General features: G+C 63.6%; 46 protein-coding genes (1 of these 46 running past the window's edge). 22 read left to right on the top strand and 24 right to left on the bottom strand.

Annotated elements, in window-relative coordinates; translation table 11 throughout:
- On the top strand, positions 1-1,347 hold the 3' portion of the coding sequence (locus ACFY9W_RS24255) for an FAD-dependent oxidoreductase (protein WP_391135793.1). The gene continues 366 nt to the left of window position 1, outside the view; 1,347 of the gene's 1,713 nt are visible here — the last part of the coding sequence; the start codon falls outside the window, past its left edge; its stop codon occupies positions 1,345-1,347.
- Positions 1,348-1,536: 189 nt separating this feature from the next.
- On the opposite strand, the gene ACFY9W_RS24250 is transcribed toward ACFY9W_RS24255, so the two are convergent.
- Positions 1,537-4,425, bottom strand: a complete 2,889-nt coding sequence (locus ACFY9W_RS24250; protein WP_391135790.1) for an HD domain-containing phosphohydrolase — start codon at positions 4,423-4,425, stop codon at positions 1,537-1,539.
- Positions 4,426-4,731: 306 nt separating this feature from the next.
- On the bottom strand, positions 4,732-5,349 hold the full coding sequence (locus ACFY9W_RS24245) for a TetR/AcrR family transcriptional regulator (protein WP_391135787.1): 618 nt from the start codon (positions 5,347-5,349) through the stop codon (positions 4,732-4,734).
- 109 nt (positions 5,350-5,458) lie between these two features.
- Here ACFY9W_RS24245 and ACFY9W_RS24240 point away from each other — a divergent pair, with 109 nt between their 5' ends.
- The 7 genes from ACFY9W_RS24240 (at position 5,459) to ACFY9W_RS24210 (ending at position 14,974) form a co-directional block, all read left to right on the top strand.
- The gene (locus ACFY9W_RS24240) at positions 5,459-7,249 is read left to right on the top strand and encodes an ATP-binding cassette domain-containing protein (protein ID WP_391135784.1); all 1,791 of its coding nucleotides are present in this window, start codon (positions 5,459-5,461) and stop codon (positions 7,247-7,249) included.
- On the top strand, positions 7,243-9,000 hold the full coding sequence (locus tag ACFY9W_RS24235) for an ATP-binding cassette domain-containing protein (protein WP_391135781.1): 1,758 nt from the start codon (positions 7,243-7,245) through the stop codon (positions 8,998-9,000). Before ACFY9W_RS24240 ends, ACFY9W_RS24235 begins: the two co-directional genes overlap by 7 nt.
- Positions 9,000-9,941, top strand: a complete 942-nt coding sequence (locus tag ACFY9W_RS24230; protein ID WP_391135779.1) for an iron chelate uptake ABC transporter family permease subunit — start codon at positions 9,000-9,002, stop codon at positions 9,939-9,941. Before ACFY9W_RS24235 ends, ACFY9W_RS24230 begins: the two co-directional genes overlap by 1 nt.
- Positions 9,938-10,879 (top strand): iron chelate uptake ABC transporter family permease subunit, encoded by a 942-nt coding sequence (locus tag ACFY9W_RS24225; RefSeq protein ID WP_391135776.1) that lies wholly within the window; start codon positions 9,938-9,940, stop codon positions 10,877-10,879. Before ACFY9W_RS24230 ends, ACFY9W_RS24225 begins: the two co-directional genes overlap by 4 nt.
- Entirely contained in the window at positions 10,876-11,649 is a 774-nt protein-coding gene (locus tag ACFY9W_RS24220) for an ATP-binding cassette domain-containing protein (RefSeq protein WP_391135774.1), read from the top strand. Before ACFY9W_RS24225 ends, ACFY9W_RS24220 begins: the two co-directional genes overlap by 4 nt.
- The gene (locus tag ACFY9W_RS24215) at positions 11,649-12,635 is read left to right on the top strand and encodes an ABC transporter substrate-binding protein (RefSeq protein WP_391135771.1); all 987 of its coding nucleotides are present in this window, start codon (positions 11,649-11,651) and stop codon (positions 12,633-12,635) included. Before ACFY9W_RS24220 ends, ACFY9W_RS24215 begins: the two co-directional genes overlap by 1 nt.
- Positions 12,636-12,829: 194 nt before the next feature.
- On the top strand, positions 12,830-14,974 hold the full coding sequence (locus ACFY9W_RS24210; protein ID WP_391135813.1) for a TonB-dependent siderophore receptor: 2,145 nt from the start codon (positions 12,830-12,832) through the stop codon (positions 14,972-14,974).
- A 140-nt stretch (positions 14,975-15,114) separates the two neighbouring features.
- Here the strand turns inward: ACFY9W_RS24210 and ACFY9W_RS24205 are convergent, their stop codons facing one another.
- From ACFY9W_RS24205 to ACFY9W_RS24195, 3 genes are all read right to left on the bottom strand, one after another.
- Positions 15,115-16,608 (bottom strand): aldehyde dehydrogenase family protein, encoded by a 1,494-nt coding sequence (locus ACFY9W_RS24205; RefSeq protein ID WP_391135768.1) that lies wholly within the window; start codon positions 16,606-16,608, stop codon positions 15,115-15,117.
- 201 nt (positions 16,609-16,809) lie between these two features.
- Positions 16,810-18,192, bottom strand: a complete 1,383-nt coding sequence (locus ACFY9W_RS24200) for an aspartate aminotransferase family protein (protein WP_391135765.1) — start codon at positions 18,190-18,192, stop codon at positions 16,810-16,812.
- A 43-nt stretch (positions 18,193-18,235) separates the two neighbouring features.
- Positions 18,236-19,078 (bottom strand): LuxR C-terminal-related transcriptional regulator, encoded by an 843-nt coding sequence (locus tag ACFY9W_RS24195; RefSeq protein ID WP_391135762.1) that lies wholly within the window; start codon positions 19,076-19,078, stop codon positions 18,236-18,238.
- 294 nt (positions 19,079-19,372) lie between these two features.
- On the opposite strand from ACFY9W_RS24195, the gene ACFY9W_RS24190 reads away from it, so the two are divergent.
- Together ACFY9W_RS24190 and ACFY9W_RS24185 are read left to right on the top strand one after the other, a co-directional pair.
- Positions 19,373-20,755 carry an amino acid permease gene (locus ACFY9W_RS24190; protein ID WP_391135758.1) on the top strand — a complete coding sequence of 461 codons (1,383 nt, stop codon included), beginning with the start codon at positions 19,373-19,375 and terminating at the stop codon, positions 20,753-20,755.
- 141 nt (positions 20,756-20,896) lie between these two features.
- Positions 20,897-22,270: an 8-oxoguanine deaminase gene (locus ACFY9W_RS24185; RefSeq protein WP_391135756.1), complete on the top strand. Its 1,374-nt coding sequence runs from the start codon at positions 20,897-20,899 to the stop codon at positions 22,268-22,270.
- Between the two features lie 31 nt (positions 22,271-22,301).
- Here the strand turns inward: ACFY9W_RS24185 and ACFY9W_RS24180 are convergent, their stop codons facing one another.
- Positions 22,302-23,033 carry an SDR family NAD(P)-dependent oxidoreductase gene (locus ACFY9W_RS24180; protein ID WP_391135753.1) on the bottom strand — a complete coding sequence of 244 codons (732 nt, stop codon included), beginning with the start codon at positions 23,031-23,033 and terminating at the stop codon, positions 22,302-22,304.
- A 123-nt stretch (positions 23,034-23,156) separates the two neighbouring features.
- Between ACFY9W_RS24180 and ACFY9W_RS24175 the strand changes: the two genes are divergently transcribed.
- Complete coding sequence (locus tag ACFY9W_RS24175; protein ID WP_391135750.1) at positions 23,157-23,924, top strand: LysR family transcriptional regulator; 768 nt, start codon at positions 23,157-23,159, stop codon at positions 23,922-23,924.
- Between the two features lie 16 nt (positions 23,925-23,940).
- On the opposite strand, the gene ACFY9W_RS24170 is transcribed toward ACFY9W_RS24175, so the two are convergent.
- From ACFY9W_RS24170 to ACFY9W_RS24155, 4 genes are all read right to left on the bottom strand, one after another.
- Positions 23,941-25,353 carry an MFS transporter gene (locus tag ACFY9W_RS24170; protein ID WP_391135747.1) on the bottom strand — a complete coding sequence of 471 codons (1,413 nt, stop codon included), beginning with the start codon at positions 25,351-25,353 and terminating at the stop codon, positions 23,941-23,943.
- 103 nt (positions 25,354-25,456) lie between these two features.
- The gene (locus ACFY9W_RS24165; protein ID WP_391135744.1) at positions 25,457-25,948 is read right to left on the bottom strand and encodes a GNAT family N-acetyltransferase; all 492 of its coding nucleotides are present in this window, start codon (positions 25,946-25,948) and stop codon (positions 25,457-25,459) included.
- 339 nt (positions 25,949-26,287) lie between these two features.
- Positions 26,288-27,523 (bottom strand): SRPBCC family protein, encoded by a 1,236-nt coding sequence (locus ACFY9W_RS24160; protein ID WP_391135741.1) that lies wholly within the window; start codon positions 27,521-27,523, stop codon positions 26,288-26,290.
- A 183-nt stretch (positions 27,524-27,706) separates the two neighbouring features.
- On the bottom strand, positions 27,707-28,621 hold the full coding sequence (locus ACFY9W_RS24155; RefSeq protein WP_391135738.1) for a LysR family transcriptional regulator: 915 nt from the start codon (positions 28,619-28,621) through the stop codon (positions 27,707-27,709).
- 270 nt (positions 28,622-28,891) lie between these two features.
- Between ACFY9W_RS24155 and ACFY9W_RS24150 the strand changes: the two genes are divergently transcribed.
- The 3 genes from ACFY9W_RS24150 to ACFY9W_RS24140 all read left to right on the top strand — a co-directional run bounded on the left by ACFY9W_RS24150 (position 28,892) and on the right by ACFY9W_RS24140 (position 32,070).
- Positions 28,892-29,905, top strand: coding sequence for a helix-turn-helix domain-containing protein (locus ACFY9W_RS24150; RefSeq protein ID WP_391135735.1), 1,014 nt, complete (start codon positions 28,892-28,894; stop codon positions 29,903-29,905).
- A 167-nt stretch (positions 29,906-30,072) separates the two neighbouring features.
- On the top strand, positions 30,073-31,401 hold the full coding sequence (locus ACFY9W_RS24145) for an MFS transporter (RefSeq protein ID WP_391135732.1): 1,329 nt from the start codon (positions 30,073-30,075) through the stop codon (positions 31,399-31,401).
- Positions 31,402-31,479: 78 nt separating this feature from the next.
- Complete coding sequence (locus ACFY9W_RS24140; RefSeq protein ID WP_391135729.1) at positions 31,480-32,070, top strand: biliverdin-producing heme oxygenase; 591 nt, start codon at positions 31,480-31,482, stop codon at positions 32,068-32,070.
- Between the two features lie 25 nt (positions 32,071-32,095).
- On the opposite strand, the gene ACFY9W_RS24135 is transcribed toward ACFY9W_RS24140, so the two are convergent.
- From ACFY9W_RS24135 to ACFY9W_RS24115, 5 genes are all read right to left on the bottom strand, one after another.
- Positions 32,096-33,508: a DOPA decarboxylase gene (locus ACFY9W_RS24135; RefSeq protein ID WP_391135727.1), complete on the bottom strand. Its 1,413-nt coding sequence runs from the start codon at positions 33,506-33,508 to the stop codon at positions 32,096-32,098.
- 184 nt (positions 33,509-33,692) lie between these two features.
- Complete coding sequence (locus tag ACFY9W_RS24130) at positions 33,693-34,637, bottom strand: LysR substrate-binding domain-containing protein (RefSeq protein ID WP_391135724.1); 945 nt, start codon at positions 34,635-34,637, stop codon at positions 33,693-33,695.
- A 142-nt stretch (positions 34,638-34,779) separates the two neighbouring features.
- On the bottom strand, positions 34,780-35,490 hold the full coding sequence (locus ACFY9W_RS24125) for a YebC/PmpR family DNA-binding transcriptional regulator (RefSeq protein ID WP_391135721.1): 711 nt from the start codon (positions 35,488-35,490) through the stop codon (positions 34,780-34,782).
- Positions 35,491-35,587: 97 nt separating this feature from the next.
- Positions 35,588-36,979, bottom strand: a complete 1,392-nt coding sequence (locus ACFY9W_RS24120; RefSeq protein ID WP_391135718.1) for an FAD-dependent oxidoreductase — start codon at positions 36,977-36,979, stop codon at positions 35,588-35,590.
- A gap of 13 nt (positions 36,980-36,992) precedes the next feature.
- Entirely contained in the window at positions 36,993-38,309 is a 1,317-nt protein-coding gene (locus ACFY9W_RS24115; RefSeq protein ID WP_391135715.1) for an MFS transporter, read from the bottom strand.
- Between the two features lie 243 nt (positions 38,310-38,552).
- On the opposite strand from ACFY9W_RS24115, the gene ACFY9W_RS24110 reads away from it, so the two are divergent.
- Entirely contained in the window at positions 38,553-39,422 is an 870-nt protein-coding gene (locus ACFY9W_RS24110) for a LysR substrate-binding domain-containing protein (protein ID WP_391135712.1), read from the top strand.
- A gap of 155 nt (positions 39,423-39,577) precedes the next feature.
- Positions 39,578-39,949: a DUF2784 family protein gene (locus tag ACFY9W_RS24105; RefSeq protein ID WP_391135709.1), complete on the top strand. Its 372-nt coding sequence runs from the start codon at positions 39,578-39,580 to the stop codon at positions 39,947-39,949.
- On the opposite strand, the gene tam is transcribed toward ACFY9W_RS24105, so the two are convergent.
- From tam to ACFY9W_RS24085, 4 genes are all read right to left on the bottom strand, one after another.
- Positions 39,939-40,721 (bottom strand): trans-aconitate 2-methyltransferase, encoded by a 783-nt coding sequence (gene tam / locus ACFY9W_RS24100; RefSeq protein WP_391135706.1) that lies wholly within the window; start codon positions 40,719-40,721, stop codon positions 39,939-39,941. The genes ACFY9W_RS24105 and tam overlap by 11 nt on opposite strands.
- A gap of 236 nt (positions 40,722-40,957) precedes the next feature.
- On the bottom strand, positions 40,958-43,378 hold the full coding sequence (locus tag ACFY9W_RS24095; RefSeq protein ID WP_391135703.1) for a TonB-dependent siderophore receptor: 2,421 nt from the start codon (positions 43,376-43,378) through the stop codon (positions 40,958-40,960).
- 201 nt (positions 43,379-43,579) lie between these two features.
- Positions 43,580-44,422: a FecR domain-containing protein gene (locus tag ACFY9W_RS24090; RefSeq protein WP_391135700.1), complete on the bottom strand. Its 843-nt coding sequence runs from the start codon at positions 44,420-44,422 to the stop codon at positions 43,580-43,582.
- Positions 44,419-44,955 carry a sigma-70 family RNA polymerase sigma factor gene (locus tag ACFY9W_RS24085; protein WP_391135697.1) on the bottom strand — a complete coding sequence of 179 codons (537 nt, stop codon included), beginning with the start codon at positions 44,953-44,955 and terminating at the stop codon, positions 44,419-44,421. The genes ACFY9W_RS24090 and ACFY9W_RS24085 overlap by 4 nt, the downstream gene beginning before the upstream one ends.
- A 117-nt stretch (positions 44,956-45,072) precedes the next feature.
- Here ACFY9W_RS24085 and ACFY9W_RS24080 point away from each other — a divergent pair, with 117 nt between their 5' ends.
- The gene (locus ACFY9W_RS24080; RefSeq protein WP_391135810.1) at positions 45,073-45,252 is read left to right on the top strand and encodes a hypothetical protein; all 180 of its coding nucleotides are present in this window, start codon (positions 45,073-45,075) and stop codon (positions 45,250-45,252) included.
- 3 nt (positions 45,253-45,255) lie between these two features.
- On the opposite strand, the gene ACFY9W_RS24075 is transcribed toward ACFY9W_RS24080, so the two are convergent.
- Positions 45,256-46,668 carry an amino acid permease gene (locus tag ACFY9W_RS24075; protein ID WP_391135694.1) on the bottom strand — a complete coding sequence of 471 codons (1,413 nt, stop codon included), beginning with the start codon at positions 46,666-46,668 and terminating at the stop codon, positions 45,256-45,258.
- 325 nt (positions 46,669-46,993) lie between these two features.
- On the opposite strand from ACFY9W_RS24075, the gene ACFY9W_RS24070 reads away from it, so the two are divergent.
- The gene (locus tag ACFY9W_RS24070; protein ID WP_391135691.1) at positions 46,994-48,418 is read left to right on the top strand and encodes an aminotransferase class I/II-fold pyridoxal phosphate-dependent enzyme; all 1,425 of its coding nucleotides are present in this window, start codon (positions 46,994-46,996) and stop codon (positions 48,416-48,418) included.
- A gap of 584 nt (positions 48,419-49,002) precedes the next feature.
- Here the strand turns inward: ACFY9W_RS24070 and ACFY9W_RS24065 are convergent.
- The gene (locus ACFY9W_RS24065; protein WP_391135688.1) at positions 49,003-50,244 is read right to left on the bottom strand and encodes a Zn-dependent hydrolase; all 1,242 of its coding nucleotides are present in this window, start codon (positions 50,242-50,244) and stop codon (positions 49,003-49,005) included.
- A gap of 30 nt (positions 50,245-50,274) precedes the next feature.
- Positions 50,275-51,579, bottom strand: a complete 1,305-nt coding sequence (locus tag ACFY9W_RS24060) for an MFS transporter (RefSeq protein ID WP_391135685.1) — start codon at positions 51,577-51,579, stop codon at positions 50,275-50,277.
- A gap of 227 nt (positions 51,580-51,806) precedes the next feature.
- Here ACFY9W_RS24060 and ACFY9W_RS24055 point away from each other — a divergent pair, with 227 nt between their 5' ends.
- Together ACFY9W_RS24055 and ACFY9W_RS24050 are read left to right on the top strand one after the other, a co-directional pair.
- Positions 51,807-52,715, top strand: coding sequence for a LysR substrate-binding domain-containing protein (locus ACFY9W_RS24055; protein ID WP_391135682.1), 909 nt, complete (start codon positions 51,807-51,809; stop codon positions 52,713-52,715).
- 128 nt (positions 52,716-52,843) lie between these two features.
- On the top strand, positions 52,844-53,386 hold the full coding sequence (locus ACFY9W_RS24050) for a WYL domain-containing protein (RefSeq protein ID WP_391135679.1): 543 nt from the start codon (positions 52,844-52,846) through the stop codon (positions 53,384-53,386).
- 204 nt (positions 53,387-53,590) lie between these two features.
- Here the strand turns inward: ACFY9W_RS24050 and ACFY9W_RS24045 are convergent, their stop codons facing one another.
- A complete protein-coding gene (locus tag ACFY9W_RS24045; RefSeq protein ID WP_391135676.1) occupies positions 53,591-54,313 on the bottom strand; it encodes a hypothetical protein in 723 nt (240 codons plus the stop codon).
- A gap of 330 nt (positions 54,314-54,643) precedes the next feature.
- Here ACFY9W_RS24045 and ACFY9W_RS24040 point away from each other — a divergent pair, with 330 nt between their 5' ends.
- On the top strand, positions 54,644-55,267 hold the full coding sequence (locus tag ACFY9W_RS24040) for a glutathione S-transferase N-terminal domain-containing protein (RefSeq protein ID WP_391135673.1): 624 nt from the start codon (positions 54,644-54,646) through the stop codon (positions 55,265-55,267).
- A gap of 46 nt (positions 55,268-55,313) precedes the next feature.
- Here ACFY9W_RS24040 and ACFY9W_RS24035 read toward each other — a convergent pair whose 3' ends face one another.
- Positions 55,314-56,489, bottom strand: a complete 1,176-nt coding sequence (locus tag ACFY9W_RS24035) for an MFS transporter (RefSeq protein ID WP_391135670.1) — start codon at positions 56,487-56,489, stop codon at positions 55,314-55,316.
- Between the two features lie 94 nt (positions 56,490-56,583).
- On the opposite strand from ACFY9W_RS24035, the gene ACFY9W_RS24030 reads away from it, so the two are divergent.
- Positions 56,584-57,480, top strand: coding sequence for a LysR substrate-binding domain-containing protein (locus ACFY9W_RS24030; RefSeq protein WP_391135668.1), 897 nt, complete (start codon positions 56,584-56,586; stop codon positions 57,478-57,480).
- The last annotated feature ends 191 nt before the right edge of the window (positions 57,481-57,671 follow it).

Raw genomic sequence — 57,671 nt, 5'->3', positions numbered from 1 at the left:
ATGCATGGGGACACACCGGGCGCCGCCCAGGGGGGCCACCAAGTGATCGCCGCGCCTTATGATGCCCGCGAGGTGGGCGCCTTGCTACCACGTTTGCGCAAAACCATGCGCGAAACCTCGTTCATGGGCATGCCGATCATGGCGGGCGCAGACCTTGCCGCGTTCCTCAACATGACCCGCTCGCCCAGGGCTTTGCTGCATGTCTGCAAGCGCTTTGGCCGCCACCTGTATCACCTGGCCCGGCACGGGCGGGCGATGCATCTGGTCAATGGTGTGGCGCTGGTGGCACGCCTGGCCAAGTCGGCACAAGCGCTTGGCGTGCACCTGCAAGAATCCGCGCCAGCCAAACGCCTGCTGGTAGAAGATGGCCAGGTACGGGGCGCCTTGGTCGCAACGCCGCAGGGCGAACACATGATTCGGGCAAAGGCCGTGGTACTGGCGGCAGGTGGCTTCCCCAACGACAGTGCCCGGCGTCGGCAACTGTTCCCGCGCGATGCCAGCGGCAAAGACAACCTGGCCCTGCCACCGCAAGGTTGTTCAGGTGACGGGCTGCGCCTGGGCGAATCGGCCGGCGGCGTGGTGGCCACCGACCTGAAGTCGCCAGTGGCCTGGGCCCCGGTTTCGCAGGTGCCGCACCGCGATGGCAGCATCGGCCACTTTCCGCACATCATCGAGCGTGGCAAGCCGGGCATCATTGGCGTGCTGGCCAACGGCAAGCGTTTCGTCAACGAAGCGCACGGCTATTACGACTATGTATCGGCCATGGTCGCGGCAGTGCCGCAGGGTGAGGACGTGTGCTCGTGGCTGGTCTGCGACCATCGCTTCCTGCGCCGCTACGGCCTGGGCCATGCCCGCCCCGCGCCGCTGCCGGTGTGGCCACATGTACGCAGCGGCTACCTCAAGCGCGGCGCCACGCTCGAACAGCTCGCCCAGGCCTGCGGCATCGACCCCTCCGGGTTGCGAGCCACGGTCGACGCGTTCAACGCCCATGCCCGCAAAGGGCAGGACCCGGCGTTTGGCCGTGGCTCCACGCCGTTCAACCGCAAGCAGGGTGACCCACAGCACAAGGGGCCGAACCCTTGTGTAGCACCCATCGAGCACGGGCCGTTCTATGCGGTGAAGGTAAAGCCCGGCTGCTTTGGCACCTTTGCCGGGCTGCGTACCGATGGCAGTGCCCGCGTGCTGGATGAGGCCGGGCAGCCGATTGCCGGGCTGTATGCGGCGGGTACCGACATGGCCAGTGTTTTCGGTGGCTGGTACCCGTCGGGTGGCATCAACCTGGGGCCGGCGCTGACCTTTGGCTATGTGGCCGGGCGGCATATTGCCGGCGTGCGGGGATATGAGTGAGCGCCGCGATGTATCCCCTGAAGTTTTTCGGCTGCCTGGACGGGCCTCTTCGCGGGCGCGCCCGCTCCCACAGGAACTCTGCAAACCATGAACCTGTGGTGATCCTGTGGGAGCGGGCAAGCCCGCGAAAGGCCCAGCCCTAACGCCGACTCAAGCAAAGCCCGCAAAGAAGGGGCTACATCCGATTTTTTAAGTAATTTGATTGATCTGCGCCAACCAGTACGGCACATCCACTTCATCGATCTGCTCGGCGCGCAGGAAGCGCTCGGCATACTGGCGGTACACCCCGCTGCTCAGGAACAGTTGCAGCAGCTGCCCGTCGATGTGCCGGTCGCGGGCCATGAACACCATGATCCTGACCGACTCGGATAACGTCTTGGGCGGTTTGTACGGCCGGTCGGCCGCCGTCAGCGCCTCGAAGATGTCGGCAATGGCCATGACCCGCTCGGCAATACCCAGGTCTTGCTCACCCAGCCGGCGTGGATAGCCGCTGCCATCCAGTTTTTCGTGGTGGTTGCCGGCAATGTCCGGCACCCGCTTGAGCTGGCGAGGGAATGGCAACGCGCTGAGCAGGATGATGGTCTGCACGATGTGTTCGTTGATCTTGAAGCGTTCCTCGTCATTCAGCGTACCGCGCCGGATCGACAGGTTGTACAGCTCGCCGTGGTTGCTGGCATACGGCGGCAGGCGCATGTCGAACCCCCAGTGGTTGCGCGGGTCGCCCTTGACCACCGGTGGCTTGCGCTCGCCCCAGGGCACACGGTGCTCGGCACGGTCGGCCAGCAGGGGCTCCTCTACAGGCAGTGCCGGTTGCAGGGCACCGGCGAAGCGCTCGGCCTCGTCGCGGGAAATGCCCAGGCGGTTGTCGAAGTGACGCTGCCAGCGGCGCTGGCCGATTTGCTGCAGGCGCTCGATATCGGCGTCCTGCATGAACTCGCCGCCAATATTGGCCTGGGCGACGAGGGCGAAGTCTTCGTGCAGCTCGGCTTGGCTGCGGGCCAGGGCGGCTTGCAGCACCTGCGGGTCGCCACCGCTGGCCAGGCCTTGCCAGTACGCCAGCTCGGCATCGCGCCACAGCACTTCAAAACGCATGCGTACTTCGTGGATGCGGTTGTAGAGGGTTTCCAGCTTGGTCGCCTTGTCCACCACGTACTCGGGGCTGGTGATCTTTCCACAGTCGTGCAACCAGGCCGCCACGCGGAATTCGTAGCGCTCGGCCTCGGTCATGCTGAAGCTGGCATACGGGCCGCTGTCAGCGGCCGCCACCTGGTCCAGCAGCATCTGCGCCAGTTGCGGCACCCGCTCGCAGTGGCCGCCGGTATAGGGGCTTTTGGCATCGATGGCATCGGCCAGCAGCTTGATCATGGCGTCCATCAGGCGTTGCTGGGCTTCGGCCAACTGGCGCGTTTCGATGGCCACCGCCGCCACACCCGATAGCTCCTGGACAAACCGCTGGAACGGCTGGCCAAGCTGGTCGCGCGCCTGCGCCTCATCCAGTTGCAACAGCAGAATGCCCAGCAGCGCCTGGCTGCGGTCATTCAACACCACGGCCAAGCTGCGCTCGTGCAGGCCCAAGGCCTGGGTAACTTGCGCAGCCAGCGTGTGGCGGGGCCCTTCGTCCACCGCCAACTCGGCGGGGTATTGCTCGCCGCAGCACGAGGCTGCCAGGCGCAGCAACCCGTGGTCGGCGTCAAACAGGTACACCACGCCGGCCTCGACCCCGGCAGCGTGCACCAGATGAGTCAGTACACCATCAAGCATGCGATCCAGGTCGCGCTCGCGGCTAAGCGCCAGGGTGATGGCCTGGAAGCCCTGGATGGTGCCAGACATCCGGCCAAGCACCTGGCTCAGCTCGCGCACTTCAGACACCCTCGACTTTACCCCGACTTCGCGGCTGAAATCGAAGCCGGCCAGACCTTGCACCTGCTCGGCCAGCTGCTTCAGCGGGCGACCGATGCGCCGGCCGAGCACGCCCCCGAGCACCAGCAGCACCGCCATCAGCACAGCAGTCCAGAGCAACTGTTCGAACAACACCTGGCGCGCACCGGCCAGCAGCTCGTGGCCCGGCACGGCCATCAGCACTTGCAGGTCCTGCCCGGCGAGCGTAGTCAGCGGGATGCGCATGCCGTACCAGGTCTGGCCGTCCACCTGATAGGGCTGTGACTGGGGGCCTTGTGGCGGGTCAGCGTACAGGTGCTGCAGGCTTGCCACACCGAGCTCGTCGATGCGCGACAGGCGCACGCCTTGGCGTTCGTGCACGATTACCCGCTGCAAGTCCGGGTAGGCCACAACGTTGCCCTGCTCGTCCAGCACGGCAATTTCAGTACCGGGCGTGATACGCAGGCCCTGGGTTTCGCTGGCCAGGTCATTCACTGAAACGTCCATGCCAATCACTGCCCCGCCGTCGACGCTGCGCTGGGCCAGGGTCAGGCCAATTTCGCGAGTGGTGAAAAACACATAGGGCGGGGTCAGCACCGTGGTGGGTTGCGCGCTGGCTTCGGCGAACCATGCGCGGGTGCGCGGATCGTAGCGGTATTCGGGTTTGGCCTGGGTGTGCAACAGGTTCAGCGCCCGGTCGTAGTAGCGCCATTCACCCTGCACCCGCCCGTCCTCATCCCGGTTGACGCTCTGCACCAGGAATGCCGTACCCGGTGGTGCTGCAAAACGTTGCATCAGCTGCGGGTCACGCAACCGGCGGACCAACAGGAAATCGCCGTTGGCGTAGCCCATGTAGGCGGCGCTGAGCATGCGGTTGGCGTCCAGTGTCTCGACCAGTTGCGGCAACCGTTCCAGGCGCTGTGCCTGGGTGTGCGCAGCAGGGTTGTGAGCCAGCAGGGGGATGCTGCTCTGTACGGGGTCTATCAGGCGCCGGGCGCGTTCGTCGATGGTCTTGCCGACCTGCTGGGCGGCATCTGCGGCGGCGGCGACCAAGGTCTGGCGGATACCGTGGTAACCCTGCCAGGCCAGCGCAGCACCGAGCAACAGCATGCCCAGCACAATGGCCAGCGCCACCAGCCATTGCAGCGACATGCCACGCCTGGCTTTGTCAGCAACACGACCCGTCGACACGCAGCCCATTCCAGGTACTCCATGTGATGCAAATTGAGGGAGCAGCCAGGACGATCATGCGGGCCGAAGCCATTCGCAGGCAGCGTGACAGGCCCAATGGTGGCAATTAGCCCTGGCCCGTCCTGGCAGGAGTGTAGAGTGCGGCTGGGAGTTTTGCCGGGACGAACGAAGAAATCCAGGTAACAATTTCAGCGCTTGTCAGGGCCTCTTCGCGGGCAAGCCCGCTCCCACAGGTACTGCACTGGCTTCGGGCTCACCTTTAACCTGTGGGAGCGGGCTTGCCCGCGAAGGGCCGCAAAGCGGCCCAGAGCCTGATCACCTGCGAGCCCGTTGTTCCAACATCACCAGCACGCCAACAATCAACGCCTGCATCCCTTCATTCAACTCCACCTCCATTTCCGACTCCTCCCCTGCCCGGTCGGCATCCAGCAGCGGCTCACGCCCCGACACGGTGTACACCGTATCGGCCACCGCAAAACCATGGAACGCCACCGTGGACAGCAACCAGCGCGCCTGCTCCAGGCTCAGGCCGTATGCCTGGGCGATGTGCGCCTGGTGGTCGTTGATCTTGTCGATCATCGCCTCGGTTGCCGCCAGCCTGCGGATCACATAGGGCGTCAGCCCTGGGTGAGCCTTGACGAACGCCTGCACCGACGTTGCAAAGCGCATCAGGTAGGCCTGCAAGCCTTCTGCACTGTCGCCCTGCGCCCTGGGGATCTGCCAACGCTGGAAGATCTCCTCGGCCACCAGGCACTTGAGTGCCTCAATGTTCGCCACGTGCTTGTACAACGCCATGTGACTCACCCCCAACGCAGCTGCCACGCCTACGAAAGTGAGGCCAGGCAAGCCAATGGCGATGCTGACGTCAGCAATGCGTTCACGGGTAATGGTGCGCGGGCGACCGCGTCCAGACGTACGTTCAGGTGGTTGCATCGGGTCCTCCGGGCTTCTTGAAGACAGTCTTGTAGCTGTCTTGTCGGGATTTCGCAAATTAGTTTATAGTCATGCAACTAATTCGTTTTCAGCTTCCCAGGCCCGTTTCATGTCTGACTCATCCTCCCCCCTCGACGCCGCCCCTGTCGGCGGCAAGGTGCGTAGCCCTCTGCGCCGTGTGCTCTATCCCATTCGCGGGCGGCTGGCCCTGGCGGCATTGTTGTCCGCAGCGGGAGCGATGCTGGCCCTGGTCCCTCTGGCAGGCGTTGCGCACATCGCACAACTGGCCCTGAGCGAATCTGGCTCATCGGGCGCCATTGGCTGGGCCATCGCGGCCAGCGTCGCCAGCCTGTTCACAGGGATGACCTTGATAACCGCCGCCGAGCTGTTGGCGCACCAGGCCGACAACCACATTACCCATCACTTGCGCGTTGCCATTGGCCAGCGCCTGATGCAAGTGCCGCTCGGCTGGTTCAGCGAACGAGCGTCGAGCGAGGTGAAACGTGCCATGCAGGACGACATCGGCACCTTGCATAGCCTGACCGCGCACTTTTTCACTACCTTGGGCCGCGCCGTCGGCGCCGTGGCAGTGTCGGTGGCCTACCTGTTCGCCACGGACTGGTGCCTGGCACTGGTCGTGCTGCTGCCCTTCCCTGCGTTCTTCCTGTTTCTGCACCGGGCCATCAAGGCCAGCGCAGCGCATATGGGTGACGTGGTCACGGGTATGGCACGCATCGACAATGCTGTGGTCGAGTTCATCAATGGCATGCCGCTGGTCAAAGCGTTCGGCGACCACGGCAATGCCCAGGACCGCTACCGTGCGGCGGTCGATGCCTTCGCCGACACCTTCACCGGCTTCACCCGCCCACTGGTTACGGCGATGGCCCGGGCCAATGCCTTGATAGCGCCTGTGACAGTACTGGGCGTGGTGCTGCTGGCCGGCATGCTGTTCGTGGCCCTGGGCCGGATCGAGCCGCTTCAGATCCTGCCCTTCGCCCTGGTCACGCCGGGGCTGTGCGCACCGTTGCAGTTGTTGCACTACATCACCCATGACCTGAACAACGCAGTGGCAGCAGCCCAGCGTGTGCAGGCCCTGCTGGACACGCCGGTGCTGCCGGCTCCTGCTGCTGGCAGCCTGCCCAACGGCAGCGAAATACGCGTGGAACGGGTGAGCCATGCCTACGTGCCTGGCACCCCTGTGCTGAACGACGTCAGCTTCAACCTGGCCCCCGGTACCACCACCGCCATCGTCGGCCCCTCCGGCGCCGGCAAGTCGACCTTGGCGCGCCTGCTTCTGCGCTTCTTCGACCCCGATGCCGGGCGCATCACCTTGGGCGGTGTCGACCTGCGGCAAGTCGAGAGCCGCGAGCTGTACCGGCGCATCGGTTTCGTACTGCAAGACGTACGGCTGATCCATGCCAGCGTGGCCGAAAACATCGCCCTGGGCCAACCGGCTGCAACCCGCGAGCAGATCGAAACGGCGGCGCGCCTGGCCAACATTCATGCACGCATCCTGCAGCTGCCGCGTGGCTATGACTCGGTGATAGGGGAAGACGCGCAATTGTCAGGAGGCGAACAGCAACGCCTCAGCATCGCCCGCGCCGTGCTACTCGACCCGCCTGTGCTGATACTGGACGAGGCCACCGCAGCCGCCGACGCCGAAAGCGAGTCGGCGATCCAGGATGCCCTGTCGCGCTTTGCAAAGGGTCGCACCCTGCTGGTCATCGCCCACCGGCTGGACACCGTGATGAACGCCGACCAGATCCTGGTGATCGACCAGGGCGCCCTCTGCGAACAAGGCCGACACGCCGGATTGCTCGCGCGCCAAGGCCTGTATGCCCGGCTGTGGGAACAGGGCCGCTATCAGAACACCATGGACAAGGCGCTGCCAGCATGCTGAAAACTTTCATTCGACTGCTGGGCGACAGCGCCCCGGCATGGCGCCGCTATTGGCTGATGACCGTGTTGTATGGGGTGTTCAGTGGCCTGACCATCAGTGCTCTGGCGCCGATCATGCTGCACCTGCTGAACAACGAAGTACGTGCTGCCAGCGCCTGGCTGGCCGTACTGGCAGCCGGCTTGGTGCTGTGCTGGGCCTGGCGACGCCGCGTGGAGCAGGCAGGTATCAGCCTGGCCGTGGCCGTGTTGCAAGGTGGCCGCCATTACATCGGCGCGCACGTGGCTCAGCTGCCGCTGGGCTGGTTCACCCCGCAGAACACGGCGCGGCTTGGCCACGTGATCACCCAAGGCACGATGGCCGTGGCCCAGTTGCCTGCCCATGTGCTTACACCCTTGATCAGTGGCAGCGTCACGCCACTGGTGTTGCTGCTTGCGCTGTTCACCCTGCACCCGCCGCTGGGGCTGATCGCTCTACTGGCATTGCCGGCGTTGGCAGCCGTGTTGTTGTTCAGTGCCCGCCTGGGGCGCAGCGCCGACCAGGCTTTTAACCAGCACTTCGCCGAAGCCAGCATGCGAATGGTCGAATTTGCCCAGGCGCAGTCAGTGCTGCGCGCCTTCAATGGTGCCGGGGGCGGAACGCGCTTGCTGGAGCAAAGCCTGGAATGCCAGCACAGCAGCGGCGCGGGCCTGATCGTGCGGGCTTCGTTGTCGGCATTGCTGAACAGCTGGGCCGTGCAGATGACATTCGCCACGCTGCTGGTAGCCGCCGGCCTGTGGTTCACCAGCCACACCGGTGGCCAGCCGCAGGACGCTGTGGCGGTGATCGTGGCGTTGGCGCTGGTGTGCCGTTTCATCGACCCGCTGCAGGACGTCGCCAGCCATGTCGAGATCCTGCGTGGGGCGCATGGCCAACTCAAGGAGATCGAACGCATCCTGGCAGCCAGGCCATTGCCGGAGCCCGCCACGATCCAGCAGCCGCTGGATGGCGCTATCGACCTGCAAGGGGTGAGCCTGCGCTACAGCGCCGAAGGCCCGGAGGTCTTGCATGACGTGAACCTGCATATCCCGGCGGGCAGCATGACTGCGATCATCGGCCCATCGGGCTCGGGCAAGACGTCGCTGCTGCGCCTGATAGCGCGGTTCTTCGACACCACCCAGGGCAGCGTGCAGATTGGCGGCGTGGACGTTCGGAACATGGCCCGCGCCAGCCTCACCGCCACCGTCAGCCAGGTGCTGCAGGATACCTGGCTGTTCCAGGGCAGCATTGCCGACAACATCCGCATCGGCAAACCCGACGCCAGCGACGCCGAGGTGTTGCAGGCGGCGCACATGGCCGGGCTGGCGAGCATCATCGAGCGCCTGCCTGGCGGCCTTGATACGCCCGTAGGTGAAGGGGGTGCACGGTTGTCTGGCGGCGAGCGCCAGCGTGTGACCATCGCCCGCGCGTTTATCAGGCAAACGCCCGTGCTGCTGGTAGACGAAGCCACCGCAGCCCTCGATGCCGAGAACCAGGCCCTGATTGCTCAGGCCCTGCACAGCTTGCGTGGGCGCTGCACGCTGGTGGTCATCGCACACCAGCTCAGCACCGTCGCCATGGCCGATCATATCGTGGTGCTGGAAGCGGGCCAGGTTGTCGAGCAAGGCGCGCCGGCAGCACTGCGCGCCCGTGGCGGCCGTTATGCGCGCTTTCTCGAGCAGCGCCACGCCGCCAGCGGCTGGCGCATCGCCGCACCGCATGTAGGCCATGACTGATGCGCGTAACCTGGCTGGCATTGTTCCTGCTGTTGTGCGTCGCCTCACTGGCGGTAGGTGCCCGTGAGCTGGCCTGGACCCAGCTGTTTACCCTGCACGGTGATGCCTGGCTGACCCTGACCGCCAGCCGCCTGCCACGCCTGGCGGCGTTGATGCTGGTCGGTGTGGGCCTGGCGGTGTGCGGGGTAATCCTGCAGCAGATCGTGCGCAACCGTTTCGTCGAGCCGGGCACCACCGGTGGGCTGGACGCCGCACGCCTGGGCATCCTGCTGTCACTGGGCCTGGCGCCAGCAGCCGGGGCGTTGCTGCGCATGCTGTTCGCCTTGGCCGTGTGCTTTGCGGCCAGCCTGTTGTTCGTCGCCATCATCCGCCGCATCCGCGCCCGCAACGCCGTGCTTGTTCCGGTAATCGGCCTGATGTACGGCGGTGTGCTGAGTGCGCTGGCCGAGTTCTACGCCTACCGCTTCAACCTGCTGCAAAGCATGCAGGGCTGGTTGCTGGGTGATTTCTCCAAGGTGGTTCAGGGCCGCTACGAAATCCTCTACCTGATCGTGCCGATCGTGCTGGTCACCTACCTGTATGCACAACGCTTCACCGTGCTGGGGATGGGCGAAGGCATGGCCACCAGCCTGGGCCTGAACTACACCGCCAACATCACCCTGGGCCTGCTGCTGGTGGCGGTGACGGTGTCGGCCAGCGTAATCGCCGTCGGCGCCATCCCCTTCGTCGGCCTGGTGGTGCCCAACCTGGTAGCCATGCGTTTTGGCGACAACCTGCGCCGCACGCTGCCGCTGGTGGCACTGGGCGGCGCTACCTTGCTGCTGGTCTGCGACCTGCTCGGGCGGCTGCTGATCTACCCGTTCGAAGTGCCCATCGGCCTGACGGCGGGCGGCCTGGGTGGGCTGATCTTCCTTGGGCTGATTATCTGGAGGCAGCGATGAGGGGCCGTTACTGCGTGGGGTTGGCAGTGGTCGTGCTGGCCCTGGTATTCGTATTTGCCAACGCCGGGCCCGATTTCGCCTACGTGATCCCCAAGCGCCTCGCACGCCTGGCCGCCATGGTCATCGGCGGCGTGTGCGTGGCCTGTTCTGCCATCGCCTTCCAGACCCTTTCCGGCAACCGCATCCTGACCCCGTCGATCATGGGCTACGAGGCGGTGTACCTGCTGCTGCAGGCGTTGCTGGTACTGGCAATGGGGGTTCAGGGGCTGCTGGTGCTCGGCAGTAGCGGCAACTTCCTGCTCTCGGTGCTGCTGATGCTCGGCTACTCGTGGGCCCTGCACCGCTGGCTGTTTCGCGACGGCAAAAGCAACGTTTACTTCCTGCTGCTGGTCGGGTTGGTGCTGACCATGGTCATGGCCACCTTCACCCAGTTCGTCCAGCTGAAAGTCAGCCCTGGCGAATTCTCGATGCTGCTGGGCTACACCCAGGCTTCGTTCAACCGGGCACCGCCGCAATTGCTGCTGTATTCGGCTGTGCTGGTGGCGGGCTTGTGCCTGCTGCTGGCGCGAGCGGTGCCGGTGCTGGATGTACTGGCGCTAGGGCGCGACCAGGCGATTTCCCTGGGCGTGGACTACGGGCGCAAGGTGCGCCTGCTGCTGGCAGTGATCGCGGCGCTGGTGGCTGTTTCGACCAGCCTGCTGGGGCCCACGACATTCATGGGCGTGTTCGTCGCCAACATCACCTACGCCGTGGCCGGCACCTTCCGCCACCAGGTCACACTGGCCCTTGGCAGCGCGGTGGCCATTGCCGTGTTCATTGCCGCCCAGCTGCTGGTCGAGCATGTCTTCAACTACAGGACCACCGTCGGCATCCTCGTGAACCTGGTGTGTGGCACCTACTTCCTCGCCCTGATGGTGCGAAACCGGGGAGCCGCATGATAGCTGTCCATGACCTGCACAAACGCTACGGCAGCAAGGCCGTATTGAGCGGAGTGAGCACCCGCTTCCCGCGCCAGCAGCTGACCTCGCTGATCGGCCCCAACGGCGCGGGTAAAACCACCTTGCTGATGATGCTTGCCCGCTTGCTGGAACCGAGCAGCGGCGACATCCAGCTGGACGGGAAAAGCATCAACAGCATCGCCATCGGCGACTACGCCCGGCGCGTCGCCACCCTGCGCCAGTCGGTCGACTTCAATCTGCGCCTGACCGTCGACGAACTGGTCGCGTTCGGCCGCTTCCCGTACAGCCGCGGCGCACTTACGGGTGAAGACCGCCAGGCCATCGACCAGGCCATCGCCTTTCTATCCCTTGAGCCACTGCGCAAGGCTTACCTCGATGAGCTCAGCGGCGGCCAACGGCAAATGGCATTCCTGGCAATGACCATTGCCCAGCAGACCGACTACCTGCTGCTCGATGAGCCACTGAACAACCTGGACATGGGCCATGCCGTGCAGATCATGCGCGCCTTGCGCCGCCTGTGTGACGAGTTCGGCCGCACGGTGATCCTGGTGGTGCACGACATCAACTTCGCCGCCGCCTACTCCGACCATATCGTCGCCATGCACAACGGCCGGGTGCATTGCAGCGGCAGCGTCGAGCAGGTGGTGACTGAACAACAGCTGCACGCGCTATACGGGCTGGAGTTCGAAATCACCCACGGCGCGCGCGGCCGCCTGTGCAACTACTTCAACCCACCCGGAGCACAATGATGAACCGCAACTACCCCACCAGCTGGCCGCTGGCGCTATTGCTTGGCGCCACCCTGGCCCTGCACGGCTGCAACGAACCCACGACGGCCACAACGGCAACCGTGAACGCCACGCACCAGGGCGACTACCTGCCGGTTACCGTGCAGCACAAGCTGGGCACCACCGTGATCAGCCAGCTGCCACAGCGCACGGTGGCCCTGGACATGAACGAAGTGGACTTCCTCGACCAGCTGGGCGTGGCCGTGGCCGGTATGCCCAAGGACTTCGTGCCGCAGTTCCTGGCGCGTTACAAAGACGCCGCGCAAACCGCAGATGTCGGCTCGATCGTGCAGCCGAACCTTGAGCGGGTACACGCTGCCCGCCCCGACCTGATCCTGATCACCTCGCTGCAGGCCAGCCACTATGGCGAACTGAGCGAAATGGCGCCGACCCTGCACTTTGATGTGGATTACCGCGACAGCGAGGCCGGGCATGTCGCGGTGGTCAAACAGCACCTGACCAGCCTTGGCGACGTATTCGGCAAGCAGGACCTGGCCCGGCGCAAGGTTGACGAACTGGAAGCCAAGCTGGCCCAGGCGCGCAATGTCACCCGCGACCGCCCGGAACGGGCGCTGGTGGTGCTGCACAACAACGGCGCCTTCAGCGCCTTCGGTGTGCAGTCGCGCTACGGCTTCATCTTCAATGACCTGGGCGTGAAACCGGCCACCACCACGCTGGACACCGGCCTGCATGGCCAGCCGATCTCCAGCGAGTTCATCCAGCAGGCCAACCCCGACATCCTCTACGTGGTGGACCGCACTGCCGTGATGGAGCACCGCCCGCTGATGACCGTAGCCACACTCGACAACCCGCTGCTACGCCAGACCAACGCCTGGAAGCATGGCCGCGTGGTGTTCGTCGACCCGCAGGCCTGGTACGTCACGGCCGCCAGCCCGACATCACTGGCCCTGATCGCAGACGACGTGATCAGGGGCTATCAGGACTGAGCCATGCCTCATGCCGTCGCCTAACGACGTGATAGCGCGTGATTCTCGTTTGCCTTACGTCTTCGCTTCTTAAAACCAAAAACACAACTGCCACCCACACTTCCTGGAGCCATCGCGTGTCCAATCGCCCCCTGTTTGCTCACCCGTCGCCCGCGCTACAGCGCACCCCTTTGTCCCAAGCAGTCCTCATCGGTATGGCCATTGGCGGCTGTGCGCTAGCGCCCATCACCGCGCGCGCCGAAACACCTGCCATTCACGAGGCGGCTGAAGAAAAGCCAGCCGTGTCGGAGTTGCAAGCCACGGTGATCGATGCCCAGGCCAACGCCGCCGACCCTCTGCCCCCGGTGTACGCCGGCGGCCAGGTGGCGACGGGCGGCCGCGTGGGCCTGCTGGGCAACAAGGACTTCATGGAGACCCCGTTCAGCACCATCAGCTACACCGACACCTACATCCAGGACCTGCAAGCCCGCGACATCACTGACGTCATCGCTGCCACCGACCCGTCGGTTTTCAGCAACGGCCTGACCGGCACCTACAGTGAGAACTACTCGATCCGGGGTTTTCAGACCAACGTCAGCGACATGACCGTCGACGGCCTGTTCGGCATGGCGCCTTTCTACCGTGCCTCGCCCGAAATGTACGAGCGTATCGAAGTACTCAAAGGCCCGTCGGCGCTGCTGAACGGTATGCCCCCGGGCGGCTCGGTGGGCGGTATCGTCAACCTCATTCCCAAGCGCGCCGGTGACACGCCACTGACCCGGCTTACCGCCACCTATGCCTCCGACGCCCAGCTTGGCGGCCATATCGATGTAGGCCGGCGCTTCGGCGAGGGCAACCAGTTCGGTGTGCGCTTCAACGGCATGTACCGCGACGGTGATACCGCCATCGATGACCAAAGCCAGCGTAACGTGCTGTCTTCACTGGCCCTGGACTGGCGTGGTGAACGCGCCAGGCTGTCGCTTGACCTGTTCGATACCGACGACCATCTCAACGGCCAGAACCGCGGCATGGGCCTGGCCGCTGGCGTGCCGGTGCCCAGGCCGCCCAGCAACGAAACGCTGCTCAACCCCGACTGGGCCTATGTGGAAACCAAGGACAAAGGCGTCATCCTGCGTGGCGAATATGAGCTGAATGACCAGGTGCTGGCCTATGGTGCGATCGGTACCAGCAAGACCGACTATCGCTACAGTGGCGCCCTGACGGCCACCGTGAACAACAGCGCCGGCGACTTCACCACGGCGATGGGCCAGTTGCAGATGGAGATCCACAAGACCTCTGCCGAAGTCGGGCTGCGCGGGCATTTCGACACCTTCGGCATCAGCCACCAATGGTCGCTCAACGCTACCCAGTACAGCGATGAACAAAAGGACTTTGGCCGCCGCGCCGCCGGTTCGAACTGGACGACCAACATCTACAACCCGGTCTGGGGCCCGAAAGTGTCAGAGGCCTGGCCACTGATTGCCCACACCGAGAACGACCTGAAAAGCTACGGCATCGCCGACACGTTGTCGGTGCTGGATGACCGCGTACAGCTCACCCTCGGCGTGCGTCGCCAGGAGGTGGTCACCGACACGTACAACACCAACACCGGCGCACGCAACAAGCCAGGTTACGACACCCACGCCACCACACCCGCCGGGGCGATCCTGTTCAAGCTGACCGATGAGCTGTCGCTCTACGCCAACTACATCGAAGGCCTGAGCAAGGGCGCTGCCGCACCGATCACTGCTGCCAACTATGGCGACGTGTTCGCGCCGTACAAATCCAAGCAGAAGGAAATCGGCCTGAAGCTTGACCTGGGCACATTCAGCCACACACTGGCGCTGTACGAAATCAAGCGGCCAAGCAGCTACACCGACCCGGCCACCAATGTCTTTTCGTTCGGTGGCGAGCAACGTAACCGTGGGGTGGAATGGAGCTTCTTCGGCGCCCCCCTGCCCGACGTGCGCCTGATGGGCGGCGTGGCCTATGTCGACCCCAAGCTGACCAAGACGCAGGGCGGCGCCAACGACGGCAAGACCGCCACCGCCTACCCCAAGCTGCAAGGCAAGCTGGGCATGGAGTGGGACATCCCCGGCCTGGATGGGCTTACGCTTACCGGCAATGTGACGTCGCAGTCCAAACAGTACATCAATGCCGACAACAGCCTGTCGATTCCGGGTTACACGATATTCGACGTTGGCGCCCGCTACGTTACCCAGGTCGCCAGCAAGCCGGTTACCTTGCGCGCGAATATTGCCAACCTGGGGGACAAGGATTATTGGGGGGTGCCGTTGACCCAGACCCTGGGGCTGGGGGCGCCGCGAACCTATCAGTTGTCGGCTAGCGTGGACTTCTGACCGAACCCGCTGTGGCGCCTGAGGTGGCCTCTTCGCGGGCACGCCCGCTCCCACAGGTCCAGCACAAGCCTGAAAGCTGTGACGGATGTGTGGGAGCGGGCAAGCCCGCGAAGCAGGCGACGCGGTGCATGATCAGATGATCAGGCGCGCAGCTGGTACCAAGTGGTCTTGAGCTGCGAATACTTGTCGAACGAGTGCAGCGACAGGTCGCGGCCAAACCCCGACTGCTTGCCCCCACCAAACGGTACCGTCACATCCAGCGCATCGACCGTGTTCACCGACACCGTACCGGCCTTCAATGCCCGCGCCACGCGGTGCACCTGGTTGAAGTCGTCGCTCCACACCGAGGCCGCCAGGCCATAGATGCTGTCGTTGGCCAGGCGCACGGCTTGCTCTTCGGTGTCGAAGGCACTGACCGCCAACACCGGCCCGAACACTTCCTCCCGCGCCAGGGTCATGCGGCTATCAACATCGGCAAAAATGGTCGGCTCGATGTAGTTGTCCGAACCGTCGATGGTCAGGCGTCGGCCGCCGCTCACCAGCCGTGCACCCTCTTGCCCGGCGCGGGCAATGGCGGCCTCGATACGCCCGGCCTGCTCGGCATCGACAATGGCACCGGCACGGCTTGCCGGGTCCAGCGGGTTGCCCGGCATCCATTGGCGGGCCTTCGCTTGCAGGCGCTCGACAAATTCGTCATGGATGGAACGCTGCACATACAACCGCGAATTGGCCGAGCACACCTCGCCCTGGTTGAAGAAAATACCGAATGCGGCCTTTTCCGCTGCCAGGTCCAGGTCCTGGCAGTTCTCGAACACCAGGTTGGGGCTTTTGCCGCCACACTCCAGCCATACCTGCTTGAGGTTGGACTGCGCCGAGTACTGCATGAAGTACTTGCCCACCTGGGTGGAGCCGGTGAACACCAGGCAGTCCACATCCGGGTGCAGGCCCAGCGCCTGCCCGGCTTGCTCGCCCAGGCCCGGCACCACGTTCAGCACGCCTTCCGGCAGGCCGGCCTCCAGCGCCAGCCGGGCCAGGCGCAGGGCCGAGAACGGTGATTGCTCGGCGGGTTTGAGTACCACGCTGTTGCCGGCAGCCAATGCGGGTGCGAGCTTCCAGGCGGCCATGTCGAGCGGGAAGTTCCAGGGCACCACAGCGGCAACCACACCGAGCGCTTCGCGGGTGATGGTGGCGAGTGCGTTGGGCGCAGTGGGCGCCACCTGGTCGTAGAGTTTGTCCAGCGCCTCACCGTACCAGGCGAACACATGGGCCGAACCCGGGACATCGATGTTGTAGGCGTCCATGACCGGCTTGCCCATGTTCAGCGAGTCCAGCAAGGCCAGTTCTTCACGATTGGCCATGATCAGTTCGGCGAGGCGCAGCAGCACTTTCTTGCGCTCGCCAGGGGCCATGCGCGCCCAGGGGCCTTGTTCGAAGGCCCGGCGTGCGCTGGCCACCGCAAGGTCGACCTCGGTCTGGCCGCAGGCGGCAACCTGGGCCAGCACGGTGTTGGTGGCGGGGTTGATGGCAGCGAACGTGGCGCCGCCCTGTGCGTTGACGGGTTTGCCGTCGATCAGCGCGCTGGCCGGCAGGTACAGGTCCAAAGCGCGTTGTTGCCAGAATTCGAGGGTGTACATTTGTACTCCTTAAGCCTTTGGAGCAGTCTTTTTTGTAATGGGCGACGCGTTGCCTGTGGGAGCGGGCATGCCCGCGAACACCGGCGAAGCCGGTGCCATACACCGCGTTGGATTCTTCGCGGCGGTTCGACGCCTCGACGCGCCCGCTCCCACAGGGACTCTGCTAAATCAGTAAGTGATGCGCAGTTCTATGAGAGCGGTTTAGAGCTTGCCGACCAGGCGGGCCGTGCGGTCTACGGCAATGCGGGTCTTCTCCACCAACTCATCCAGCTCGCTGTGGTTGGCAATCAGGGCTGGCGCCATGATCATCCGGCCCAGGGTCGAGCGAATGATCACCCCTTCTTCAAAGCCGAAGGTGCGGCACTGCCAGGCCAGGTCGTTCTCGTTGGCATAACGCTTGCGCGTTGGCTTGTGCTCGGCAAACTGCAACGCTGCCACCAGCCCGGCGCCCTGCACCTGGCCGATCAACGGGTGGTCGGCAAACACCTCGCGCAGGATGCGCTGCAGGTACGGCCCGGTGTCGTCCTTTACCTGAGCCACGATGCCCTCGTCGCGCAGCGCCTTCAGGTTGGCAATGGCCACCGCCGCCGCCACCGGGTGGCCGGAATAGGTCAGGCCGTGGGCAAATACCCCGCCCCGCTCCACCAAGGCCTCGGCAATGCGTTTGCTCAGCACCAGCCCGCCCATGGGCACGTAGCCGCTGGTCAGGCCCTTGGCGATCGACAGGGTGTCGGGCTCGAAGCCAAAGTACTCATGGGCAAACCACTCACCGGTGCGGCCAAAGCCCCCAATCACCTCATCAGCGCACAGCAGCACATCGTACTGGCGGCAGATACGCTGGATTTCCGGCCAGTAGCTTTCCGGTGGAAAGATCATGCCACCGGCCCCCTGGAACGGTTCGGCGATGAAGCCGGCAACGTTCTCGGCACCCAGTTCCAGGATCTTTTCCTCCAACTGCAAGGCGCAACGGCGGCCGAACTCGGCCGGGGTCAGCTCGCCACCCTCGGCATACCAGTAGGGTTCATCGATGTGCGCGACATCCGGGATCAACCCGCCCATTTCGTGCATGAACTTCATGCCGCCCAGCGCCGTGGCTGCCAAAGTCGAGCCGTGGTAACCGTTCCAGCGACCAATCATGACCTTCTTGTTCGGCTGGCCCATCACCTGCCAGTAGCGGCGCACGGTGCGGATCAGCACTTCGTTGGCCTCAGAGCCGGAGTTGGTGTAGATCGCGTGGCTGTAGTGCCCGGGCAGCAGGCTGAACAGCAGCTCGGACAACTCGATCACCGCCGGGTGGGTGGTGTGGAAGAACATGTTGTAGTAGGCAAGCTGGTCCATCTGCGTGGCAGCGGCAGCAGTCAGGTCGCGGCGCCCGTAGCCAAGCTGGGTGCACCACAGGCCAGACATGCCATCCAGGTAGCGTTTGCCCTCGCTGTCCCACAGGTGCAGGCGCTCACCCCCAACGATCACCCGCGGCCCTTCGGCGTTCAGCGCCTTCTGGTCGAGGAAGGCATGGATGTGGTGCGCGGCATCGGCTGCCTGGTAGTCACGGGTCTGGCGTTGCGGGGCGAAAGGCGCGTTCATTGTTGGTTTTCCTTTGCGGTGGGGGTTGCAGGGCGGCCGGCGCTCAGCGCAGCTTGCCCATATAGCTTTCCAGCGGGTCCTTGCCCAGCACGCCCTGGGCATTGGCCAGCGCGTCGATGAACAGGGAAAACAGCTCGGACTGGGTGCCAATGTCGAGCTTGGCGTAGACGTTCTTGCGGTGCGACTTGATGGTGTCTTCCGACACTCCCAGGCGTTCGGCCAGGGACTTGGTCGAGTGGCCTCGCAGGATCAACTGGGCGATACGGCATTCACGCTCGGTCAGCAGCGAGCTGCCAAAGTTGTTCAGCGCGGCATGGATACGTTGTTCGAGGACGTTCTCGAAGCGCCCGGTGCGGCTGTCCAGCCCGGCGAAGTGCTTGCTCAGCACCGCCAGTACCCAAGGCGTGATGCGCCCGAACAGCTCGCGGGTTTGCGCATCCAGCTTGTCGGTGAACGCCAGCGACACCGCCAGGCTCTGCCCCGGCGCCACCTGGAGGATGTAGTTGAGCTCATCCTCCAGGTGCGAGTGCCGGTAGAACGACTGGTAGTACTCGCTGACCTCGAAGTGGTCGGGCGCCACTTCGAACAGGCCATAGCACCCGGACTCGACCTGCTCCACACAGGCACCGTAGAACGGGTCGAGCAAGTAGAAGCCTGACAGGTAGCGGCTGACATTGCCCTCGGGCTGCCAGGGCGCCTTGTCGTCCTGCTCGAACAGCGCACAAGGCATGCCGTCATGCGGGTACAGGTACACCGTGGTCGCCTGGATCGGGCGGATCACGCCAAGTGCGGCAAACAGGTTGGCGGCAAAGCCCGGCCGGCCGATCGCCTCGGTGACCTTGGCCAGGTGCTCGAACCACTGTTCTGAAAGCAATTGATTAGTCACTGTGGGCCTGCCGTTTCAAGTAGTGGCACCGCCGCCTGTGCGGTGCGTGGTTGACCAGATACTCCCATGGCGTTGCCTGCACCGAAATCACCCTTTGGGGTGAGCGGCCAAGGCCCCTTTGCGGCAACCCACGGCGGCTCACCCCAAAGGGTGATTCCGGGCACCTACAGGGTGTGGGAGCATCAAACTGCCCCAGCGCTGCGAGCCCTGCGCTCGACCTCCTTGCACACCCACCATCGGTAGCGAGCCTGCTCGCGTACTGCGGTGCCCTGCATCCTTTTCCAGGAGTTAGCAATGCATACAACAACAAGTACAGCCCATAACCCCGCCATGCATGGCCCCTCGCAACCCGGCCCCGGCACCGGCCGCTTCCGCAAGTCCATGGGGATGACCGCCCTGGTGCTGTTCGGCCTGGCCTACATGGTCCCCCTGGCGGTATTCACCACCTACGGGCTGGTCACCCAGATGACCAAAGGGCACCTGCCCACCGCTTACCTGCTTACCCTCGCCGCCATGCTGCTGACCGCCTACAGCTACGGCCGCATGGTCCAGGCCCACCCCTATTCCGGCTCGGTCTACACCTATACCCGCAAGGCCTTCGGCAGCCACATCGGCTTCATTGCCGGCTGGACGCTACTGCTCGACTACATCTTCCTGCCGCTACTGAGCTACCTGCTGATCGGCATCTACATGTCGGAATACTTCCCGGCCATCCACGCCTGGGTATGGGTGGCGGGCTCCATCGCCCTGGTTACCTTCCTCAACCTGATCGGCATCGAGTCGATCACCCGGGTCAACTGGATTCTGGTTGTGATGCAACTGGTGTTCATCGTGGTGTTTGTTGCCCTGTCCGTTCTCCAGCTCACTGGCCAGGCGGAGCCGGTGTCGCTGCTGTCCCCCTTCCACCACGAGGGCTTCAGCGTGCCGCTGATCATGACCGGCGCGGCCGTGCTGTGCCTGTCGTTCCTGGGTTTTGATGCGGTTTCGACCATGGCCGAAGAAACCAGCAACCCGACCTATCGCATTCCGATGGCGATCCTGGCCGTGTCGCTGATTGGCGGCTTGCTGTTCCTGGTGGTGTCGTATTGCGCGCAGATGGTGTTCCCCGACTGGGGCAGCTTTGCCGACCCGGACTCGGCCTCTGTGGATGTGATGCGCCGGGTAGGCGGCGAGCTGCTGGTGACCGCCTTCACCGCCACCTACGTGGCGGGCTGTTTCGCCTCGGCCATGGTCTCCCAGGCCAGCGTTTCGCGCGTGCTGTTCGCCATGGGCCGTGATGGTGCGCTGCCGCGGGTGTTCGGCCAGCTGGTGACGAAAAAGCGCGTGCCGGCCACAGCCATCCTGCTGGTCAGCCTGCTGTCGCTGATCGCCCTGGTAATCACCCTGGACACCGTCGCCAACATGATCAGCTTTGGCGCCTTGTTCGCCTTCTCGGCGGTGAACCTGGCGGTGGTCAAGCACTACCTGGTCGACCAGAAGCTGAGCGGCGGCCGCAACGTCCTGCTGTATGGCGCCATTCCAGGCCTGGGCTTTCTCAGCACGCTGTGGCTGTGGAGCAGCCTGACCAGCCTGTCGTTCACCATCGGCCTGTGCTGGATGGGCATGGGACTGGTGGTGCTGATGGGGCTTACCCGGGCGTTCCGGGTAAAGTTGCCGGAGTTGCAGATGGCTGAGTGACGCACCGCTTGTCAAGCCTGTGCCCGCGAAGAGGCCAGCACAGGCTGACAGAGGCTGTATACAATCTACAAAAACCTTGCTTACAATGCCCTGCGCCTATGACATCGGTAATCGCCGGTGCGTATTGCGCAGGCTTTAGCCATGTCATCTACAAATGCTGCAAAAACGTTACTGGTCAAAAACGCCGCACTGCTGGTCACCATGGACGGCGAACGCCGCGAGATCAAGAATGGCGGCCTGTTCATCGAAGACAACCTGATCAAGCAGGTCGGCCCCAGCGATACCCTGCCACAGCATGCCGACGTCATCCTCGACATGGCCGGCAAAGTGGTCATCCCGGGCCTGGTCAATACCCACCACCACATGTACCAGAGCCTCACCCGCGTGGTGCCGGCCGCCCAGGACGGCGAGCTGTTCAACTGGCTGACCAACCTGTACCCGATCTGGGCACGCCTGACCCCCGAGATGATCGCGGTGTCGACCCAGACCGCCATGGCCGAACTGATCCTGTCCGGCTGCACCACCTCCAGCGACCACCTGTACATCTACCCCAACGGCTGCAAGCTCGACGACAGCATCCACGCTGCCGCCGAGATCGGCATGCGCTTCCATGCCGCGCGCGGCAGCATGAGCGTGGGCCAGAGCCAGGGCGGCCTGCCGCCTGATTCGGTGGTGGAAAAGGAGGCTGATATCCTCAAGGAATCCCAGCGCCTGATCGAGGACTACCACGATGCCAGCCACGGCTCGATGCGCCGTATCGTGGTGGCGCCGTGCTCACCGTTTTCGGTCAGCCGTGACCTGATGCGCGAAGCGGCGGTGCTGGCGCGCCAGTACGGGGTGTCGTTGCACACCCACCTGGCCGAGAACGTCAACGACATCGCCTACAGCCGCGAAAAGTTCGGCATGACCCCCGCCGAATACGCCGAAGACCTCGGCTGGGTCGGCCACGATGTGTGGCACGCACATTGTGTGCAGCTGGACCAGCACGGCATCGAGCTGTTCGCCCGTACCGGCACCGGTGTCGCCCACTGCCCGTGTTCGAACATGCGCCTGGCCTCGGGCATCGCCCCGGTGCGCAAGATGCGCGACCACGGTGTGCCCGTGGGCCTGGGGGTCGATGGCTCGGCGTCCAACGATGGCGCCAGCATGATCGGTGAAGTGCGCCAGGCCCTGCTGCTGCAGCGGGTTGGCTTCGGCCCCGACGCGATGACCGCACGCGAAGCACTGGAAATCGCCACCCTGGGCGGCGCCAAGGTGCTCAACCGCAATGACATCGGCGCCCTTGCCCCCGGCATGGTTGCCGACTTCGTCGCCTTCGACCTGGGCAACGTGGCCTATGCCGGCGGCCATCACGACCCGCTGGCGGCACTGGTGTTCTGCACCCCTACCCAAGTGCATACCAGCGTGATCAACGGCCGCGTGGTGGTGAAGGACGGCCAGCTGGCCACCGTCGACCTGCCACGCGTGCTGGAACGCCACAACCAACTGGCGCTTCAGCTGGTCAGCGGCAAATAGACTGGCACTGGGGTCGCGTTTGCGGCCCCCGTCACGCCTGCTGGCGGGTAGCACACACCACGATTTCCCGAATGCACACCGACTGCGGCTGGCCATAGGCAAAGGCGATGGTCTCGGCAATGGTCTCGGCCGTGAGTACCCCGCCCATTTCCTGCTTCCAGTCGTTGTAGCCGTCCTTGATGGCGTCATCGGTGGTGTGGCTGAGCAGTTCGGTGTCCACCGCGCCCGGCTCGATGGTAATCACCCGTACGTTGCTGGGTGCCAACTCTTCGCGCAGGTTTTCCGACAGGCCAGTGACGGCGAACTTGGTGCCGACGTAGGCGACATGGTTTGGAAAGGCCTTGCGCCCGGCCACGGAACTGACATTGATGATAGTGCCCTGCTTGCGCTGGACCATGCCGCTGGCCACCGCATGAATACCGTTGAGCAGCCCGCGTACGTTGACGTCGAGCATGCGGTCCCACTGTTGCGGATCCTGGGTGGTGATGTTGCCCAGCAGCATCACGCCCGCATTGTTGATGATCGCATCTACCGGGCCAAAACGCGCTTCGGCCTCGGCCACGGCGGCCAGCAGGGCAGCGCGGTCGGTTACATCGACCGCCAGCGCCAGCGTGTCTGGCAATTGCAGTTGCTGCATCGGCGCCAAACGGCGGGACAACAGCAATAGCGCGTGGCCGTGGCTGGACAGCAGTTTGGCAGTGGCCAGGCCAATGCCAGAGCTGGCACCGGTAATGACTACCAAGGGTTTATGAGAGTGGGTCATGGTCACCGTCCTGTTATCCAGTTTGCCTATGGGTTAGGAATAGAGCGAGTATAGAAGCCAGAATTTTTTGCGAAAAACGGGAAATTCCTTTCGCAGCCATCAGCATCACTTATGGGTACCCCAATGGATTACCGCCAGCTTCGCGCCTTCATCGCCGTGTTCGAAGCACGCAATATCACCGCCGCCGCACGCTCGATACACCTTAGCCAACCGGCGCTTTCCGGCAGCATCAGGGCGTTGGAACAAACCCTGGGCACCACGCTGTTCGTGCGCCAGACCCGCGGCGTGGAGGTGACCGAGGACGCACGTGCGTTGTACCCCGAAGCACAGCGCATGGTCGCCGATGCCAACCGCTTGCTTGGCCGCTTCAAGGGCGACCGTGAACGCACGCCGTTGCAGATGGGTGTCGAGCAGGATGTGAGTGCGGCAGTGCTGGGCAAGGTGGTGCTGGCCGCGGCGGCCATCCAGCCTGCGGTGCGTCTGCAACTGGTAACCGGTTGCATGGGTGCGGTGCGGCTAGCCAGCGAGGAGTTGCGTTGTGAAGATGAGCTGTTCCTGCCCCTGCACAACGACCGGTTCGTACTGGCGACTGCGCCGCAGGTAAACACCGAGGCCCAGTGGATCACCTGCCCGGCGCAGCCCAGCCATCAGCGCCTGCAACCTTTCTACAACGGCACGCTGGTGGCAGAAGCAGAGACCTTCGCCCTGGCCCTGGAGCTGGTTGCCGCAGGCCTGGGCGCCGCGATCGTGCCAGAGTCACTGGCTGCCGAGCACCGTGGCGTGCACATGGCGCCTATGCCACAACTGGACCTGCGCCGACGCATCGGCCTGTGCTACTCGGCACAGGCGCTGGCGCTTGATGGCGTCATCCAGCTACGTGATGCGTTGTAGGCCCGCGCCGCTGCCGTCAGGTGCGCAAGACTTGCTCCCCGGCGTTGCTCGGCAAACGCATGGCATCCGCCAACGCCACACAGGCAATCAACGCAACGCCAATCAACGCCCAGTGGAAGTCGCTGACTGTCAGTTCGCTTTCAGCACCGCGCACCATCATCGCCACGCGTAGCAACAGCGCCACCACCGCCACCCCCAATGCCATCGCCAACTGGAAGCACATGCTGAACAGCGTCGAAGCCTCGCCCATCTGCGGCTTGGGCACATCGGCGAAGCCGACAGCGTTGTAGGTGGTGAACTGCATTGAACGCGAAAGCCCGCCCACGAACAACACCAACGCCATCCAGTACCACGGCATGCCCTGCTGCAAGCCCAGGCAAGCCAGGATGCAGCCAACGCCAGTCAGGCCATTGACCAGCAACACGCGGCGAAAGCCATAGCGCCGCAGCAAGCCGGTGGTGAACGGCTTCATTGCCAGGTTGCCAGCAAAGATCGCCAGCACCAGCAGCCCCGCATCCACTGGCGACAGGCCAAAGCCGATCTGCAGCAGCAACGGGATCAGGAACGGCAAGGCACTGATCGACAGACGAAACAAGGTACCGCCCACGATGCTGACCCTGAACGTAGGGATAGCCAGGGTATCCAGTGGCAACAGCGCGGCAGGATGGCGCTGACAGTGACGCATCGCCAGCCAGGTCAGCAACCCGCCCAGCGACACCAGCGCAAGCCCGGCACCCAGGCTGCCACCGGCCAGCGAACCGAGCATTTCCAGGCCAACCAGCCACGCTGCGCAAGCCGATGCCAGGAACACGAAGCCCAGCGTGTCAAAGCGACGCGTCTCAGCTGAGCGCGCATTGGGAATCAACCACCAGGCCGCCGCAATGGCCAGCAACCCAAGTGGGATGTTCAGGTAGAAAATCCACGGCCACGACCAGTGGGTGACAATCAGGCCACCCAGCGGCGGGCCCAGTACCGGCGCGACCAGGCCGGGCCAGGTGATCACCGCGAGCATTTTCACCAGGTCTTTCTTCTCGGTTGTTCGCAGCACCACCAGCCGGCCCACCGGAACCATCAGGGCACCGCCAATGCCTTGCAGTACCCGCGCGGCGACGAAGGATTCCAGATTCGGCGCCATGCCGCACAGCAACGAAGCGACAGTAAACAGGCCGATGGCCCCGGCAAACACCTGCCGCGGGCCGAAACGGTCGGCCACCCAGCCGCTCAATGGAATGAACACCGCTACCGCCAGCAAGTAGGCACTGATACCGATGTTCAGGCTTACAGCGTTTTCGCCGAAGTCGCTGGCCATTTGCGGCAGTGCCGTGGCGATGACGGTAGCGTCGAGGTTTTCCATGAAAAAGGTGATGGCGACCAGCAAGGCGATGCAAGTGGCTTGGCGAGAGGTATGGGCGGCTGCCGGGTTGGCCAAGGTTCAGGTCCTTTTGTCGGTAATGAATCAAGATCACTCAGCAGGCCCCTGTGGGAAGTGATCCACAGCCTGTTTGGCCGCTAAACCTGAAGCGTAGATGCGGTTACAAAACCATGAGCATCTCATGCCACGCCATGCCGCCGTGGTCCGACGGCGACGGCTTCACATACTGGTACCCCAGTTTCTCGTACAGCGCTACATGCTGGTCCTTGCACATCAGGTGAATGGTCTGCTTGCCCGACGCCTTCATGCGGGTGATGAATTCATCCATCAACAGCTTGGCGTACCCTTTCCCCTGGTGTGCCGGGTCTACCACTACCGACATGATCACCACGTTCAAGGCTGCCGGGTCATGGCCGACCAGTTCCTTGAAGTCTTCATCCGACATGACAACTTCGTGGGCGCAGCCGCTGTTGATGAAACCAACGATCTCGCCTGCGCTTTCCAGGATCAGGAAGCCTTGCGGATACTGTGCGACCCGGGTGCGGATCTTCTCCAGGGTGGCCGCCTCGTCGCCTTCATAGGCGCCGATTTCAATGGCGTAGCAGCGCTCGGCGTCTGCGGCGGTGGGGGTGCGGAACTGGGGGGTACTCATGGCTGATTCCTTGGTAACGTGAAAGCGCTGCCATGGTAAATCAGTCGATGATTACTGTATTGCCTGTACCGGCCCCTTCGCGGCTAAAGCCGCTCCCACAGGACTGCATAAGCCTGAGCCCTGCGCAATCTCTGTGGGAGCGGGCGCGTCGAGGCGTCGAACCGCCGCGAACACCGGCAAAGCCGGTGCCATCCACCGCGTCGCCTGTTTCGCGGGCATGCCCGCTCCCACAGGGATTGCGCAAGCTTTGAGTTAACGCGGTACCTGTGGGAGCGGCTTTAGCCGCGAACACCGGCAAAGCCGGTGCCATCCGCAGCGATATCCATGTTGCCCAGTGGGTCAAACCACCGATTTCAACAGCACGCGCCCACTCAAGCGCTCCAGCATGGTCGCGCAGTACCAGTCATCGAACTGGCACACGCCGTTTTCAGCATTTTCCGAGAACGGCCCGGGTTCATAGGCCGGCGACGACACACCCGCATGCGTACCTTCCACCAGGCGGCGGTCCTGGTCGTTGGTCGCCAGCCATACCTTGGTCAGCCGATCCAGATCGTAGTCAACCCCTTCCACCGCCGACTCCGGCACCAGCCACTTGGTCGTTACCAGCGTTTCTCCCGGCCCGATCGGCAGCACGCGGAAGCTGAGCGCATGGTCGCCCAGGAAGTGGTTCCAGGTAGACGGATAGTTGAAATACAACAGCGCGCCGATATCTGCCTCGCCACTCTTGTCCAGCCGCCCGTTCACGGCGGGCTTGCCATCCATGGTGTAGCTGACGGCACCCGCAGAAAGCGGAATGCGGGTCATGCGGAAGCGCCCCAGCGGGTCCATGACCAGGCGGCTGGGCATGCCGGCCGTCTCGCAACGGGTCCAGTGGGCCACCAGTTCAGGGTCGTCATCACCGCCCACGCCGGCCACCGACAGGTTCTCGACGAACGAGTTGAGCAGCTCCGGATGGGTACCGTCGCAGTGGTAGCACTCACGGTTGTTTTCGAACACCAGCTTCCAGTTGCCCTTCTCGATCAGGTTGGACTCGAAGGCCACCTTGCAGTTTTCCAGCCCATGGGGGGCGATGAAGGGGCTTACCGAGGCACGGAAGCTGTTGAAGTCCGGCGCCTGTTGCGCCACACACACGTAAATGTAGCTGTGGACGATTTCCACATGCACCGGCTTGAGGTTGTATTGGGTCTTGTCGAAGTCCGCGCCCATGTTGCCGGCATAGATCAGGTTGCCGTCCAGCTCGAATGTCCACTTGTGGTACGGGCACACCAGCTTGGCCACTTTACCGTTGGCGTGCTCGCACACTTTGGCCCCGCGGTGGCGGCAGGCATTGTGGAAGGCGCGTACCTCGCCATCCTTGCCACGCACCACCGCTACCGGGTAGTCGCCAATCTGCAGGGTGAAATACTGGCCTGCCTTGGGGATCTCGAATGTATGGCCGGCAAACACCCAGTCCTTGTGCCAGATCTGTTCAAGGTCGTGGCGGTATACGTCAGCGTCCAGATACAGTTCACGGGGCAATACATGGCGCGGCTTGCGCTGATTGATCAGACCGATGACGGTTTCATTGCTATTCATTATTATCCTCCAGCCACTCGCAGTTCATGACAATGGGCGGCAATGACCAAACCCTTGTTGTTTTAACTAACACCCTGCAACTTCACAGCACACTAAGCCACGCCTGGCGACCACTACAAACGACATTTTCAACGCCAAACCCATTACTCAACGTCATGCATCAGTCTGGCTATTTCAACGTACCTACCGGGCAAACTCTGAAAGTATCCAGTCCCTCACCCGCACGCAGGTGTCGTCATTGTCTTTTTCCCGGCAGGCCAGGTAATGCAGGCTATTGCGCAACGTCATTTGCTCACTCACCGGCCTGGTCAGCCGGCCCTGCTCGACCAGGCCGGCTACCAACTGGTTCCAGCCCAGTGCAATGCCCTGGTTGGCCAGCACCATGTTGATGATCAGGCTGTAGTCGTTGGCGTGGAACAACGGCGGGCTATCGGCGCCACGCCCATCGATATCCACGTTGTGGAATGCCAGCCACACGCGCCAGTCCACATGCTCGGCCACGCCCGCCCGGCCATAGGGGCTCAAGTCCAGCAATGCGCTGTTGCGCAGGCCCTCCAGGGTGTCGATCCCAGGGTGCTGGCGCAGGTATTCAGGCGTGCACACCGGGTAAATCACGTCATGGCACAACGGGTACAGCGTGTAGCCCTCGCCCGGATTGGCGAACTTGGAGATGATCACATCCGGCTCCACACCCGGCTCGCGCGTCTGGAAGTTCTGCGTAGTGATCAGGCTAAGTTCGATATCCGGGTTGTCGGCACGAAACACATTGATGTGCTGCGACAACCAGAAGGCGGAAAACGCCGGGGAGCAGCAAATGGTCAGCACCTGTTTTTCCTGGGGGGTACGCCGAATGCGCTCCGCCGCCTGGGCAATGTTCACGAACGACAACTGCGACGCCTCGAAAAACACCGAACCGGCAGGCGTGAGCTCAACCGTACGGCCCACGCGTTCGAACAACCGCGCACTCAGGTAGGTTTCCAGTTCGCGCACCTGGCGGCTGATGGCTGCCTGCGACACGCACAGCGCTTCTGCAGCCCGGGTAAAACTCTGGTACTTGGCAGCGGCAACAAATGCTTTAACAGCACGCAACGAAGGCATGCGAAGTAACACGGTATCGGGGTCAACTTGCCGCTGCGACATCCTGATGTGCGCTCCTCATTCCGCGTACTGGACAACTCAATCGTACACAGCAGCCGAAAAAACACATCCGCACTTAAATTACTTTACGCATTACCTTGGGTTATGCGAAACATCGCCACCCATGCAATAACATGAGGTTATTGTTCTAACTGTGTAAATGTCGTTGGACTTTATATCCGGCACGCTCTTACATTAGCCCCGACCTGTACGCCAGCGCCTGGGTGACCCATGACAATAACGACAAGAGCATTCAGCCACACATTCAAAGAGCGCAACCTGGGCTTCATGGCACACTCGGTAGCGCGGCCCGCGCCCTCGCGGGTTGGTTTTCTGCTACTGGAAAACTTTTCCCTGCCCAGTTTCACCCAGGCCCTGGATGTGTTGGTTACTGCCAACCTGATCGCCCCCGGCTCGATCCGCGTGCACACCTTCAGCCACAACCACAACGAAGTCATGAGCGACCTGGCCATACCCATCCGGCCAGACACGCCGCTGACCGATGTGCGCTTGTGCGACCTCGACATCATGGTGGTCTGCGGCGGCCTGCGTGCCGCCCGTACGGTACCCGGCTGGCTGACCGCGCTGCTGAAACGGCTGGCCAGGTTCCCCGTGGTACTTGGCGGCTTGTGGAACGGCGCCTGGTACCTGGGCAGTGCTGGGCTGCTCGATGGCTACCGCTGCGCGATCCACCCGGAACAGCGGATTGCCCTGGCCGAACGCGTGCCACACGCCATGGTCACCCACGATGCGCTGGTGCTCGACCGCGACCGGCTGACCGCCGCGTCGCCGGCCGGCGCTTTCGAAATGATGCTGCAGTGGCTGAACATCGGTTGCAACCAGGCGCTGGCCGATGCGGTGCTCGACACACTGGACCATGATCAAAGCAGGTTCCGCAGTATTCAGAAGCCGCTGCAACCGAAGGTCAGCCGGCCCCTGCGCGAAATCATCACGCTGATGGAGGCCAACCTAGAGGACCCACTGCCACCCGGGCAACTGTGCCAGGCCGTCGGCCTGTCGGTACGCCAGGTGCAGCGGCTGTTCAAGGACCAACTGGAGACCACCCCGCAGAAGTACTACTTCCAGCTGCGCATTACCGAAGCGCGGCGCCTGATCCAGAACTCCAACGCATCGATCTTCGATGTGTCCATCGCCTGCGGCTTTGTGTCGTGTACTCATTTCAGCAGGTCCTACAGTGCGTTCTTCGGCCACCCACCTTCCAAGGAAGTGCGTTATGAAATCTGAGAGACAAGGAGCACAAGCGGAAGGTTGCTGAACACGCCGTTACCGGTACCCACAATAAAAACAAGCATATAGCCATCGATCACTGAATTTTCGAGATGGCTTCACGGCTCCGCTTTGGCTGCCGCGCTGCCCCCTTCCTACTCGAAAACCCATATCGGGAGACAAGAATGACAAATCCTGCAATTTCAGTTGAAGATGTACCGCTAAACAGGTTCCACAAACTGCTCACCTTGCGCTCTGGCGGCGGCTCGTTCGTCGATGGCTATGTGCTGAGCATCATCGGCGTCGCCCTGGCGCACATCAGCACGGCATTGTCGTTGAACAGTTACTGGGAAGGCCTGATCGCTGCCTCGGCGTTGATCGGCATTTTCTTCGGCGGCTTTCTCGGCGGCTGGCTGACCGACCGGCTTGGACGCAAACGCTTGTTCTTCGTCGGGCCCACCCTGTTCATCGTTGCATCGCTTGGGCAGTTCTGGGCCGACTCGGCGCTGACCATCTTCCTGCTGCGGCTGGTCATCGGCATCGCCGTTGGCATCGAGTACCCGGTAGCCACCTCGCTGCTGGTCGAGTTCATGCCCAGGAAGTACCGCGGCCCCCGCCTGGCCATGCTTACCATCCTGTGGTTTGCCGGTGCCGCAGCGGCCTACATTGTCGGCGAGCTGGTGCTGCGCAGTGGCGCCGAGGACGCCTGGCGCCTGGTACTGGCCAGCTCCGCCAGCATCGGCCTTGCCCTTTTCGTGGTACGTATCGGTACACCCGAATCACCACGCTGGCTGCTCAGCAAAGGCCGCAGTGCAGAGGCGGAGCAGGTGATCAAGGCGGTGTACGGCAACGATTTTTCCCTGCGCAACCTGCCCGAGCAAAGCACCCAGCACAAGGTGAACATCTGGAGCCTGCTGTATGCCGGTTATGGCAAGCGCATGCTGTTTGTCATCGTGTTCTGGACCTGCTGCATCATCCCGCTGTTCTCGGTGTACGCGTTTGCACCCAAGGTGCTGGCGGCGCTGAACGTGAAAGGCGACAGCGCCTCGATCGGTTCGGTACTGATCACGTTGTTCTTCGTGGTCGGTTGCATACTCGCCACCCGGCTGATCAACGTCATCGGCCGGCGCAACCTGCTGCTGTACAGCTTCCTGGTGTCGGGCATGGCCTTGTTGTGCCTGGGCGCGCTGCACAGCAGCGCGGGCATCTGGATTCTGCTGTTCTTTGCCTTGTATGCACTGTTCATTGGCGGTGCCCAGGTGCTTACGCTGGTGTACCCGAACGAGATCTTCCCCACCGAGATTCGCGCCTTCGCTGTGGGCATGGGCACCTCCATCTCGCGCATCGGGGCTGCGGTAGGGACTTACCTGGTGCCGATGTCACTGGATGTGCTGGGCATCGCACAGACCATGTACGTGGCGGCTGCCATCACCTTCTTCGGCCTGCTGCTGTCATGGGCGCTGGCACCGGAAACCCGCTCGCTCAACCTGCAACAGGCGGCGGCCCTGGGCTAACCTGCAAGTGCGGTGCTTGCCGCCCGCCAGCGATGGCAAGCATCATGCGCTTACTGACCACTTGCCAAGGATACGCCGATGACCGCTGCCCCCGTCACTTTCATGGAGCAAGGCCGCTGCAAACGTTTGAAGGCGGCCAGCAGCCGGGACCATGACAGCGTCGATCAACTGGTGATGGCCGCACGCCCGTTCCAGGACCGTGAGCGCTATGGCCGCTTCTTGCAGGTGCAATACCGGTTTCACGGCAGCCTGTTGGCGTTGTATCAGGACGAACAGCTCAACCAGCGCCTGCCCGGGCTGGTCGAGCTGTCGCGCTTTGCGGCAGTCGAGGCTGATTTGCGAGACTTGGGCCTGCCACTGCCAACGCTCCCTCACCCAGTGTGCGCCAGCCCGACCCAGGCGCTGGGCTGGTTGTATTGCAGTGAAGGGTCGAACCTGGGCGCAGCGTTCCTGTTCAAGCACACCCAGCGCCTGGGGCTGGATGCCGACCTGGGCGCCCGCCACCTGGCGCCGCCACCGAGTGGCCGAGCGCTACAGTGGCGCGAGTTTGTTGCCACGCTCGATAGCGTGGTGCTGGATGAGCAGGAAGAGGCAGAGGTAGTGGCGGGGGCAATTGCCGCGTTCGACAGCTACAGGGCACACCTGCGGGCAGTGTTTGCAGAAGGCTGATTACCCGCGAGGCGCCCCGCCGATCTCAGCCTTTGACCACGTCTTGCAACTTCTCCCAGAGTTTCTCGACATGCTCGCGCTCAGTAGGCAGCGCTCCGATCGAAACCCGTACCATCCACCGCCCATCCAGCGTCGCTGGCGTCACATACGCATCCCCGGACGCATTCAGCCGCTGCGCCCAGGCTTTGGTGTGCGCATCCAGCGCCTCCCCGGCCAGCCCCGCCGGCCGATGGCGAATGCACAAGGTCTGCAACTGCACCGGCGCCAACACCTCCCACCCGGCAGCAGCCCCAACCTGCCCCGCCAGCCACTGGGCATTGCCCAGGTCGCGCCGCAAGCGCTCCTGCAACGCCTCAACGCCCTCGCTGCGCAACATGAACCACAGCTTCAGCGCACGGAACCGCCGGCCGAGTGGAATACCCCAGTCACGAAGGTTCTTCACCTCGCCATCGACTGCTGATTGCAGGTAGCTGGGGTTGGTGCTCATTACCCGGATCAGATGCTGCGGGTCACGTACGTAGTAGATGGAGCAATCGAAGGCTACACCCAGCCACTTGTGCGCGTTGACTACTACCGAGTCGGCCAGCTCGATGCCGTCCCACATCCAGCGGCACTCGGGCAGGATCATCGCGGAACCGGCCATGGCCGAGTCCACATGTAGCCACAGCCCATGAGCCTGGGCGATTTCGCCAATCGGGCGCAGCGGGTCGAGGGCCGTGGTGGTGGTGGTACCCGTGGTGGCAACCACAGCGCAGGGCTGGTTGCCGGCAGCCAGGTCCTGCTCGATCGCCGCCTGCAACGCTTGTGGGCGCAGGCCATAGTGTTCGTCTGTTGGGATCAGGCGGATGTTGTCGCGACCAAAACCGGCCAGCAACGCCGCCTTGTCCACCGAACTGTGGGCGTGGGCGCTGACATACACGATCAAAGGCTTGGCTTCGGCTTGCAGGCCGCCGCGTACCAATGCGTAGTCAGTGGCGCGCTCACGGGCGCTGATCAGCGCCACCAGGGTGCTGGTCGAAGCGGTGTCCTGGATCACTCCGCTCCATTGACCAGAGAGGCCGAGCAACTGACGCAGCCAGTCGAGGGTGGTTTCTTCCAGCTCGCTCAGCGCCGGGCTGGATTGCCACGACAGGCCCAGCACGCCCAGGCCGGTGCTGAGGAAGTCACCGAGTACCGAGGACAACGTGCCGTTGGAAGGGAAATAGCCGTAGAAGTCCGGGTGCTGCCAATGGGACAGCCCGGGCATGACCAGCTGGTTGACATCGTCGAGGATGGCCTCGAAGGGTTCGCCTTGCTGGGGCGCGGTTGCGGGTAACGCGGCCTTGAGGTAGCCGGGCTCGACTTGGGCCATGACCGGGCGCTCGCCAACGGTTTGGCGGTAGTCGGCAATCAGGTCGATCAGTTGGTGGCCATACTGGCGGAATTGTTCGGGGGTCACTTGGCGGCTCCTGTGGTTCATTCACTGCCTGTGCCGGCCCTTTCCGCGGGTGAACCCGCTCCCACAGGTACTCCACAGTTTTCAGACCCTGTGAGTTACCCGCGAAAGGGCCGGTACAGACAACACAATGCCCCCAGTCTAGGCAGCTATGCCAAACCGAATAACCCCGCTTCGCGCATACCTGCTATGGCAAACCCGCATGCCCACCCTGCACGCCGAATTGTGACTGGCGCCAAAGCTCGAACACCCGGTTACGCAACCAGCGGTGCTCGGCAGAAGCTTGCAGGCGCTGGTGCCACACCACCCAGTAGCGCTGGCTGTGGTCGATGAAGGCCAGCGGTCGCCAGGCCAGGTCATGCAGGCGGCACAGTTGCCGGGCGATGTGCTCGGGCACAGTGGCCACGGCCTGGCTGTTGGCAATGACCTTTACGGTGGCGGAAAAAAACGGCACCTCCAGGCTCACACGGCGCTGCAGGCCCTGGGCGCGCAAGTGGCGGTCGATGAAGCTGTCCTTGTCGCCCCCGCCAGAGATACGCACATGTTTGTGCGCCAGGTAATCGGCCTGGCTGAGCGCGGCATGGGCTGCAAGCGGGTGGTCGAGGCGCATCAGGCAAACGGCCCGATCCTCGCCCAGCAGGCGCCCGTGCAGGTTGGGCGGCGATTCGTCGAACAGGGTGGTGGCCAGGTCGATTTCGCCGCTGGCCAGCAAGGCGTACTGGCCGGCCTGCCAGGTACGGTACTCAAGCGATACACCCGGTGCTTCACGCTCCAGTGCAGCCACCAGCAGCGGCAGCATGTGCTCGGCCACATAGTCCGAAGCGGCCAGGCAGAAGCGCCGCTCGCAACGTGCCGGGTCGAAGACGGCGGGCTGGCGCAAGGCGTGCAGTTCTTCCAGGACCTGGCGCAGCGGTTCGACCAGGGCTTCGGCGTGTTCGCTCAGTACGTAGCCACGGCCCTGGCGCACCAGCAGCGGGTCATCGAAGGCATCGCGCAGGTGGGCCAGCTGACGGCTCAGGGCCGACTGGCTGACGCCCAGGCGCTCGGCGGCGTGGCTGAGGTTTTTCAGCTGGAGCAGGTGGTCGAGGGTGCGCAGGTGGGCGAGGCTGAGGGAGGCGAAGGTGGGATTCATTCAGGCTGCCCGCGGTGGCATTCAAGGGCCTATTCGCGGGCTCGCCCGCTCCCACAGGTTCACCGCTGTATTGAATGCTGCGGTGAACCTGTGGGAGCGGGCGAGCCCGCGAAGGGCCGCAAAGCGGCCCCGGATACACAAATCAGTCAGTCAGGCCGACATAAACGTTCTGCACGTCATCGTTCTCATCGATCGCTTCGAGGAACGCTTCAACCTCAGCCAGTGCTTCAGCGCTCAGGCTGGCCGCGCTCACCGGGTTTTTCGGGGTGTAGCCGATCTTTGCCGAGGTCACGGTAAAGCCATGGTCCGGCAGGGCCTTCTGCACGGCGTCCAGGTCGGTGGTGTCGGTAATGAACAGGGTCGAACCCTCTTCTTCACCTTCCTCGAAGTCCTGTGCGCCGGCTTCGATAGCCGCCATTTCCGGGTCGGCGTCGCCTTCCGGAGTGGCTTCGATCAGGCCGACATGGTTGAAGTCCCAGGCCACCGAACCGCTCGCACCCAGCTGGCCCTTACGGAACAGTACGCGGATTTGCGCAACGGTGCGGTTGACGTTGTCGGTCAGGCACTCGACGATCAGCGGTACCTGGTGCGGGGCAAAGCCTTCGTAGCTGACCGCGTGGTACTGCACGGAGTCACCGTCCAGGCCGGCGCCCTTGCGAATCGCCCGTTCCAGCGTCTCGCGGGTCATCGAGGCCTTCTTGGCTTGCACGATGGCCAGGCGCAGACGCGGGTTCATGTCGGGATCGGCGCCCGACTTGGCAGCGATCTGGATTTCCTTGGACAGCTTGCCCATGACCTTGCCTTTGGCATTGGCTGCTGTTTCTCTATGCTTGGCTTTCCACTGTGCGCCCATGTCGACTCTCTTGTTTCAACGGCCGGTTCAGGAAGCGACCGGCCAAAAGTGGGTGCAGTTTATACGCCCTCAGGCACGGGATCGACAAGAAATCTCATCAGCCTTTATCGGCTTTGCCCGCCGCCGCGGCAAACCGCGCCAGCCGCACATCCAGCCGGCGCGGCCGCAAACCGTGGTCCTCGGCGCGCTCCTTGCGGCGGATGGCGTTGCGCACCATCAGCGAACCCAGGTAGCGGATGGGCTCTGGCGGGAACAGCCCCATTGGCCCCTTGACCAACGGTGAGCGGGTCCATGGGTTGTCCAGCCCCAACGCCAGCGACGAAAGGATCTGCCCACCCATGTGGCACGGCCCGACGCCACTGCCAGAGTAGCCAAAGCCGTAAAACACATTGCCCTGCCCGTCCAACCGGCCGAAGAACGGCAAACCGGTTACCGAGCGGTCCGACGGCCCGTTCCAGCTGGCGGCCAGCGGTACATCGGCCAGTGCCGGGAAGAACCCGCCCAGGCTTTCGCGCAGCAGCGGCCGGTAGGGCGACGGCTGGTCGAACACTGGCAGCATGCGCCCACCATAGGCAAAAGTATTGCCACCCTTGCCGAGCATCAGCCGGCCGTCGGAGGTGTTGTGGTAGTAGTGCACGAAAATGCGCGAGTCGAGCACGCTGACGCCGCTGTCCAGGCCGATCTCGCGCAGCAGGTCGGGGCACGGCTCGGTAATCACCATGTCGCTGGAAACGATTGCCACGCTGCGCTCGAACTGCGGGAAGGCCCGCGCCATCCAGGCATTCAGGCCCAACACCACGCGGTCAGCGCGCACTGTGCCGTGGGCCGTGCGCACCTGCACCGGGGCGCCGTGCTCCAGGCCGGTCATGGCCGTGCCTTCATGGATGCGCACGCCGCGCTGCAACGCCACCCGGCGCAGGCCACGCACCAGCTTGCCAGGCTGCACCGTGGCCGCGGCGGGCGAGAACCAGCCCTCCAGGTGCCGCGCCGAACCGGCCAGGCGCTGCACCTGCGCCAGCGGCAGGCGGCGGAACGAATTGATACCCTTGTGCTCCAGCGCAGCAATCACCCCGTCGGTTGCGCCAACCTGAGCCGCGTTGGTCGCGGTGTACAGCGTGCCGTCCAGGCGGTAGTCACAGTCGATGCCGTTGGCCGCGCAAAACGCGCCGATGTCACCAATGCTGCGCTCCGACTCGCGCACCAGGCGCACCGCCTCGGCCACTCCGAACAGCCGCTCGAGGGTGAAGTACTTGGCCGACCAGGACAATGCGCAGCCGCCGTTTCGGCCACTGGCGCCCGCGCCGCAGATATCGGCTTCAATCAGCACGACATCCAGCGCCGGCACCGCTTCCTTGAGCATCAGTGCCGTCCACAGGCCGGTGTAGCCGCCACCGACAATGCACACATCGCAGCGGATATCACCTTGCAGCGGCGGGCACACCGCCTCCTGCGCCGAATCCAGGGCCTGTTGCAGCCAGAAGGGTCTCATTCGCGCTTTCCTTTCAGGTACGCAGTGGCTTGATTGCCATGCTGGTATTCGGTGCAACATCGGTACTTTGCGGGGTGCTGGCCGGCCGGCTGTTCCAGTGCGGCAGTAGTACCAGCGCCGAGAACAGCGCGCAGCCTGCGAACACGATGAACACTGTGACGCCATCGAAGTACCCCGGCAGAAGCCCGCCCAGTACTGCCCCCACCGAGCCGCAGCCATTGACGAAGCCCGCCGCGGTAGCGCCGGCCTTGGCGGTGCCGAAGTCAATGGCCGCAGCGCCGCTGATCATCGAGTCCGGGCCGTACAAGGTCAGGCCCATCACGAACAGCAAGGCCACCACCAGCATCACGTTGCCTGTATGCATGGCCGCCATGAAGCCCGCCAGGGTCACGGTCAGCAGCACCAGGCTGATGACACACGCCGGCATGCGCCGGGCGCCGAACAGCTTGTCGGAGGCCAGGCCGATGATGATCGGGCCAAGCAGCCCGGCCAGTTCGAAGGCGGTCGGGATAATGGCCGCACCAACCTTGCCCACCTCGGGCATCTGCTCGAAGACGATCACCGGCCCCCACAGCAGGATGGCGTAGCGCGCAGGCTTCAACAGGAAGTACGCCAGGCCCAGGGTCAGCACCGTGCGGTTGCGCAAAATTTCCTTCAGCGGCGCCCACACACTGCACAGGTTGCCGGCCGGGGCCATGCTCTGCGGCTCGGGCTCCACCGCCGGCAGGCCGACGTCTTCAGGCTTGTTGCGTTGCAGCAGGAAGAACAGCACGGCAACCAGCGCCACCACGGCGGCGCTGGAGAAGAATGCCGCATGCCAGCTACCGACAAGGGTATAGGCCCACCAACCGGCGAACGGCGAAGCCACCAGGCCGCCGAAGGCATAGCAGGAACTCCACAACCCCAATACCCGCCCGCGCTGCGAGGCCGGGAAGAAGCTGCCGATGTTCTTGCACAAGCCGGCCCAGCCAGTGGACTGTGCCAGGCCCTGCACCAGCATGCAGGTAGCAAAGATCGGGAAGGTGGCGTAGCTGCCCATCACCACCGCCGCCACCGCGGAAATCAGCAGCCCCCCCAGCACCACCACGCGCGGGCCGAAGCGGTCGGCAAGCATGCCCCAGGTGAACTGGCCTACGGCATACGCGGCCAGGTAGATGGCGTCGAGGTTGGCCATGGCGGCCTTGTCGAGCATGAAGCTGGGGTCTTCGGCGATGCCCAGCTTGGCAACCGAGAACGCTTTGCGGGTGAAGTAGAAGGCGGCGTAGGCCAGCCAGGTGATGGCGAAAATCTGGATGCGCCAGCGTTTGAACGCGGCTAGGGATTGATTCATGTAAGTCTGACCTCTTGCTTGAGTGTGCCGGCAGAATGTGAAGAAACGCCTGTCTTGTTCTTGTGTTACGCACAGCGATGACGAGGCTGTCATCGGGTCAGATGGCACCGTGTAGGCACCACGGCCCTGGCGGCATTCGTGGTGCCAGCGTCGGGCTGACATGCATGGAAACAGTTGCGCTAAGATAAATAAAATCGATTTATCGTATTTCACACATAAGCTCAGCTTTTTACTGAGGTGGTCATGTCGGTTTCCCACGCACAACTGAAGGCCTTCCATGCCGTGGCCGTGCACGGCAGCTTTACCCGCGCGGCGCAAAAGCTGTTCCTTACCCAGCCCGCGGTGTCGGACCAGGTGCGCAAGCTGGAGGAACGCTTCGGCGTATTGCTGTTCCACCGCAACAAGCGTTCAGTGCAGCTCACCGACCTTGGCGAACGCCTGCTGGGCATCAGCCAGCGGCTGTTCGCCTGCGAGGCCGAAGCCCATGACCTGTTGCAGGATTCGCGTGCGCTGCACACCGGCAGCCTGGTGCTGGCGGTGGACGCACCGGTGCACGTGCTGCCGCAGATTGCCCGCTTCTGCCAGCGCTACCCGGGCATCCAGGTAAAGATCGAAACCGGCAACACCGACGAGTCGCTGGCCCGGCTGTTCAGTTATCAGGCTGACCTGGCGCTGCTGGGCCGGGATGTGGACGATGAACGGTTGCATTGCCTGCCTCTGCGCCGCGACCCGATGGTCGCATTCGTCTCGCATCACCACCCGTGGGCCAGCCGAGGCTCGATCAGCCTGGCCGACCTGGACGACACACCGCTGGTACTGCGCGAGCCCGGCTCGGTGACGCGCCAGACGCTGGAAGAAGAAATGCAACGGGCCGGCTTGCGGATTCGCCCGGCGATCCAGGTGGAAGGCCGCGAGGCGGCGCGCGAAGCAGTGGTAGTGGGGATTGGTGTGGGGGTGGTGTCGGCAGCGGAGTTTGGCGCCGATGCGCGGGTGTGTGCGTTGCCGATCGTGGATTGCCAGCGGCATTTGACCGAGACGCTGGTATGCCTGAGCGAGCAGCGCACGCGGCGGGTGGTGGCGACCTTTTTGCAAATGGTCGAGGAAGGGGTGTAAGCCTGTGCCGGCCCCTTCGCGGGCTTGCCCGCTCCCACAGGGAATGCACAACATTTGGAGCTGTGGAGATCCTGTGGGAGCGGGCGAGCCCGCGAAGAGGCCATTACAGGCAACCCGACTATGCTAGGACTACCTCAATCCCCGGCATTCCCCCCATGTTCTCCCGCCTGGCCGCCGACACCCTGGTCCTGCTGCACCTGGCCTTTATCCTGCTGGTGCTGTTCGGCGGCCTGCTGGTGCTCAAGTGGCGCCCTGCCCTGCTGCTGCACCTGCCGGCCCTGGCCTGGGGCCTGGCGGTGGAGTGCCTGCACCTGGGTTGCCCGCTCACCACCTGGGAAAACCGCATGCGCAGCGCGGCCGGCGACGCAGGCTACCAAGGCGGCTTCGTCGAGCACTACATCTGGCCGCTGATCTACCCCGCCGGGCTGACGCCGCACATCCAGTTGCTGCTGGGCAGTGTTGTGCTGCTGCTCAACCTGGGTATCTACAGCTACGTGGCCTGGCGCTGGCGCCACCCTACCGGGTAGCGATCACGAACAACCGCGGGAACGGCAACAGCACCTTGCCGTCGGTGGCAGGCGGGTAGTCCTGCTGCATGGCTTGCAGGTACATTTGCAGGAAGTCGGCCTGCTCCTGTTCATCAAGCCTGGCCAGATAAGGCCGCAACGCCGAGCCCTTGAACCATTCCACCACCGCTTCGGCGCCACCCGGCAAAGGGTGGTGATAGGTGGTGCGCCACACATCCACCCGTGCGCACAGCGGGCTGAGCAGGTCGTAGTAAAACGCCGCACCGTGCCGTGGTGGCAGGTGGAAGTCGGCGAACTTTGCCGCCCACGGGCCTCGGCTGGCAATCTCGCGCAACTGCCGATGGGCCGGTTCGTCGAGGTTGTCCGGGGTTTGCACGGCCAGGCTGGCACCTTCGCTGAGCTGGCGAACCAGGTGCGGGTACAGCGAGGCGTGGTCGGGTACCCATTGCAGCGAGGCGTTGGCCAGGATCAAGTCCTGTGGCTCGGGGGCGGACCAGCCCGCGATGTCAGCGATGGCCGTGCGAACCCGGGGGATGCACAGCCGTTTGCGCTCGCGGGCCTTGTCGATCATGTCCGGGTCGCTGTCCAGTGCGGTTACCTGGGCGTCGGGGTAGCGTTGCAGCAGCACTTCGGTGGAATTACCAGGGCCGCAGCCCAGGTCGGTGGCGTGGCGCACCGGTCGGGGCGGGGTCGGGATGGCAGCGAGCAGGTCGCGCACAGCGCGGGTGCGTTCATCTTCGAACAGGGAATACTGGGTGGCGGACCAGGCCATGGGCGGCTCCTTTGGGCGGGCGATGTGTCTAGCATATGCCATCTGTCGCCAGGTCGGACCGTTCCCACGCACCTGCCGCGATCATTGTGGAACTGTCTTATTTAAAAATCTGAAAGCTTGCGCAACCTCTGTGGGAGCGGGCAAGCCCGCGAACACCGGCAAAGCCGGTGCCATCCACCGCGTTGCCTGTTTCGCGGCGGTTCGACGCGCCCGCTCCCACAGACCCGTATCTGCCTTCAGAAATCCCAGCGGGTGGAGACCATGACGTTACGCGGTTCGCCGTAATAACCACTGTAGAACGTGGTATCCAGCGCACTGAGGTACTTCTTGTCGAACAGGTTGTTGACGTTCAGCGTGGTCGAAAGCTGCTCGGTGATCTGGTAGCGGCCCATCAGGTTGAACACCGCGAACTGGCCCTGCCTGGCCTTGACCGTCTTGCCCAGGTCGGTGGGCGCAGCCGTGAAGTGGATGCCGCTTTGCCAGTTCATGCCACCGCCCACGGTCAGGCGGTCCAGTTCGCCCGGTAGACGGTAGGTACTCCATAGCTTGACCATGTTGGCCGGGAACACCGTGTTGATGCGCTCGCCATCGGCGTCCTTGATGATGCTGTGGTTGTAGCTGGCACTGAGGTTCCAGCCTGGCTGCAGCTCACCACTGGCCTCCACTTCGAAGCCGCGCGTGGTGGCGCCAGAGATCGCTCGGTAGGCGGAAGTGGTGGTACCCGGCACGACCTTGCCGGGGTCGACTTCGGCAAGGTTGTCCTGCTTGATTTCGAAGGCAGCGACACTGGTATTCAGGCGGCCGCCGAAAAACTCGCTCTTCAGGCCCACCTCATAGTTGTCGCCCTCACGCGGGTCAAGGGTACTGCCACTGGCATCGCGAACGGTCTGCGGCTTGAAGATACTGGTGTAGCTGGCATACACCGAGTGAACCTCGTCGAGGTCGTAGACGATACCGGCGTACGGGGTGACCACACCACTGTCGCGGTTGGCGGTGACCTTGTTCAGGGCGGTATTTACCGCGTATTCCAGGTCGTAGCGGTACCGGTAGTTGCTGACCCGGGCGCCCAGAATGACAGACAAATCGTCGGTGGGCCGCAGCCGCGTGGCCAGGTAGGTACCGCTCTGGTAAATGCTGGTATCGCCGTCGTACAGCTTGCCGTTACCGGTGTTGGGCTTGGTGGTGTAGTTGTCCCAGGTGTAGAAGTTGACCCGGGTGCCCTCGATCGCCGTGCCACGCAACGGGTCGTGATGGTTCTGGTAGCGGGAGAAGTTGTAGCCCAGCACCAGGTCATGCTCGCGACCGAATGCCTGGAATGGGCCCTTGAGCTGTGCATCCACGCCCACCTGCTTCTGCCAGGTGCTGCCGGCACCGCCGTACAGGCGCACGCCTTCGCCGGTCTGCTTGTCGGGGAAGCCCCAGCTGGCAGTCGCCAGGCTGTAATCGTCGCGGTTGATGTACATCTGGTTCACCGCCAACCGCAGGCTCCAGTCGTTGCCCAGTTTCTGTTCGAGGCTGGCGAAGGTGTTCAGCGCGTCCTGGGGGTTGCTGCTCCAGCGCGCGGCGCTGTTGGTGGAGCGGGAAAAGTCGGTTTGCTCACCATTGCTGTAGAACAGCGGGAACGCCACTGAAGACGAGCCTTCTGGCCGGTTGCGCTGGTAGTCGGCGCCCACGGTGAGCAACGTGGTGTCGGTAAGGTCGGCCTCAAGGATGCCGTAGAACACCTGCTTTTCCTGGTGGTAATGGTCGACGAAGCTGTCGTTCTGCTGGTAAGCGGCAACCATGCGCCCACGTACATTGCCAGTAGGCGTCAACGGCCCGGACAGGTCGACCTCGGTGCGGTACTTGTTCCATGACCCCAAACCGGCGCTGACATGCCCCTTGAACGCGGCGGTGGGCCGCTTGCGCACCAGGTTGATGGTGGCAGACGGGTCACCTGCGCCGGTCAGCAGGCCGGTGGCACCGCGCAGCACCTCCACATGGTCATAGATGGCCATGTCGGCCAGGCTCTGCGCGGATACCTGGCTGACGATATCGAGGGTGGTGGGGATGCCGTCGAACTGGTAGTTGTCTACCGAGTAGCCGCGCGAGTAGATGTTGAATCGCTCACTGCCCAGGCTCTGGACCGATAGCCCCGGGGTTTGCTGCAACACTTCGGTGAGGTCGTTCAGGCCCTGGTCGTCCATGCGCTGGCGGGTGACCACACTGATGGACTGCGGCGTTTCGCGCGGCGACAGGTCCAGGCCTGTACCGGCGCGCGTAGTGCCCAGGGTGTAGGCGCCGGTGCCGTCGGTGCTGTTGCCGTAACGCTGGCTGTCGATATTGGTAGCGCCCAGCTCCAGCGCCGAGCCACTGGCTGGCGAGCCAATCAGGTACCCCTCCCCGGCCCGTTGCAACTGCAAGCCCGAGCCGGCCAGCAGCTGTTGCAAGGCTTGGGCAACGCTCATGCGCCCCTGCACGGCCGCCGCCTGGCGGCCCTCGGCAGCATCGGTGGAAAACAGGATGCGGGTGCCGGTCTGCTGGGCCAGGGCGTTTAGCGAGTGGTCAAGGCGTTGTGCCGGGATGTCCAGGCTGAAGGTGGCATCCTGCGCCTGGACGCTGGCGCAGGTCAGCAGGCTGGCAGCCAGCAGCGTCAGCGGTGAAAAGTGGTTACCCATGTGTTCCCCATACGATTCAAGTGACTTCATGGGGATGGCGGTTGGGCATGGGCGAATGTTGATGTGTGGATGAAAATAATTATTGGTTGCCTGTACCGGCCCCTTCGCGGGCTTGCCCGCTCCCACAGGTACAGCATCGAATCCGATGCCACGGATACCCTGTGGGAGCGGGCAAGCCCGCGAAGGGGCCAGTACAGGCGATCAATCAGTCTGACCAATGACCAAGCCACCATCAGCAGCGCGTACCACCTTCACTGGCAACACGGCTGACAACTGCTCCAGCAGTGCCCGTACCTGTCGGCTGTCGAATTCACCCGACAAGCGCAACCCACCAGTGCGTTCGTCCGCCAAGCGCAGCGGCAACTCGCTGTACCGTTGCAAATCCACAATCGCATCGCGCAAAGGTGTGCCGTCAAAACGCAACACCGAGCTGCGCCAGGCCTCCATCGCTGCCGGCGCCACGGCCTGCACTTCGCCCAACTCGCCAGCAGCCGCAAGCAGTTGCTCCCCGGCCCGCAGTGGCTGCACCGCACCGCGCCCCATACCGACCTCTACCGCCCCCTCCAGCACCCCTACCCGAACGCCCCGCACATCGCTGCGCACGTCGAACACCGTACCGATATCACGCACCCGCACGCCCTGGCTGCGGACAATGAACGGTGCTTCGGCATGCACTACGGTAAAGCGTGCCTGCCCTTCGACCAGCTCCAGCTGCCGGCTGCGCAGGCGATGTTCAATCTGCAAGCGGCTGCCGGAGTCCAGCAGCACCTGGCTGCCGTCCGCCAAGACCAGCTCGCGTTGTGCGCCCACTGCCACCCTGACCTGCTCGGTATGCCAGGCAGGGTCCAGCCACCACAGGCTGCCAGCCAGCAGCAACGACAACAGGCTGGCCTTGGCCGCCTTGCCGGCCTTGCGCCTGCGTGCAGTCATGGCTTTGCCTTCGGCGAGCAACGCCTCGCGGGACGCCACCCGCTCGCGCAGCGCATCGCTGAACGCCTCCAGCGGATCGGCCTGGGGCTTGCCTTCACGTTTGCCCTGGCTCATGCCCATTCCTCGCCATGCAGGCGCCGGGCCGGTTCCCAGCGGCTGGCGATGGTGCGCAGCGCCCGGTTGAAGTGCTGGGTGACCATGTTGACCGAAATCTCCAGCTCGGCGGCGATATCACGCTGAGCCATGCCATGGATGCGGTGCAGCAGGAACACCTGGCGCTGACGTGCCGGCAGGGCCTCGATGATCGCCAGCAGGGCATGCAGCTGTTGCTCGAAATCCAGCTCGCGAGCACCGTCCCAACTGTCCAGGGCCGGTTCGTCATGGCTGGCGGCGGCCAGGTGAGCCGCACGCAGCGATTCGGCGCGCACCCGGTCGATGGCCCGATTGAAGGTGACCTTGCGTAGAAATGCCAGCGGGAGCGAAATGCGCTGGCGGGGTGGTTTGTCGAGAATCTGCAGGTACACGTCGTGAACCAGGTCGCGGGCAAAATGGCGGTCGCGAAAGCGCTGGCGGATATAGCGGACCAGCTCGTCATAGTGCAACGCCAGCGCGTCAAGCAGTTCCTGGTTGGGCGGAGTGTTGGACATGAAGGGCCGGCGCCAAGTGATAATGCTTCGCATTGTAGAGGGCGGCGCAGGCATTTGTCAGCCATTGGCCGGCAACCCTGCCGGAACTGGCTGGCTATGCTTCAGGTCATCCCTTACATGCGCATGCCCATGAAGACCTACATCGCCCTCGCCATCCTGGCCCTGATTGCCGCCGCCGCCCTGCTCGGCTCGCCGTGGATGAACCAGCGCTTTCACATGCCCGCAGAAAAAGCCCAGGCCCAACAACGCGAAACGGCCGGGTCCCCAAGGGAGCCGGCCGTTTCGAAAAGCGAGTGACGCTTAGTGCTGCTTGCTGCCAGAGCGGATCTGGTGCACCACACCCATCGCCACCACAACTGCCGCAGCAATACCGGTGGAGATCACCAGGATCTGGTAGTCAGGCATGAAGGCCATGGTGACCAGGGCGGCCACGATGAACGCGATCACCAGGTAGGTCAGCCACGGGAACAGCCACATCTTCAGGCGTACTTCCTTGCCTTCGGCAATCAGCTTGCGGCGCATGCGCAGCTGCGAGAATGCAATCACCAGGTACACCAGCAGGGCGATCATGCCCGTGGTGTTCATCAGGGTATCCAGCACGTCTTTCGGGCGCAGGGTTTCGCTGAAGTTGATCAGCGCACACACCACGGCCACGGCGCAGGAACCCATGATCGCGTACACCGGTACACCGGTGCCGGCGCGGGTGATCTTGAAGAACGACGGCGCGTCGCCACGCTGGGCCAGGGAGAACAGCATGCGCGAAGCGGTGTAGTGGCCGGAGATCAGGCAGCTGCTCACCGAGGTCAGCACCACGAAGTTCATCAGCAGCTCGGCATACGGCACACCCAGCAGTTCCAGGGTACGGCGGTAGGCGCCATAGCCGGAAACGCCCAGGTGTGGATCGTTCCACGGTACCAGGCAGACGATCAGGAAGATCGAACCCACATAGAACAGGCACACACGCCACACCACCGAGTTGGTGGCCTTGACGATCTGCGCGGCCGGGTCCTTGGCTTCGGAGGCAGCGATGGTAACGATTTCAGCACCCAGGAAGGCGAACATCACCCCGAGCAAGGCACCAATCACGGTGGTGATGCCGTTGGGCATGAAGCCTTCGGCGGTGAGGTGGCTGATGCCGCGTACTTCACCGAACTGCCAGACGTTCATCACGGCAGCGGTACACACGATCAGGAAGCAGACGATCGCGATCACCTTGATCAAGGCGAACCAGAACTCGAACTCACCGTAGTGCTTGACGTTGAAGAAGTTGACGGTGATCAGCAACAGGGTCGTGGCCAGCACGAACACGTTGACGCTTACGTCGGGGAAGAAGCCATGCAGGATCTTGCCCGCCACATAGGCTTCCCAGGCCATGAGGATGACCCAGTACCACCAGTACAGCCAGCCGATGGTGAAACCGGCCCAGCGGCCAATGGCGCGGTCGGCGTAGGTGGAGAACGAGCCGGTGTCTGGCGAGGAGGTCGCCATTTCACCCAGCATGCGCATGATCAGCACCACCAGGATGCCGCCCGCCAGGTAGGCCAGGACAGCGGCTGGGCCGGCGCTGTGGATCACGCTGCCGGAACCGACGAACAAGGCGCCGCCAATAACCCCGGCGATCGACATCATCGTCAGGTGGCGCGACTTCAGCGAGGCACTGAGCTTGCTCTCGTGCCCGCTTTTCGCGGTGGTGGTTGTGGATGTTGCGTCCATCAGTTGTGTACCCCGTGCTTCTTTTTATCCAAGGAAAACCGTGAAACCCCGATGGCTGGCGGTTTCACCTGTACATCAGTGCTAATGCGGGCAGGATGGTGTGAGCAAACACACGCAGGCCCTCCATGGCGGCCTGCTGACGCGCCCCAGGGCGACTGCCTGAAGCGAACTGAACATGCTTTATGTGGCGATATCCGACACCTAATGTAAAAATGTCCGACGCAGAGAGCCATGCACAGTGGCATGAATCTCGCACTGCACTGTACAGGTCGCCCATGCAGTACACCCTGCAAACGCCAGGCGATACGCACCCTGAAGGCCCCGAATGTTCGAACTACATCCAGACTCCTCCACCCCGTTGGTCAACCAGATCATCGACGGGCTGCGTGAGTTGATCGACAACCAGACCCTCAAGCCGGGCGCCAAAGTGCCGTCTATCCGCGCCTTTGCCGCGAGCTATTCGGTGAGTACCTTCACCGTGGTCGAGGCTTACGACCGTCTGGTGGCCCAGGGGCTGCTGGTCAGCCGTGGCAACGCGGGTTTTTTCGTCAACCGGGCGGCGGGCGAACTGCTGGACCCGCACACAACCGAGGCCGACGCCAGTCGACCAACGTTCAACTCCGAGTGGTACCTGCAACAGATCTTCGAGATCCGCCAGTTACCGTACAAACCCGGGTGCGGCTGGCTGCCCAACGACTGGATGTACGAAGACGGCCTGCGCCGAGGGCTGCGCCAGGTGGCCGGCAGCCCACTGGAATTGTCGGGCTATGGCGACCCCATGGGCCTGATGGAGCTGCGTGCACTGACCGCGCAGAACCTGCAGCAAGACCTGTCGATCGTCGCCAACCCGGCGCAGTTGATGCTCACCCACGGCGCCAGCCAGGCCCTGGACCTGGCCGCGCGCACGCTGGTGCGCCCCGGCGACGTGGTGCTGGTCGATGATCCCGGCTACCCCAACCTGATGAGCATTTTGCGTACCCAAGGCGCCACCTTGGTCGGCGTGCCGCGCACACCGGCCGGCTACGACCTGAACCAACTCGAGCAACTGCTCACCCATCACCGCCCGACGGCGTTCTTCACCCAGCCGCACCTGCACAGCCCAACCTGCTCGCGCACCCCGCTGCCGCAACTGCACCGCTTGCTGCAACTGGCCAGCCAGCACGGCTTCCGCCTGGTGGAAAACAACCTGTACGCCGACATGGTTGCCGAACCGCAGCCCTGCCTGGCCAGCCTCGACCACTTGCAGCAGGTGGTGTACGTGGGCAGCTACTCCAAGAGCATTTCGCCCAACGTGCGGGTGGGCTACATGCTCGCCAACCCCGAGCTGATGCAAAAACTGCTGCACCTGAAGATGCGCTCGGGCCTGACCACCTCGCAGGTGATGGAGCGTGTGGTATACGCCGCGATCATCGACGGCCGCTGGCGCAAGCACCTCAAGCGGCTGCGCCAGCGGTTGGCCGAGGCGCACCAGGAAGTTGGCCGGCATTTGCACCGATTGGGCTTTGAACTGTTCACCGAATCGGATGAAGGCATGTACATCTGGACCCGCCACCCGGCGATCCCGGACAGCGCGGCGTTGCTGGATGACGCGCTGGAGAAAGGCATCATGCTCGGGCCTGGGCAGTTGTTCATGGTGGATGCCAAGGCGACCGGGTGGATGCGGTTCAATGTGGCGTTCAGTACCGAGCCGGCGATGTGGGAGTTGCTGGAGAAGGTGCTGGTGAAGCATGTGCGCCGGGGTGGGATTTAACAGGCTGCATTTCCCGTACCTATGGGAGCTGGCTCACTCTAATGCCAGCCAGTTGAGACTGCCGGGGCTGCTGCGCAGCCCATCGCAGGCAAGCCAGCTCCCACACCGATTGCACTGAACTCAAGCCATGCGCCATACCTGTGGGAGATTCTATGGTTTCTTGCAATGGCATCAGGGTTGCCAGGTGCTCGCCACGGCATCTTCAGCGCCTGTGAGATCGAGCGCCGCCCGCGCGGCGCATCGCGAGCAAGCTCGCTCCTACGTTTGTTTCGGGCCAATTATTCCTGTGGGATTTGCGCGCGAACGCTTTGGCGCATGACTCGATATTGCGTCGAACGAACAAGGCGGTCGCGCGCGCATGGCACAGGCGTAACTGGCCCGAAACAAATGTAGGAGCGAGCTTGCTCGCGATGCGCCGCGCGGGCGGCGCTCGGTCTCACAGGCGCTGCATACCTTATGGCCAACACCTGCCAGCCTTGACGCGATCCCTGTGGCTTGCCGGCGATGGGCCGCAACGCGGCCCCTAATTGCTTAACTGACAGGCATTAGGGTTCACCCGCGAACAAGCCAGCAGGCACAGCCCATCAGGCCCTTGCTTGATCGACGCGACCCGCGCGAGCCAGTACAGCGTTCAGCAACACATCAACACCCTGGCAAGCATCGTCGGGCAGCACATCTTCAGCCTCGTTGTGACTCAAGCCGCCGACACAGGGGATGAATACCATCGCCGTTGGGCAGTAACGCGCCAACAGAATGGCATCGTGACCCGCGCCACTGACGATCGATTGCTGCGCATACCCCAGGCCATCCACCGCTTGCTGTACCGCAGCCACGCAGTCCGCATCGAAGGGTGTAGCCGGGCTGACCCAGTGCCGTTCGAGGCGTACCTGCAGGCCACGCTGGCTGGCGATAGCCTGCAACTTCAGAGTCAAATCACGCTCCATCGCCTCGATGGCTTCATCGCGATGGTGGCGCAGGTCGACCGTGAATTGCAGCGAGCCGGGAATGGTATTGCGCGAAGACTTGGCGATGGCCAGTTCGCCTACGGTGGTCAGGCCTTCGGGGGCGAAGTCGGCTGCCAGTTGCTCGACCGCCTGGATCATCCGCGCCGCGCCATACAGGGCATCCTTGCGCAGAGGCATCGGCGTGGTGCCGGCGTGCGCCGCCATGCCTTCGACTGTCACGTCCAGCCAGCGGATGGCCTGGCCACCGCTGACCACGCCGATGGCCTTGGCGTTGTCTTCAAGGATCGGGCCTTGCTCGATATGCGCTTCGAAATAGGCATCCACCTGGCCCCCCAACGGGCGCTGGCCGGCGTACCCGGTACGTTGCAGTTCGTCGGCCACGCTGATGCCGTCGGCATCGCGGATGGCCAGTGCATCGGCCAGTGCGAGGCTACCGGTGAATACCGCCGAGCCGAACATGGCCGGGGTGAAGCGTGCGCCCTCCTCGTTGGTCCATACCGCGATTTCCAGCGGTTTGCGCGTCTGGATGTTCAGGTCGTTGAGGCGGCGCACCACCTCCAGGCCCGCCAGCACACCATAGACGCCATCGAAACGCCCCCCTTCAGGCTGGGTGTCGAGGTGGCTGCCCATCATCACCGGGGCAGCCTGGGGGTCACTGCCGGGGCGCCGGGCGAACAGGTTGCCGATGGCATCCACCGACAGGGTCAGGCCCGCCTCGCGGCACCAGTGGCTGAACAGTTCACGGCCGGCCTTGTCCTCGTCGCTGAGGGCCAGGCGGCAACTGCCGCCACGGGCGGTGGCGCCGATTTCGGCCATGGCCATCAGGCTCGCCCACAGGCGTTCGCCATTGCTTTTCAACATATGCGGGTACTCCAGAATAAAGGGATTCGGTCAGGCCAGTTCTACGCGCTGGCTACGGGCGTACTGGCGCGCCAGGGCGAGCACGCAGACCAGCGAAATGGTGGCGATCAGGGTGTAGAACACCGCCATCGGCCACCATTGGCCACTGAAGGTATGGGCCAGCCAGGTACCGATCAGCGGGGTCAGGCCGCCAGCGATGGCGCCGCAGATCTGGTAGGCCAGGGAAATAGCGGTGTAGCGCACGCGGGTTTCGAACATGCCGCTGACGTAGCCGGCAATCACCGCGTAGAACGAGGCCATGCACGCTGCCGCCAGGGCGATGCCGAGCACAATCAGCGGGCCCTGCCCCGAGCTGACCAGCACGAACATGGGGTAAGGCGAGGCCATGGCCAGCAGCGCCATCAAAGCCAGAAAGCGTGTAGCGCCAATCTTTTCCGACAGCCACGCAGCCAGCGGTTGCACGCAGAACTGGATGATCGCCACGAAGAACAGGCACTCCAGGATCAGCGAACGCTCAAGGTGCAGTTGCTGGGTGGTGTAGCTGATCATGAAGGTATTGGTGAAATAGACCCCGGCAATGCCCAAGGTGTTGGCACCGATGCACAGCAGCAATGGGCGCCAGGCGGTACGCAGCACCTCGAAGACCGGCGCTTGCTCCTTGCGTCGGGCCTTTAGCGCCTGCTCGCGGCTGGCGATGAACTCGGGGGATTCGTTGACGCCCAGGCGAATGGCCAGACCGACCAACAGCAGCAGCGCGCTGGCCAGGAACGGTACGCGCCAGCCCCAGCTCATCAGGTCTTCTTCCGGCAAGCGCGTGACAGCACCGAAGGCAAGCAACGACAAGATGAGGCCCGCCGGGCTGCCCAGTTGGGCGAACGAGGCGAAGAAGTTGCGCCGGCCTTTGGGCGCATGCTCACCGGCCATCAGCACCGCCCCGCCCCACTCGCCACCCACGGCAATACCCTGGACGATGCGCAGCAGGATCAACAGCATCGGCGCTATGGCGCCGATCTGTGCGTACGTCGGCAGCAGGCCGATGCACACGGTGACGATACCCATCATCAGCAGCGTGATGACCAGCGACTTCTTGCGGCCAATCCGGTCGCCCACGTGGCCAAACACGATGCCACCCAATGGCCGGGCGAAGAAGCCGACAGCGAAGGTGCCGAACGCGGCCATGGTGCTGAACAGGCTGTTGTCCGAGGGGAAGAACAATGCGCCGAATACCAGTGCCGCGGCAGTGGCGTAGATGTAGAAGTCGTACCACTCGATCATGGTGCCGATGAACGCGGCGGCGGCAGCACGGCGCGGTTGGGGGGAAGCGGTGGGCTTCATGAAGGCTCCTTTGCTTGTTGTTCTGGCAGGAGTTGCTAGGGCACGGTGGCGCTCTGGTGGCGCTTGACCTGTTGAATGGGTGGTGGCTGCTTCGCGGGTAAACCCGCGAAGCAGCCACCAGCGATCCAGCAGGCTCAATGGCGGCGATTTTTCGGCTCAGGGCTATGATTAGTCAAATTTCTATTTATTATTCGAACTATTAACCACGCTTATCATCGAGCCCCGCCATGCCCGACCGCCTGCTCAACGACCGCCTCGACTGGAACCTGCTGCGCACCTTCCGCGTCATCGGCCAGGAACTGTCCATCAGCCGCGCCGCCGCCCGCCTGCACCTTACCCAGCCAGCAGTGAGCCAGGCCCTCAAGCGCCTTGAAGAGCAGCTCGGCCGCCAGCTCATCGCCCGCCGTGGGCCGCGCTTCGTGCTGACGGAAATGGGCGAGCAACTGTTCCAGCTGGCCGGCGAGGTGTATGGGCAAATGTCGCAGATCGGTGGCTTGCTGGAGCAACCAGCGGACGAGTTGGTCGGCAAGGTGCGCCTGCTGATGATCAGCCGCATCGACAGCGAACGCTTCGACGACTTCCTCGCCCACTTCCACCGCCAGCATCCACGGGTGGAGTTGGAAATAGACGTGATGCGCAGCTCCGACATCGTTGCCGCCCTGCAAGAGAAAACCGCCACGGCAGGCCTTAGCCTCACCCGGCGTGCACAGCCACGGCTGGAGCAACGGCTGTTCCTGCGCCAGCGCTATGCGTTCTTTTGTGGCAAGCATCACGCACTGTTCGGCCAGGATGAAGGCGACCTGCTACGGGAGAATTTCGTCAGCTTTACCAGCGACCAGATTGGCGGCATGTTGTCGCCGCTGACCATTTTCCGTGACCAGCAAGGGTTTGCCGGGCGGATCGTGGCGTCATCGCCAAGCCTGGAGGAAGTGCGCCGGTTGGTGATTGCCGGTTTTGGCATCGGCTGCCTGCCCGAACATGTGGTGGCGCCAGATGTGCAAGCAGGCTTGCTGTGGAAACTGCCGCCGCAGGAAGGCATTGCCGATGTGGATATTCACTTGCTGTGGAACCGTGAGCAACGGTTCAACCGGGCGGAACAGGTGTTTGTCGAGGCGTTGCAGCGGGTCATCACCTGACGCATTTGAGCCGCGAATACGGTGGTGACCTGCGAGAACTTGGATCCCATTACATCACAAGGTATGCTGCGCAATAGCTAAACGCCACTACCCAGGCAGGCTGGTGCCTGCCGTCAAGGACGAGCCCTTTGCCCAGCCACCCTACCCGTCACACCATCGCCCGCCAGTGGCAGTTGCTCAAGTTGCTGCCTGGCCGTCACCCGGGAATGAGTTCCACCCAGTTGCAGGCTGCCCTGACAACGGTGGGCCATACCACCAGCAAACGCACCGTCGAGCGCGACCTGGTCGAACTCTCGGCACTGTTCCCCCTGCAGTGCAACAGCAAAGGCATGCCCTATGGTTGGTACTGGCAACCGGGCTTGAGCCTGGGCGAAGCACAACAACTGCAACCTGACGTGCTCACCCCGCCGGAACACATCGAGCTGCATGCCTGGGTCGATGATGCGCTGGCCCGGCGCCTGGAGGCGCTGCCGCTGTCTGCAGACATGCAGCTTACCGCCCTGGCCAACGGCGGCGCCGCGCTGGTGGCCACCGTCGACGACAACCGGGCACTGATGAGCTGGTTGCTTTCGCAGGCCGGCTCGATCCGCGTGCAGGCTCCGCAGGCGTTGCGGCTGGCCATGCTCGAACAGCTGCGCCAGAGCCTGGCGCTGCATGACGGTGGTTGTTGACCGGCAGGTATCGTTGTCCGAGGTGTACCCTGACCCGTGCCAGGAGCAGCACATAACTCATTGACCTAGCAGGGACCCTGTGGGAGCGGGCGTGCCCGCGAAACAGGCAACGCAGTGGATGGCACCGGCTTTGCCGGTGTTCGCGGGCACGCCCGCTCCCACAGGGTATGCGGTGCGCTTGCCACCAACAGCAGATGAAGCTTTTTATCGCGAGTTGCGGCGGGCCAGGCAAATCCAGCTCAAGCCCAGCACGCTGGCCACCAGCAAGCCCAGCAGCACCATCAGCTCGCCACTGTAGCGGGCCACCCAGGCCGGAAAACCAATGACCTCGTGGTACACCTGCACATCGGCCATGCCGTCGGCGTGGCTGATGCTGACCCCGCCCTGGCGGATCTGCGAGTAATCCGCATCGAAATACACCCACACCTTGCACGCACCACCCGGTTCGACGGCCGGGATGTCCACCTGCGCAGTCGCGGCCTCCAGCAGCGTGTCGTTACCGGCAGCATCGCGCACCTGCACCAAGCCCTTGGCTGGCAGGCGGATCCTGACCTGGCGTACCTGGGCATCACCACTGTTGCGCAGCTCGATAACCAAGCCGGTACGGTGGTCGACCAGCCCGGCCTCGAAGGGCTTGGCGAACAGCTGGGCATACGGTGCCTGGGCCATCTCGATCAGCCGGTCGACCTGGTCGTGGCTTAGCACACCCTGGCCGATGCTGTTGATGCGCCCCTGCAACTGCTCGTACTTGAGCTGCTCGCTGGCCTTGCTGATGCGCTCGCTGAACTGGCTGGGATAAGTGAGGTAGGCATAGGTCAGCGACGCCTCCAGCCGCGGGTTACCCCTGAGCAACGCGTAGGCGGCCACAAGCACCATCAGGCCAACAAGCACGGCTACGAGGAGTTTCCCCACCTTGTCCCAGCTCAATGCAAACTTCCTTCTGTGGTGATACAGACGATCTAACCGCCCAAGGGTGCCAAGTTCAGGCCACCCAGGCAAGCCTGGCAGGTAGAACGTGGCCCGCATCATCACCTTACGGTCGACTGGCCTGTCGATGGCCATGTCCATTCCTCGAGGTTACGAGCACGCCGAGACTAGGGCGGTACTTCCCCCTTCACAATGACCAAGGGGGCGGAAAGGGTCACTTTCGGAAATGGACTACAAGATACTGACAAAGAGCAGCCTGCTACCGATCAGCCCTTGACCAGCTCCCGGCAGTGGCGGACGATCAACTTCCCCCACACAAGGACGAACACCATGCTACGGGTACTGGGCAGAGCTTCTTCCATCAATGTGCGAAAAGTCCTGTGGGCCTGCGCCGAATTCGAGGTCGCGTTCGAACGCGAAGACTGGGGTGCCGGCTTCAAGGCCACCGATAGCGCCGAGTTCCTTGCGTTGAACCCCAATGCCATGGTTCCGGTGATCCAGGATGGCGACTTCACCTTATGGGAATCCAACAGCATCATCCGCTACCTGGCCAACCGCTATGGTGCCACCGCCTTCTACCCAGGCGAAGCACAGGCGCGGGCCAGGATCGACCAGTGGATCGACTGGCAGGCCTCGGACCTGAACCGCTCGTGGAGCTATGCGTTCATGTCGCTGGTCAGGCACTCCCCTGCCCACCAGGACCCGCAAGCCCTTGCCGCCGGTTGCGCGGAGTGGTCGCGCTACATGCACATCCTCGACCGCCAGCTGGCCAGTACCGGGGCCTATGTGGCCGGCAGCCAGTTCACCCTGGCCGACATCCCGATCGGCCTGTCGGTCAACCGCTGGTTCGAAACGCCATTCGAACACCCGCACCTGCCGGCGGTGCGCGACTACTATGAGCGCTTGAGCGAGCGCCCGGCCTATCACCTGCATGGCCGTAACGGTACCCCGTAACCTCAACGAAGAGAGGGCGCCAAAGCGCCCCCTCGGTACCAGCCAGTTACACCGCGACCTGACTCCCGGCAGCAACCACCCGCCCACGCCAGGCAAACAGCAGCACCATCAGCAAGCCCACCGCTGCCATTGCTGCGCCGGCCAGGGAGATCGCCGGGTAGCCCAGCCCCGCATTGATCACCGCCCCGCCCAGCGCCGCACCAATTGCATTGCCCAGGTTGAACGCGCCAATGTTCACCGCCGAGGCCAGGTTGGGCGCATCCTTTGCTGCCTCCATCACCCGCATCTGCAGCGGTGGCACCAGCGCGAAGCTGGCAGCACCCCAGACCAGGATCGCCAGCGCCGTCGGCAGTGGCCAGTCCAGCACCAGCGGGAACACCAGCAGCACGGCAATCAGCACCGTCAAGGACAAGACCAGGGTGCGATCGATCGAGCGGTCCGCTGCCTTGCCGCCCCACACGTTGCCCAAGGTAAGGCCTACTCCGAACAACACCAGCATGGCGGTCACGAAGGTGGTAGACGCCGCCGCCTCGCTCTGCAAGATCGGTGCGATGTAGGTGAACACCGTGAACATGGCGCTGGAGCCCACCACTGTGAGCAGCAATGCTGCCAGCACCGGCCCGCGCGCCAGCACGCGGATTTCGGCCATGGCCCCGTCGCCTTTGGGCGCCGGCACATTGGGCAATGCGTACCAGAGTGTAGTCATCGCCACCAGGCCAAGCCCGGCAATGCCCCAGAACGCTGTGCGCCAGCCCAGCATTTCACCGAACCAGGTCGCCAATGGCACCCCGCCGATGGTGGCCAGGGTCAAGCCCATGAACATCGCCGCTACGGCCCCGGCGCGCTTCTCAGGTGGCACCACGCTGGCCGCCACGATCGACCCGATGCCGAAGAACGCACCGTGGTTGAGCGAGGTGACCACACGGGCAACCAACAGGCTGGCGTAGTCGCTGGCCAGCGCCGACATCAGGTTGCCGAGGGTAAAGATGACCATCAGACCGATCAGCAAGTAACGGCGCGGGATCTTCACCGTGGCCAGGGTCATCAGCGGCGCGCCTATCAGCACGCCAATGGCATAGGCACTGACCAGCAGCCCTGCCGCAGGGATGGAAACGCCAAGGTCGGTGGCGATGCTGGGCAACATGCCCATGGGGGCGAACTCGGTGACACCGATGCCGAAGGCACCGATGGCGAGCGCGACCAGAGGTGGATTGATACGCATGGCAAACTCCTTATCTATGCCGCGAATGCTACGATCGCTTTGCAAAGCGCACTAGACTGCATTTTTGAAAACCACCTTTGCTTGCGAGGCACAAATGGACTTCAGCGGAAGGTCTGGAGAGATGGAGATTTTTGCCAGGGTGGCGCAAGAAGGCAGCCTGTCTGCCGCCGCCCGGGCGCTGGGCCTGACGCCTTCGGCAGTCAGCCGCATCATTGCCCGCACCGAGCAGCGCCTGGGCACCCGCCTGCTGCTGCGCACCACCCGGGCGATTACCCTCACCCCCGAGGGTGAGGCGTACCTGCGCGGTGCACGGCGAGTACTGGCCGACATGCTTGAAGTGGAAGAAGCCATCACCGACCAGGGCGTGCCGCGTGGGCGCTTGCGGGTCAGCGCAGCGCTGGGGCATGCCCGGTTGACCGTGGTGCCCTTGCTGGCAGCGTTCAGTACGCGCTACCCGCAGGTGCTGGTTGACCTTACGCTCAGTGACGAAGTGGCCGACATCCTCGGCGGCCAGGCCGACGTGGCGCTGCGTTTCGGCCATCTGCCGGACAGCTCGTTGAGCGCCCGCGCCATTGGCGAAACCGGCCAGGTGGTGGTCGCCTCGCCCGAGTACCTGCAACGCTGTGGGACCCCACTTGAACCTGAGGACCTGGCCCGGCACAACTGCCTGCGTTTCAACTTTCGCCGTGCGGCACCCGACTGGCCATTTCGCCGCAATGGCGAGGTGTTCTCGCTGAAAGTGGCAGGCAATATCGAATGCAGCAGCGGTGAAGCCTTGGCGCAACTGGCAAGGCTAGGTGCCGGCGTGGCACGCATCGGCACCTTCACGGTGGCCGATGACCTGGCCAGCGGGCGGCTGGTGCCATTGCTGGAGGCCTACAACCCTGACGACCGCGAACCTATCCATGCGGTGTTCGTCGGGGGCCCGGCGATGCCGGCGCGGGTGCGGGTGTTTGTGGACTTTCTGGTGGAACAGCTGTCTGCAGGTTGAGCCCTTGGGATTGACGGATGGCAGGGGCTTCGCCGGTGTTCGCGGGTGAACTCGGTCCTGCTGGGATGGCATCAGGGGTGACAGGTGTTGGCCACGAGATATGCAGCGCCTGTGAGACCGAGCGCCGCCCGCGCGGCGCATCGCGAGCAAGCTCGCTCCTACATTTGTTTCGGGCCAATCATTCCTGTGGG

It is taken from the genome of Pseudomonas sp. NPDC008258 (assembly GCF_042956345.1).
Classification (GTDB): domain Bacteria; phylum Pseudomonadota; class Gammaproteobacteria; order Pseudomonadales; family Pseudomonadaceae; genus Aquipseudomonas.
This window is presented reverse-complemented; position numbering and strand designations above follow the sequence as displayed.

What these genes read in the sequence shown, in the direction of transcription:
- ACFY9W_RS24140 (WP_391135729.1), top strand. Translation starts at nt 31,480, where the DNA reads ATGACCGCTGCCCCCGTCACTTTCATGGAGCAAGGCCGCTGCAAACGT.
- ACFY9W_RS24125 (WP_391135721.1), bottom strand. Translation starts at nt 35,490, where the DNA reads ATGGGCGCACAGTGGAAAGCCAAGCATAGAGAAACAGCAGCCAATGCC.
- ACFY9W_RS24215 (WP_391135771.1), top strand. Translation starts at nt 11,649, where the DNA reads ATGAACCGCAACTACCCCACCAGCTGGCCGCTGGCGCTATTGCTTGGC.
- ACFY9W_RS24240 (WP_391135784.1), top strand. Translation starts at nt 5,459, where the DNA reads ATGTCTGACTCATCCTCCCCCCTCGACGCCGCCCCTGTCGGCGGCAAG.
- ACFY9W_RS24075 (WP_391135694.1), bottom strand. Translation starts at nt 46,668, where the DNA reads ATGGACGCAACATCCACAACCACCACCGCGAAAAGCGGGCACGAGAGC.
- ACFY9W_RS24060 (WP_391135685.1), bottom strand. Translation starts at nt 51,579, where the DNA reads ATGAAGCCCACCGCTTCCCCCCAACCGCGCCGTGCTGCCGCCGCCGCG.
- ACFY9W_RS24175 (WP_391135750.1), top strand. Translation starts at nt 23,157, where the DNA reads ATGGATTACCGCCAGCTTCGCGCCTTCATCGCCGTGTTCGAAGCACGC.
- tam (WP_391135706.1), bottom strand. Translation starts at nt 40,721, where the DNA reads ATGGCCTGGTCCGCCACCCAGTATTCCCTGTTCGAAGATGAACGCACC.
- ACFY9W_RS24245 (WP_391135787.1), bottom strand. Translation starts at nt 5,349, where the DNA reads ATGCAACCACCTGAACGTACGTCTGGACGCGGTCGCCCGCGCACCATT.
- ACFY9W_RS24230 (WP_391135779.1), top strand. Translation starts at nt 9,000, where the DNA reads ATGCGCGTAACCTGGCTGGCATTGTTCCTGCTGTTGTGCGTCGCCTCA.
- ACFY9W_RS24105 (WP_391135709.1), top strand. Translation starts at nt 39,578, where the DNA reads ATGTTCTCCCGCCTGGCCGCCGACACCCTGGTCCTGCTGCACCTGGCC.
- ACFY9W_RS24115 (WP_391135715.1), bottom strand. Translation starts at nt 38,309, where the DNA reads ATGAATCAATCCCTAGCCGCGTTCAAACGCTGGCGCATCCAGATTTTC.
- ACFY9W_RS24225 (WP_391135776.1), top strand. Translation starts at nt 9,938, where the DNA reads ATGAGGGGCCGTTACTGCGTGGGGTTGGCAGTGGTCGTGCTGGCCCTG.
- ACFY9W_RS24080 (WP_391135810.1), top strand. Translation starts at nt 45,073, where the DNA reads ATGCGCATGCCCATGAAGACCTACATCGCCCTCGCCATCCTGGCCCTG.
- ACFY9W_RS24070 (WP_391135691.1), top strand. Translation starts at nt 46,994, where the DNA reads ATGTTCGAACTACATCCAGACTCCTCCACCCCGTTGGTCAACCAGATC.
- ACFY9W_RS24250 (WP_391135790.1), bottom strand. Translation starts at nt 4,425, where the DNA reads ATGGGCTGCGTGTCGACGGGTCGTGTTGCTGACAAAGCCAGGCGTGGC.
- ACFY9W_RS24110 (WP_391135712.1), top strand. Translation starts at nt 38,553, where the DNA reads ATGTCGGTTTCCCACGCACAACTGAAGGCCTTCCATGCCGTGGCCGTG.
- ACFY9W_RS24145 (WP_391135732.1), top strand. Translation starts at nt 30,073, where the DNA reads ATGACAAATCCTGCAATTTCAGTTGAAGATGTACCGCTAAACAGGTTC.
- ACFY9W_RS24205 (WP_391135768.1), bottom strand. Translation starts at nt 16,608, where the DNA reads ATGTACACCCTCGAATTCTGGCAACAACGCGCTTTGGACCTGTACCTG.
- ACFY9W_RS24190 (WP_391135758.1), top strand. Translation starts at nt 19,373, where the DNA reads ATGCATACAACAACAAGTACAGCCCATAACCCCGCCATGCATGGCCCC.
- ACFY9W_RS24185 (WP_391135756.1), top strand. Translation starts at nt 20,897, where the DNA reads ATGTCATCTACAAATGCTGCAAAAACGTTACTGGTCAAAAACGCCGCA.
- ACFY9W_RS24235 (WP_391135781.1), top strand. Translation starts at nt 7,243, where the DNA reads ATGCTGAAAACTTTCATTCGACTGCTGGGCGACAGCGCCCCGGCATGG.
- ACFY9W_RS24155 (WP_391135738.1), bottom strand. Translation starts at nt 28,621, where the DNA reads ATGCCTTCGTTGCGTGCTGTTAAAGCATTTGTTGCCGCTGCCAAGTAC.
- ACFY9W_RS24200 (WP_391135765.1), bottom strand. Translation starts at nt 18,192, where the DNA reads ATGAACGCGCCTTTCGCCCCGCAACGCCAGACCCGTGACTACCAGGCA.
- ACFY9W_RS24210 (WP_391135813.1), top strand. Translation starts at nt 12,830, where the DNA reads ATGGCCATTGGCGGCTGTGCGCTAGCGCCCATCACCGCGCGCGCCGAA.
- ACFY9W_RS24065 (WP_391135688.1), bottom strand. Translation starts at nt 50,244, where the DNA reads ATGTTGAAAAGCAATGGCGAACGCCTGTGGGCGAGCCTGATGGCCATG.
- ACFY9W_RS24160 (WP_391135741.1), bottom strand. Translation starts at nt 27,523, where the DNA reads ATGAATAGCAATGAAACCGTCATCGGTCTGATCAATCAGCGCAAGCCG.
- ACFY9W_RS24085 (WP_391135697.1), bottom strand. Translation starts at nt 44,955, where the DNA reads ATGTCCAACACTCCGCCCAACCAGGAACTGCTTGACGCGCTGGCGTTG.
- ACFY9W_RS24165 (WP_391135744.1), bottom strand. Translation starts at nt 25,948, where the DNA reads ATGAGTACCCCCCAGTTCCGCACCCCCACCGCCGCAGACGCCGAGCGC.
- ACFY9W_RS24180 (WP_391135753.1), bottom strand. Translation starts at nt 23,033, where the DNA reads ATGACCCACTCTCATAAACCCTTGGTAGTCATTACCGGTGCCAGCTCT.
- ACFY9W_RS24090 (WP_391135700.1), bottom strand. Translation starts at nt 44,422, where the DNA reads ATGAGCCAGGGCAAACGTGAAGGCAAGCCCCAGGCCGATCCGCTGGAG.
- ACFY9W_RS24055 (WP_391135682.1), top strand. Translation starts at nt 51,807, where the DNA reads ATGCCCGACCGCCTGCTCAACGACCGCCTCGACTGGAACCTGCTGCGC.
- ACFY9W_RS24120 (WP_391135718.1), bottom strand. Translation starts at nt 36,979, where the DNA reads ATGAGACCCTTCTGGCTGCAACAGGCCCTGGATTCGGCGCAGGAGGCG.
- ACFY9W_RS24040 (WP_391135673.1), top strand. Translation starts at nt 54,644, where the DNA reads ATGCTACGGGTACTGGGCAGAGCTTCTTCCATCAATGTGCGAAAAGTC.
- ACFY9W_RS24030 (WP_391135668.1), top strand. Translation starts at nt 56,584, where the DNA reads ATGGACTTCAGCGGAAGGTCTGGAGAGATGGAGATTTTTGCCAGGGTG.
- ACFY9W_RS24130 (WP_391135724.1), bottom strand. Translation starts at nt 34,637, where the DNA reads ATGAATCCCACCTTCGCCTCCCTCAGCCTCGCCCACCTGCGCACCCTC.
- ACFY9W_RS24220 (WP_391135774.1), top strand. Translation starts at nt 10,876, where the DNA reads ATGATAGCTGTCCATGACCTGCACAAACGCTACGGCAGCAAGGCCGTA.
- ACFY9W_RS24035 (WP_391135670.1), bottom strand. Translation starts at nt 56,489, where the DNA reads ATGCGTATCAATCCACCTCTGGTCGCGCTCGCCATCGGTGCCTTCGGC.
- ACFY9W_RS24095 (WP_391135703.1), bottom strand. Translation starts at nt 43,378, where the DNA reads ATGGGTAACCACTTTTCACCGCTGACGCTGCTGGCTGCCAGCCTGCTG.
- ACFY9W_RS24150 (WP_391135735.1), top strand. Translation starts at nt 28,892, where the DNA reads ATGACAATAACGACAAGAGCATTCAGCCACACATTCAAAGAGCGCAAC.